The organism is Phyllobacterium sp. YR620 (assembly GCF_900104165.1).
GTDB lineage: Bacteria > Pseudomonadota > Alphaproteobacteria > Rhizobiales > Rhizobiaceae > Phyllobacterium > Phyllobacterium pellucidum.
The window spans coordinates 1367668-1425338 of record NZ_FNJP01000001.1 but is presented as its reverse complement, the minus strand read 5'-3'; the positions used below and the strand labels follow the sequence as shown (position 1 = coordinate 1425338).

Genomic DNA, 57671 nt, shown 5'->3' with positions numbered 1-57671 from the left:
TCGGCGACCATGGCGGCGTTATCGAATGCGATTCGGTCCCGCGCAAGACGACGTTTCGCATTCTTATGCCTGCATGGGACAGCGGCTCTGCCGACGGAACGCATGCAGATGAAAATCCTTATTCCAATAAAGCAGGATCCTGATCATGAGTTTGGGCAGCATTCTCGTTGCAGATGACGACGCGGCGATCAGGACGGTCCTCAATCAGGCGCTTTCGCGGGCCGGTTACGATGTTCGCATCACCTCCAACGCGGCGACGCTTTGGCGCTGGATATCGGCTGGCGATGGCGACCTGGTCATCACCGATGTGGTGATGCCGGACGAAAACGCTTTCGATCTCCTGCCGCGCATCAAGAAATCGCGCCCCGATCTTCCGGTAATCGTCATGAGTGCGCAAAACACGTTTATGACGGCTATCCGCGCCTCGGAGGCGGGTGCTTACGAATATCTGCCGAAGCCGTTCGATCTCACCGAACTCGTCAGCATTGTCGGCCGCGCGCTGGCTGAACCGAAAAAGAAGCCCGAAAAATGGCATGGTGAAGAGCAGCCCGATACGATGCCGCTCGTCGGCCGCTCGCCCGCAATGCAGGATATCTACCGCGTCCTTGCCCGCATGATGCAGACCGACCTGACGGTCATGATCTCGGGCGAGTCCGGTACGGGCAAGGAGCTCGTCGCGCGCGCGCTGCATGAGTATGGCCGGCGCCGCAAGGGGCCCTTCGTTGCAATCAACATGGCAGCTATTCCGCGCGACCTGATCGAATCCGAACTGTTCGGTCATGAGCGCGGCGCCTTTACCGGCGCACAGAACCGGTCAAGCGGTCGCTTCGAACAGGCCGATGGCGGCACGCTGTTCCTCGACGAGATCGGCGACATGCCAATGGAGGCGCAGACCCGGCTCTTGCGTGTTCTGCAACAGGGTGAATACATGACGGTGGGCGGCCGCACGCCGATCAAGACCGATGTGCGCATCGTTGCTGCAACCAACAAGGATCTCAGGACCCTGATCAATCAGGGGCTATTCCGGGAAGATCTCTACTACCGGCTCAACGTCGTGCCGCTGCGCCTGCCGCCGCTGCGCGAGCGTGGAGAAGACATTCCCGATCTCGTACGTCACTTCTTCAAGCTTGCTGCGAAGGACGGTCTGCCCGAAAAGCGGATCACCGCCGACGGTCTCGACCTGATGCGTCGCTATCCCTGGGCAGGAAACGTACGCGAACTCGAAAACCTCGTACGCCGTCTCGCCGCCCTTTATCCGCAGGACGAAATCAATGCGGATGTGATCGAATCCGAGCTGAAGGCTGATCTTCGGCCGGCAGAATCGGCTCCAACGGCGATTGCGAATGAAGAATTGACCATCAGCCAGGCGGTCGAACTGAACATGCAGCGCTATTTCATGTCCTACGGCGACAAGCTTCCGCCTGCCGGCCTCTACCAGCGCGTGCTGGAGGAAATGGAATATCCGCTGATCCTTTCCTGCTTGACGGCGACGCATGGCAACCAGATAAAGGCGGCCGAGCTGCTGGGTCTCAATCGCAACACGCTGCGCAAGAAAATTCGCGAACTCGGCGTCAATATCTACAAGAGCAGCAAGAGCGACCGCTGAGAACAGAAAAACCCGGAAAGCTAAAATTGTAGAGAGTGGAATAGACCGTTCTTAACAGGACTGTGCGCATAGTAACCATCGAAAATCCCGTAATCATTGCTGCCGCAAGAAGGCAGCGGGCGGAATATGGAGGTCCTATCGTGTTCAGCTTTGCGGAACGTTTGATTCTGTTCAATCAGTACGAGATCCTGAAGAAACTCGACCCTGACAAGTCGAGCCTTTATGGCCGGCACCAGGAAGTGGTCGAACGCGGTTTCGAGGATCTTTACCAGGAACTTGGCATAACCGAGGAAACTGTCAGTGCCGCTGCGGCGCAGGAGATGAACGACATACTCGGGCTTTTCCGGGCGATCCGCGGGTCGAGCGTCGCGGCCGGCAACACCAATCCTGACAAGAGCAAGTTTGTCGGATTTGGAGCCGCTCAGCCGCATGAACAGTTTGCCTATGCGGACTTCCTTGCCAAGATTCTCAATTTCCCGCAGGAAATATCGCGAAGCGCCGACAATCAGCCTGAGGCGCAACTCGACCAGTACCGGAAGATGTTAAGGCGCTGGGACGAAATCGGCAGAAAGCGCGAGCTAACCGCCGACCAGATCGAGCATCTCGTCGCCTGATGTTCGGGTTCAGCTCAACGCGCCGATATAGTTGAGCTTACCCACCTGAAGACCGTTGTGGCGCAGGATGTCATAGGCAGTCGTCACGTGAAAATAGAAGTTCGGGAGCGCGAACTTCTGCACATACTCCTCGCCGCTCAAGGTCACCTTGAGCTGGCCGGCGCTGAGAACCACGTCCTTGGTCTCCGCGCCATCGAGCGCACCGGCATCCACGCTTTCAAGGAAAGCCACGGTCTTGGCAATACGCTCGCGCAGGTCTGCAAGGCTCGCCTCTTCATCGGCGAATTTCGGAATTTCAAGTGTCGTCAACCGGCCGATCGTCGCCTTGGCCGTGTCGCTTGCCCGCTGGATCTGTCCGGCAAGTGACAGCATGTCCGGGGCGAGCCGCGCATTGACGAGCACGGTGGGGTTGATCTTCTTCTCCTCGGCGTATGCTTCGGCTTTTTCGATCAGACTGGCGAGAACCGCGAAACCGCGCAGATAGGCCGGGACTGAGATCGTGTACATATTAAGTGCCATGGGGCGCTCCTTGAGGCATTGGCAGCCGGGGCAACATTGCTTGCTGCCAAACGCAAATACGCCGATGGGATACGATTTCAAGAGCACTCTACTGCAATGCTCTAAAACGTCCGCATATAGTTATCGTGGCGAACCTTGGTGTCGCTGGTCGCGTGGACGATACGGTTCCGGCCCTGGTTCTTGGCTGCATAAAGGCATGTATCGGCCGCGATGAGGGCCGTCTCCAACGATTGACCGGGCTCGTGGATGGCGATGCCAACACTGACCGTTACCTCCAGATCCTTGATCTGCAGTAGATGAGATATGTTACGGACGCCGGTCAGGATTTTCTGTGACAACCAGTCTGCGCGACCAAAATCCGCATCCTTCAGGAATACCGCGAACTCCTCGCCGCCGAAGCGGGCTGCAAAATCACCCTTGCTGATGACCGTCTGCATCAAATGCCCGATTTCGCGCAGGACCCGGTCGCCGACCGCGTGTCCATGGCGATCGTTGATCGTTTTGAAGTAGTCGGCATCGATGTAGAGCAGGGCGCCTGCACTCAGGTTCTGGGCGGAGCCTTCGATCAGACGCTCGACTTGCAGGTAAAATTCGTTGCGGTTTGCAAGGCCGGTAAGGTCATCCATGCGGGCAGCAAGATCGCGTTCGATCGCTATCTGCTTCAACCGAAAATTCAGGCCGATGAGAAACGCTCCAAGCGGAACGCTGACAATCACGACAATGAACGTGGTGACGACAAGCACCGTGGAAAGGCGGTCGAGCCCGATAGCGAGGAAAAAGACTGCGGCAAGAAGGTCGGCCGATATAACGGCCATACCAACCATAATCGCGATCTGCTTGATCGGAGAATAGTCGCCAAATTTGGTCATCCAGAGATCGTAGGTAGTCATAGCAATTCGCCGCACGCTTAGGACCAAAGGACAGTACAGCGCAAAGCTATGAAAAATATTCTTTGCTAATGCTGCAAATTTTAATTGCCCTGGCATTTCCTCGAAACGTGGGGCGAGGGCCCCACGCGCCACATCTCGTTCAAGGCGAAGTTCAAAGCTCCATGAAGGATTTGAAGCCGCCGTAGATCATGCGCTTGCCGTCAAAAGGCATGTTGTCCATGTCGCCCTTGAGGCGCGGGTCCGCCATGACCTTGGCATTGATTTCGTCCCGCTTTTCGCGGGATTCATAGGTAATCCAAGAAAATACGACCGTTTCATCATCTTTGGCCTGAACGGCACGCGGGAAGGAGGTGAGTTCCCCGTAAGGGACATCGTCGGCCAGGCATTCAACATAGGAAAGCGCGCCATATTCCATCCAGACATCGCCCGCTTTACGGGCCAGTTCCTTGTATTCTTCGATTCTGTCCTTGGGCACTGCGACCAGGAAACCGTCAACATAAGGCATGTCTTCCTCCGGTGAGTTTGAACATTGCTAGCGATACGAGACTACACGTTGAGTTGGCGTTTGCGAAACACGCGTGGAAATTTTTCAAATCGGACATGCCGAGGCCTGCCTGCGCAACTCGAGTTTTGGATTGACAAGCCTATATGAAAAAAGGTCCATGGCGGTGGAAAACGAAGCAGTGAGAAGCTTCGATTTCCGAGTAGAACAGAATGCCTCAACGCGAGTGTAAACCATGTCCGCCATCAATCTCGCCATCGTAGGCGTCGGCAAGATCGTCAACGACCAACATCTTCCATCAATCGCCAGGAATCCCGATTTCAAGCTCGTTGCCACGGCAAGCCGCAACGGCACCGTCGAGGGTATCGACGCCTATAAGACGATCGACGCGATGCTTGAGGCGGTGCCGACGATCGACGCCGTATCGCTGTGCATGCCACCGCAATTTCGCTACGAGGCTGCGCACAAGGCACTCGCGGCAGGAAAGCATGTGTTCCTTGAAAAGCCGCCTGGCGCCACACTCTCGGAAGTTGCAGACCTTGAAGCCACGGCTGCGGCGAAGCGCCTGTCTTTATTTGCAAGCTGGCATTCGCGCTATGCTCCGGCCGTAGAAGCGGCCAAGGCATTTCTTGCTGCAACCAGGATCACGAGCGTTCAGATAAACTGGAAAGAGGATGTGCGCCATTGGCACCCCAACCAGGCATGGATCTGGCAGGCGGGAGGACTTGGCGTTTTCGACCCCGGAATCAATGCGCTGTCGATCGTGACCCATATTCTCCCACGCGCGGCGTTTCTGACCAGCGCCACGCTTGAATTTCCTGAGAATTGCGCCGCACCCATCGCTGCCGACCTGCAGTTCAAGGACGCGGACAATCTGCCGATCCACGCGGTTTTTGACTGGCGGCAGACCGGAAAACAGACGTGGGACATCGTCGCCGAGACCGAGGCTGGCACAATGGTGCTCTCGGAAGGCGGCGCGAAGCTTTCCATCAATGGTGAACTCACATTCGCCGAACCTGAACAGGAATATGCGCAGCTCTACCGCCGCTTTGCCGAAATCATCAAGGCTGGCCAATCGGATGTCGATCTATCGCCGCTGCGGCACGTGGCCGACGCCTTCCTGCTCGGCAAAAGGAAGATTGTTGAGGCTTTTTACGACTGAGTGGCTGGCAGTCTACTGCGCCGCTAAAAGCAACCGCCGCAATAGGCCTGCGACATGTAATTCCCGGCGCACATCGATCTGCCGGGAATTCCAAATCAAGCGCTCAAACTGTAGCTGAAACTTTGGCAATCCATTTCCGTACGGTGTAGGGTGTATCGACGGTGAACTGGGCCTTGCTATCCCCCGTTCCCACCTTGACCGAACGTCCGCCGACCTCATTGACATAGCCAAACATCGCCTCATCGGTGATATCATCGCCAATCGCGATGGGCAGTCGCCCCTGAAACGGTGGGTGGGCCATCAGCCGTATGAGTGCTTCGCCCTTGCTCGTGCCGCTCGGGCGAATTTCGACAACCATCTTTCCGTCCTGCCTGACCCAGTTCGGACCAAGCTCGGTCAGAAGATCGGAAACCCGCTGGTCAACCTCACCATGCGCCGCTTCCGCCTGCCTGTAATGGACAGCGAGGCTGATCCCCTTATCTTCGATGATGATACCCGGCCACGTCCGCACGAGGTCATCGAGTTCGCGGCGCGCATCGTCCAGATCGGCATCATTGACGGGGGTGCGCTCGACGGACCCATCGAGCGTGCTTCTGAGTTCTGCGCCGTGCAATCCTGCCGCTGCAAACCTGAAAGGTGTAAACAGCGCGTCGATTGAAGCGATTGAGCGGCCGCTGACCAGTGCCAATGCTCCGCCCAGCCGGGCCGCCAACTGGCTGATTTCATGCGGGAGAGCAGGAGGAACCTCGACACTATCCGGCGTCGCAGCAATGTCGATCAACGTTCCATCGACATCAAGGAAGAGTGCCCACGAGCCGATTTTTGCCGGGAGCACCTCGCTGACATCGTTCATCACTCATTCCTTCGCTGAAGCATCTCATTCGAATTTTTGGCTGTTCTCACCAAACCGATTAGTTCCCGGATCGTTCCATCGCAAAATATTTCGGGAACCAATCGTGGGGCGAGAAGTTAGCCCTACTCTCATGAAACTGGGGTATTGATTATGGAACGCCTTGTTGTTGTCTCAAATCGGACAGCCGATCTGGGAGGCAAAACACTGAGCGGGGGGCTTGCAGTCGGAATTGTCGATGCGCTGAAAAGCAGCGGCGGGATGTGGATGGGCTGGAACGGCGATATCGTCGACAAGTCCCGTTCAATGGATGCGCGCGTCGAGACCTACGATAATGTCACGTCCCTGACCATGCCTCTGACGAAAGAGGAGCATAACAACTACTATCTTGGCTTTGCCAACAAGGTCCTGTGGCCAACATTCCACTATCGGCTCGACCTCATGGATTACCGAACCGAGTTTGCGCGCTCCTATGCCCGGGTGAACGGCAAGTTTGCCGACATTCTCCATCCCCATCTGCGCGACGACGATCTTGTTTGGGTGCACGACTACCATCTTATTCCCCTGGCTTCCGAACTTCGCGCCAAGGGTTGCAATCATAAGATTGGCTTCTTCTTGCACATTCCCTTTCCCCCCTCGGATATTTTTTCAGCGATCCCACGCCACCAATGGCTGCGTGAATGCCTGCTGCAGTTCGACTTGATCGGGTTTCAGACACAGAACGATGCAGACAATTTCTGCCGCTATCTGAAAGGCAATTCGGACGTCAAATTCCTTAGCCCCGACAGGATCCGGTGGCACGACCGGACAATCAAGATCGGTCACTTTCCGATCGGCATAGACGTCGATCAGTTTGCTGCCATGGCACAAGAAACAGACGAGGAGATCCAGCTCGAGCGGAAGCGGCGCAGTCTGCTCAAGCGCTTCCAGGTCATTTCGGCCGATCGCCTCGATTATTCCAAAGGACTGCCACAGCGCATGAAGGCGTTTCGAAAGTTTCTCGATACATCCCCGGAATATCGCGGACATGCCGAATATTTGCAGGTGGCCTCACCCTCTCGCGAGGACGTCACTGCTTATTCCGACATCCGCGGGGAACTCGAACAGCTTTCCGGAGCGGTGAACGGCAAGCATGCCGATATTAATTGGGCGCCGATCCAATATATCAATCAGAGCATATCACGGGAGCGGCTGGCGCTCCTGTTCCGCTGTAGCCTGATCGGGCTTATCACGCCGCTTCGCGACGGCATGAACCTCGTCGCCAAGGAATATATCGCAGCCCAGGACGATGAGGATCCCGGTATCCTCATTCTGTCGCGGTTTGCGGGCGCGGCGGAAGAGCTCGGCGATGCACTCATCGTCAACCCCTATGACGTTAACGAGGTTGCGCAAGCCATCAAGAAGGCGGCGACGATGCCTATGGATGAGCGCAAGGCCCGTCATCGCAACCTCTTCAGTCAGATTTCGACCAACAATGCCGATCTTTGGCAACGCCGCTACGTTGCGGCGCTGCGGTCCGTCGAGCCCAATGTTCAACGCGCGCAACTTTCGTCACACGCGAAGTGGCGCAAAGAGCCCGGCATGGGGACCATGAGCAACAGCCGGCATTGATCTGCGAGAGCTGTCGAGCGAAAGCATGTACACACCCAAATCAGCATATCGGATCCAACTTCGCCACGGGACGACCTTCAGGCACGCTGCGGATGCGGCCGGCTATATGAGCGACCTGGGAGTGGATGCCCTCAGCATGTCCTCGCCATTCCAGAGCGTGCAGGTCGGTGAGCATGGTCTGGCGACCGTCAGCCCTGCGGTTCTGGATGTGGAATTGGGTGCAGAGAATGGGTTTGCCGAACTGAATTCCCGCCTCGCCGGAGCCGGCTTGGCTCTGATCATCGATCTCAACCCCAGCCGGATGCCGGCGTCGTCCGAAAACTCATGGTGGTTCGATGTCCTCGAATGGGGAAGCAGGGCGACCTATGCCGGACACTTTGACATAGACTGGGCTGGACCGGTCCTGTTGCCAGTCCTTGAACGGCCGATGGGTGAGGCGATTGAGGCCTGCCTTCTCACAATTTGCTTCAATCGGCGCCTTGCAAGTATCGGCATTGCCTATGGAGGCGTCTTTTACCCCTTCGAACCGTCTTCTTACGCCGCCGTGCTCGATCGCAATGAAACTGCACTGGCGGCCGAGCTGATTGGGGTGGCGGACCAAGCCACCCCAGAAGCATCCATTGAGTTTCACAGAGAAATCGCCGGTATTCTCAAGGTGGCTGACACAGCCGCGCTTATCGATCTGGCTGCGCATCTTAACAATGTTGCCGGTGACGCGGGGTGGCGCGATGCGATCTTGGATTTGCAAAATTGGCGGTTGGTGGAAAACGAAGCACCAGTCGCGCGAAACGCAGACAATTCGAGCCTGACGGTCGGATTGCGCCACGAGCAACCTGATGTGTTCGAAGATTTTCACCGTGAGCCGCTTTCATTGCTGCAAAGGACGCAGGTGAGGGGTTTCAGGGTGAACGACATCGATATGTTGGCTGACCCGGAGTCCTATACGAGGCTTTTGCGTCAACGGGCTGGTGCAGATGCGTTCCTTATTGCCGACAAGATAGTTCTCAAGGGCGAAAGCGCCATCTCGGAATGGCAGGTAAACGGTACGGCAGGCTATGAATTTATCGCGACGGTCATCGACCTTTTGATCGACCCGCAAGGCCTGTCGACTTTGCAACGCCATTGGTCGAAGCTTGATCCAACGACTGAATTTGCTGGCGACCAAAACCACGTCAAGGCAAACATTCTGCACGCAGCCTTTGCCGATGATCTCGCCCACCTGGTGCAACTTTTGACGGAATTGCAGCCACCAAGCGACGACCAGACGATGCTTGGCCGCGCCGTTGTCGACCTTGCAACGGCGCTCCCCGTCTTTCGCGCGTATTCCAAGGACGGAAGGATATCGCCGTTCTATGCGCGGGCGCTGCGTTCCACGGCTGCCCAGGTCTCGAAAAGAGAGGGCCACACCCCTGAAGAGAACGACGTTTTGAGCTTTGTGCTGGGTGTCATGCAATCGCCGGAAAAAACCGTGAACGCCGCGATCGCCGAGACATTTTCCGGACGCTTTCAGCAGTTGGCGGCAGCGGTGACGGCGAGTTCATTGGAGAAGTCCTACCAATATACGCGGGGGCCCATCGCTCTCGACGAGCTTATCCTGAAATCAAACGTCAAACCCGATCCCGTAGGTTCCTTCCATCACGCGATGCATGACAAAGCAAGGACCGAGCCTTCTGGCATGCTGGCGACCTCTTACAGCTATGCCACCAAGTTCGGTGAGGATGCACGAATGAGGCTTCTCGCGCTCTCCGAAGCACCTGAACGGTGGGCGTCCGCCGTCGAGCGCTGGCGACAGAGCCAGGCCGGCAACCTCGTCACGATTGAGAATGCCGTTGTCCCGGACGCCAAGGCTGAGTGGCTGCTTTATCAAACGCTTGCCGCCATCTGGCCTGCCTCCTTGCTCGTGCACGACAAGGCTGGTATCGCCTTGGTTCGCGATGAGCTCGTGGCATTCATGGCGAGCGCTATTCGCGAATCCGATTGGTTGTCCCTCTGGACGGGCACTGACAAGCCCTATGGCGAGGCTGTAATACACTATATCGACCGTCTTTTCGCCGACGAGGAATTCCTGGGGGATTTTGTCGAAACGGCAAGGCCGTTCTGGCTTGCCGGTGCGCTGAACGGCCTTTCGCAAACCGTCTTGAAACTTACCGTACCGGGTGTTCCGGTCATACGCGCTGGCTCCGAAACCTGGGACATTTCGCCCACCGGTCAATTCGGCTCGCACCCTGTCGACTTCGGTGAACTGAGAAAGGGATTGGCCAACGCCAGCCAGACGCACCTGAATGTCCTGCTCGAAGACTGGCATTCGGGCGCGGTGAAGCTGCGTTTGGTGCAAGCCTATTTGCAGCTGCGCCAGCAACGAGCCGACCTGTTCTTGCGTGGCCAGTATATCCCACTCCATGTAAACGGCGATCTGGCGGACCACGTCGTCGCGTTCTATCGGGAATTTGAAGGGCAATATCTAATCGTTGCGGTTCCGCGACTGTGTTTTGCCATGCTGAAACAGTTCAGCAGTCCATTCCAACCGCTATCGGACTGGGAACAGACGTCGCTGGCGTTTCCAGCGCAATTACGTGGCGTGACCCTCCGGCACTTGATGACCGGAAATCAGACCAAACTGAGCGCCAACTACTCCTTGGCCGAGGGATTTCGCGAGTTCCCAATCCTGACTTTAGTGTCTGACGACAACATATTCGAGCCTGTGGAAACCTGATTTCAATCCGAAACTTTGCACGATGTCGCGGGAGAGCGTTGCATTTCCGCCACAATGTGTTGCATGACTGCCACGTGGTTGGAATCACTAACAATGCTCTTATCGAATTCGGTCAATCTGTTTCAGACGTCGGGCACTGGAGCTGCACGTAGTGGCAGCAACCAGCGGTTTTATTCGCGTGCAGGTATTGCAACCGTCATCCTGGCCATGCTGACCACCGGCGTTACCTTCCTGATCCTGACCGATATGACGCCGATTCATCCGAACAGCGAGGTCACGCTACTTCTCACCAGCATCAATGCCGTTTTGATTCTGGCATTGATGATCCTAATCGGCCGTGAAATCTACCGCATTGCCCAGGCGCGCAGCCGCGGAAAGGCGGCTTCCCGACTGCATGTGCGGCTGGTCGTGCTCTTTTCGCTGGTGGCGGCCGTGCCGGCAATGATCGTTGCCATCGTTGCGTCTGTCACACTCGATCTTGGCCTCGACCGCTGGTTTGAAATGCGAACCACGACGATTGTCAATTCATCCATAAGCCTCGCCAACTCGTATATCCAGGAAAGTGCTCGCAATCTGCAGGGTACGACGCTGGAAATGGTGAACGACCTCGACGGGATGCGTACGCTCTATAACCTCGACCGCACCGGATTTACCCGGCTGATGACGCAGCAGGCGCTCGGACGCGGCTTGATCGGCGCTGCGCTCATTCGGCCGAATGGTGATATCGCGGTCCGTGCCGACATCAAGACCGAGGTGACTATTCCTGCGGTGGCCAGATCAGTGCTCGACACCGCCGCCGACGGCAAACCCGTTCTCATTCCGCCGGAACAGACCAATCTCCTGAGCGCCGTCATCAAGCTGCGGGAAATTCCGGGCCTTTTCCTTTATGCGGTCAGGCCGGTCGATGCCGATATTTTGAGTTCCAGCCGCCTCATGGAGCAGCGGGCCGAGGATGCACAGAAGAACGACGGCAAAGGCATCACCACGCAGATCTTGTTTGCGCTTCTCTATTTCGGGCTGACGCTGACGCTGCTCCTGTCCGCGATCTGGACGGGTATTGCGGTTGCCGATCGCCTTGTACGGCCGATCCGTTTGCTGATTGGCGCGGCGGATAACGTCGCGACAGGCAATCTCGATGTTTCGGTACCGGTGCGCCGCTCCGATGGCGACGTGGGTTCCTTGTCACAAACCTTCAATACAATGGTCGAGCAGTTGAATACTCAGCGCAGCGAACTCGTCACCGCCAAGGATCAGATCGACGAACGCCGGCGCTTTTCCGAGGCTGTGCTTTCAGGCGTGACGGCGGGCGTGATCAGCGTCAACGGCGATGGCGTCATCGGCATTGTCAACAGATCCGCCGAGGCAATGTTCGAACTCGACGCCGTCGATACAGTTGGGAAGAACCTTACTGCGCTCGTCCCCGAAATCGGCCTTGTCTTCGAGGTCGCGCATGCCACCGGCCGATCGGTTTACAGGGAACAGGTCAGCATGTCGCGGCGCGGAAGTGCCCGCACGTTCAACGTGCAGATTACCCTGGAAGACGCGGAAGCGCTCGAGCACTCCTATGTCGTTACCGTTGATGACATCACCGATCTCGTAGAGGCACAGCGTTCTTCGGCCTGGGCCGATGTCGCCCGGCGCATCGCCCATGAAATCAAGAACCCGCTGACGCCCATTCAGCTATCGGCCGAACGCCTGCGCCGCCGGTTCGGCAAGGTCATCACCGAGGACCGCGAAGTCTTCGATCAATGCACGGAAACGATCATCCGCCAGGTTGGCGATATCGGCCGCATGGTCGATGAATTCTCGTCATTCGCCCGCATGCCGAAGCCGGAGATCAAGACGATGGATCTGCGCGAAGCCTTGCGTGAAGCCTCCTTTCTCGTTGAAGTCAGCCGCAGCGATGTTCGCTTCGAACGTCATTTCGGCGATGAGCCGCTGTCTGGTGAGTTCGACGGGAGGCTGCTTGGGCAAGCCTTCGGAAATGTTATCAAGAACGCTGCCGAATCCATTGATTCTGCAATAAAAGATGGCATAACTGATGGTCATATTCTGATCCGTGCCAAGCGCCAGGACCAGCAACTGATCGTCGAGATCCTCGACAATGGCAAAGGCCTCCCGCGCGAGCATCGCCAGCGCCTGCTCGAGCCCTACATGACCACCCGGCAAAAGGGGACCGGGCTTGGTCTTGCTATCGTCAAAAAGATTGTCGAGGACCACGGTGGCCAGATCGAACTGCATGACGCGCCGGACGATTTCTACGCTGGGCGAGGCGCCATGATCCGAATGATTTTTCCTACCGCAAAGGCTTCGACCGAGGCCGCAAATAATAAGCAGGTGAATTGAGATGGCATCTGACATCCTTGTCGTCGATGATGAGATCGACATCCGCGAACTAGTTGCAGGGATACTTGGCGACGAGGGCTACGAAACCCGTGTAGCCTCCGACGCCGATAGTGCCTTGACTGCCATCGACGACCGAATTCCGCGTCTGATCTTCCTGGATATCTGGATGCAGGGAAGCCGTCTCGACGGCCTCGCACTGCTCGACGAGATCAAGCAGCGCCACCCGGAGATCCCGGTGGTGATGATTTCAGGGCACGGCAATATCGAAACCGCCGTATCTGCGATCCGTCGCGGCGCCTATGACTTCATCGAGAAACCTTTCAAGGCGGACCGGCTGATCCTCGTCGCCGAGCGGGCGCTCGAAACCTCAAAGCTGCGGCGAGAAGTTTCGGATCTGCGCAAGCGGTCCAGTGAGAGCTTCGAACTGCTCGGCTCGTCGCTGCCGATGAATCATCTGCGCCAGACCATCGAGCGTGTCGCACCGACGAACAGTCGCATCATGATTACGGGTCCATCAGGCGCGGGCAAGGAATTGACGGCACGCGCGATACACGCGCTGTCCATCCGGTCCAAGGGACCATTCGTCAATCTCAATGCTGCGACGATCACGCCGGAGCGAATGGAAATCGAGCTGTTCGGGACCGAATCCGATGGCGGGGAGCGCAAGGTCGGCGCGTTGGAAGAGGCCCACGGCGGCATCCTCTACCTCAATGAAATTGCCGACATGCCGCGCGAAACGCAGAACAAAATCCTGCGCGTCCTTGTCGATCAGCAGTTCGAACGGGTAGGGGGTACGAAGCGGATAAAGGTCGATGTCCGCATCATCTCATCCACCGCCCAAAACCTTGAGGCGATGATTGCCGAGGGGCGTTTCCGCGAAGATTTGTTCCATCGTCTCGCGGTTGTTCCCGTCATCGTGCCGCCGCTTGCAGACAGGCGCGACGATATCCCGGCACTCGTCGAGTTCTTCATGACCCAGATCGCCGACCAGGCCGGCATCAAGCCCCGCAAGATCGGCCCCGACGCCATGGCGGTGCTGCAGTCGCACTCCTGGCCCGGCAATATTCGCCAGTTGCGCAATAACATCGAGCGCCTGATCATCCTTGCCCGGGGCGACGATCCGGAAGCGGTGATCACTGCGGATCTCTTGCCGGCGGAGATTGGCGATACCTTGCCCAAGGCGCCGACCGAGTCCGATCAGCACATCATGGCGTTGCCGCTGCGCGAAGCGCGGGAACGCTTCGAGAAGGAATACCTCGTCGCCCAGATCAACCGTTTCGGCGGAAACATCTCGCGCACCGCCGAGTTCGTTGGTATGGAACGCTCAGCACTGCACCGGAAGCTGAAATCCCTCGGGGTCTAATCGCAAAATGCGCGTCATCATCTGCGGCGCTGGACAGGTAGGCTACGGCATTGCCGAGAGGCTCGCGGCCGAGGGCAATGACGTATCCGTCATTGATATGTCATCCGATCTCATCGAGATTGTCGGTGACACGCTCGACGTCCGCGGGTTCGTTGGGCATGGCGCACATCCCGACATGCTTGAAAAGGCCGGGGCGGATCAGGCCGACATGATCATCGCGGTAACGCTGTTTGATGAAGTCAACATCGTCGCCTGCGAAGTCGCCCACGCGCTCTTCAACGTCCCCACAAAGATCGCGCGTATCCGCGCTCAATCCTATCTGCAGTCGCACTACCAGGACCTTTTCTCACGCGAACACATGCCGATCGACGTCATCATTTCGCCTGAACTCGAAGTCGGGGAAATGGTCCTGCGCCGTATCGCGCTGCCGGGCGTCACCGACGTCGTCCGCCTCTGCGATGACAAGGTCGCGGTGCTGGCCATCGAATGCCTGGAGGATTGCCCGGTCGTCCATACCCAACTGGCGCAATTGACCAGCATGTTTCCGGATCTCAATGCCACGGTGATGGCAGTGGTCCACGATGGCAAGCTGGCGGTAGCGCATTCAAGCGACCAATTGATGCCGGGCGATGTCGCCTATGTCGCGACACCTTCAGCGCAGATTACGCGCACGCTGGCCCTGTTCGGCCATGAGGAGCCTGAAGCAACGAGGATCGTCATCGCGGGCGGCGGCAATATCGGCCTTTACGTGGCCCAGACCATTGAGGAACGCCAACCACGGACGAAGGTCAAGGTTATCGAAGCCAGCCTCCGCCGGGCCAATTCTATTGCCGACGATCTGCATCGCTCCCTCGTCCTTCACGGCAGCGCCCTCGATCAGAAGTTATTGCGGGAGGCCGAAATCGAGGATGCGGATCTGATCGTTGCGCTGACGAATGACGACCAGGTCAACATGCTGGCCAGTGTCATGGCCAAGCGTCTCGGGTGCAAATCCAACCTCGTCCTCATCAACAATCCCGACTATCTCGATATTGCGAAATCGCTTGGCATCGACGCGCAGATCAGCCCGCGCAGCGTCACCATCTCGCGCGTGCTCCAGCATGTGCGGCGCGGCCGCATTCGTGCAGTGCACAGCATCGAAAATGGCAAAGCCGAGATCATCGAAGCTGAAGCGCTTGAAACGTCGCCGCTGGTTGGCGCGACGCTTGGCGAACTTGATCTGCCTGACGGACTACGCATCGGCTCGATCTATCGTAACGGTGAACTCATCAAGCCGCAGAGCAGTACCCGGATCAAGCCGCGTGACCGCGTCGTTCTCTTCGCCACGGCAGAGACGGTCAAACAGGTCGAACAGATGTTCCGCGTCAGCCTCGAATTCTTCTGACCCCCAGAAAGGCAGATATCATGAAACTTCAGCTCTTTCGCAACGCCACGCTCAAGCTCGACTATGCCGGCTCGGTCATCCTGATCGACCCGGACTTTGGGCCAAAGCACAGCAGGCCGTCATTCACCGGGCGCTCTCCAAATCCGATGGTAGAACTGCCGGCATCGACGGACGAAATCTTGGAAGGTGTCGATTTTGTCCTCGTGTCGCATCTTCATGCCGACCATTTCGACAAGGTCGCACAGGACCGCGTACCGAAGCATCTGCCGCTTATTTGCCAGCCGGGCGACGAGGACACGATCAGGTCGTTCGGATTTCTCGACGTAACACCGCTCTACGATGACCTGACCATTAACGGCATCTATGTAAAGCGCCGCGAGGGGAACCACGGATCGGGTCCGGTTCTCGAGAAGATGGGAAAAGTGATGGGCCTTACCATCGAGGGCGAGGGCGAGCCGTCCATCTATTGGGCGGGCGATACGATTCTCTATCCCCCGGTGCGCGAGACTATCGAGACGGCTGAGCCAGATATCATCATCACCCATTCCTGCGGCGCCAAATGGGACGACGTATTCATCGTCATGGACGCTGAACAAACCAGCGACGTGTGCGAAATCGCGGCTCCCCATACCAGGGTCATTGCCGTTCACATGGAAGCGCTCGACCACGCGACAACATCGCGGGAAGAGCTTCGGGCCTATGCGAACAGCCGGTCGGTTGATAAGCATAGACTCATCATCCCCGACGATGGAGAAATCCTCCATCTGACAGCCCCCACTACGTGAGACCATCCATGCCAAACACATTCGCATTCGTCGGAACGCAAAATCGCAACGGCCAGGGCACCGGGATCAGCGTCTATCGCTTTGACAGCGCGACTGGAGAACTGACCCCTGCGAGCGAATATCTCGCCATCGACAATCCGGGCTATCTGGCCATCGACGAGAAGCGCAAGCGTCTCTACGCCGCCGTCGAGATCCCTGCCTGGAACGAGAACATGGCCGTCGCCTTCGATATCGACCCTGAGACGGGAGCACTTTCCTACATCAACATGCAGCCGACGCTCGGCAACACGACGTGCCATCTCGGCTTTGATCAGCAGGGGGAGACCATCTTTGCCTCCAACTACACCGTGGCCGATCTTGGCGAACAACCTGGCAATGCGGTGGCGGCCTTCGCCCTGCGGGAAGACGGTGGGCTGGAGCCGGCCTTTGCCGCCGCGGCGCACGAGGGCAAGCACGCCATCATTGCCACCGACAAGCGCCAGCATGGCCATTGTGCGGTGGCGAGCCCCGACAACCGCTACCTCTTCGTCTGCGATCTCGGCCTCGATCGGATCGTCGCCTATAATCTGCCGAAGAAAGGCGAGGCGATGACACTGGCGTCAGCGCCGTTCGTTCAGTTTCCGGACGGTGCGGGCCCGCGCCATCTGACGTTTCATCCAAACGGCAACGTCGCATACGTGATCAACGAGTTGAACTGCACCGTCAGCGCATTGGACTACGATCCAACCGATGGCGAGCTTTCGATCCTTCAGACGCTGCCTAGCCTCCCGGACGATTTTACCGATACGAACACCTGTGCGGAAATTGCGATCAGCAGCGATGGCAAGTTCCTGTACGGATCCAATCGCGGCCACAACAGCATCGTCAGTTATGCCGTTGCACCTTCCGGCGAGTTGTCGCTGATCGGTTGGACGCCGTCGCAGGGTATCGGCCCGCGCAACTTTACGATCGATCCGAGTGGGGCGTTTATGCTTGTCGCCAACCAGAAGGGCGGCGGCATTGCCATCTTCCAGCGCGATGTTGCGACGGGTGCGCTTTCCGATACCGGCAAGCGGGTCGACCTGCCCAACCCGATGCGCATCGTCTTCGGCACGTTCGGTTGAGGTTGCAAGCAGATGTCACGCATTGCCTATGTCAATGGCCAGTATGTCCAGCATTCGGAAGCGGGAATTCATATCGAGGACCGCGGTTATCAGTTCGCTGACGGCGTCTATGAAGTGTGCGAGATTGCGCGCGGCAATATCATGGACATGACCCGCCATCTCGATCGCCTCAATCGTTCGCTCTCGGAACTGCGCATCGCCTGGCCGATGGACCGCAAGGCGCTCATCGTCGTGATCAAGGAGGTGGTAAGGCGCAACCGCGTTTATAACGGGCTCGTCTACCTCCAGGTCACGCGCGGCGTCGCCAGGCGCGATCATGTGTTTCCCGCTGTGGGCACGCCTTCGTCCATCGTCGTCACCGCAAAGCGCACCGATCCTAAAGCCTCGGCGGCGCGAGCGGCCAAGGGAATCAAGGTGATAACCGTGCCCGAAAATCGCTGGGAGCGCGTGGACATCAAGTCGATCGGTCTATTGCCCAACGTGCTTGCGCGCCAACAGGCGAAGGAGGAGGGTGCTCAGGAAGCCTGGTTCATCGATCCCGACGGCACGGTCAAGGAGGGCGCGGCAACCAATGCCTGGATTGTGACCAAGGACGGTACGCTTGTGACCCGGCCGGCCGAAAATGGCATCTTGCGTGGGATCACCCGCACAACCATCTTTGATGTGGCGAAAAAGCTGGGGCTGAAGATCGAGGAGCGGGGGTTTTCAGTGGACGAAGCCAAGAAAGCCAAGGAGGTTTTCATGACGGCTGCGACCACTGTTATCATGCCAATCGTTGCGATTGACGGCGAATCGGTGGCAAATGGCCATCCTGGAGAGACTACACTTTCCTTACGGGAAGCGTTTTTTGACGTTGCGGAAAGAACGCCAGCCTGTTAACCGGAGAGTGAGGGGACTAACAGACGCACTTTTTCACCTCCCGTAGGAGTCGATTCATTTCCACTCCTGCTGCCGAATGTTGTATGAGACGCTTTGCTGATCGCATAAAAGGACAAGAACAATGGCTGAACGATCGCAGAATCTTCAGGATCTTTTTCTGAATTCAGTCAGAAAACAAAAGATTTCTCTGACAATTTTCCTCATCAATGGTGTGAAACTGACCGGCATTGTCACTTCGTTTGACAACTTCTGCGTGCTTTTACGCCGTGACGGCCATTCGCAGCTCGTCTACAAACATGCGATCTCGACCATAATGCCGAGCCAGCCCGTGCAAATGTTCGAAGTTGAAGAGAGCGACTGAAACCAATTTGACCAAAGAAACCCGGCGTAACGCAAAGAAGTCCAGCCCGATTACCGACAACGGTGAAACGGCCAGGGAACTGACGCGCGCTATCGTGATCGTGCCGATCCTTCCGCAGCGCTTTGCCGATGGCGGCAAGGATGCGGGCAATCACAGCAGTTTCCAGCATGAGTTTCAGCGCAGCGACGACGCCCGTCTCGAAGAGGCGGAGGGACTAGCGCGCGCCATCGATCTCGACATCGTCCATTCCGATATCGTCCAGGTTCCCACCCCCCGACCGGCGACCTTGCTTGGAACGGGCAGGGTGGAATCGATCGGCGAGTTCGTGGAAGCGTCCCATGCGGAACTCGTGATCGTCGATCATCCTTTGACGCCTGTACAACAACGCAATCTCGAAAAGGCATGGAATGCCAAGGTCCTCGACCGGACCGGGCTCATCCTCGAAATCTTCGGGCGCCGGGCGCAGACGAAGGAGGGCGCGCTGCAAGTCGAACTTGCGCATTTGACCTACCAGAAGGGCCGGCTCGTGCGCAGTTGGACCCACTTGGAACGCCAGCGCGGTGGCGGTGACTTTCTCGGTGGTCCCGGTGAAACCCAGATCGAGGCCGACAGGCGTGCCTTGCAGGAAAAGATCCTGCGCATCAAGCGTGAACTCGAAACGGTTGTCCGCACGCGCACGTTGCACCGTGCCAAACGCAAGAAGGTGCCGCATCCGGTCGTGGCGCTCGTCGGCTATACCAATGCCGGCAAATCGACCTTGTTCAACCGGCTCACGGGAGCAGGCGTGGTGGCTGAGGACATGCTGTTCGCCACGCTCGACCCGACGCTGCGCCGTATCCGCCTCGAACATGGCGAGACGATCATCCTTTCCGATACGGTGGGTTTCATCTCGAACCTGCCGACACATCTGGTAGCGGCCTTCCGTGCCACGCTCGAAGAGGTGGTGGAGGCGGACCTTATCCTGCATGTGCGCGACATCTCCGACCCCGACACGGCCGCGCAGGCCGAAGACGTTCATGCGATCATGGAAAGTCTTGGCATTGAACGCGGCGACTCCAAGCGCATCATCGAGGTTTGGAACAAGATCGATCTGCTTGATGAGGCTGGTCGCGAGACAGCATTGCGCCAGAGCGCCGCGGTTTCCGGAAGCGAGCATCCGATCCCGATTTCGGCGATCACAGGCGAGGGCGTGGACACGCTGCTACAGGAGATCGAGGGCCGCATCTCCGGGACACTTTCCCGGGTCAAGGTCACACTCAAGCATGACGAGATGCGCTTGATGGATTGGATTTACCAGCATTCGAGCAATGTCAAGCGCAAGGACCTCGACGACGGATCGATCGCGCTGACCATGGACATGACGGTGGCCTCAAACGAGATGCTAGAGGAAAAGCTTGGCCGCAATGCGCGGTAGGACGCTTACTTTTCGCTCTTCGCCTGCTGCCATAGCGCTTCCATCTCTTCGAGCGTAGCCGCGCCAAGCGATTGATCCTGTTCGGCGAGCTTGCGCTCAATGTAGTGAAAGCGCTTGCGAAACTTCTCGTTCGTCCCGCGCAACGCGCTCTCCGGCTCGAGTTTGAGATGGCGGCCGAGATTGACGATGGCAAAGAGAAGATCGCCGTATTCCTCCTCGGTATCCTTATGCTCGCCGCTGGCGATCGCTTGCTTCAGCTCGCCGATTTCCTCTTCGATCTTGTCAAGGATGGGCGCCGCTTCCGACCAGTCAAAACCGACCTTGGCGGCGCGCTGCTGCAGCTTCAGCGCACGCATCAGCGCGGGGAAGCCGTGCGGAATATCGTCGAGAAAACCTTCCTTTTCGGCAAGACTGAGATTGAGAGCCGCGCGCCGCTCGCGCCGCTCCGCCTTTTCCTCGGCCTTTATCTTGTCCCACATGCCCTTGGCCATGCTGGCGCCACGCGCCGCTTCCTCGCCGAACACATGCGGATGCCGCCGGATCATCTTGTGCGTGATCGCCTTAACCACGTCGCCGAAATCGAATGCCTGCATTTCCTCGGCCATACGGGCATGAAATACAACCTGAAGCAGGAGATCGCCGAGTTCCTCGCGCAGATCGTCGATATCGTCGCGTTCGATGGCATCGATCACCTCGAAGGCTTCTTCGAGCGTATAGGGCGCAATGGATTTGAAATCCTGTTCAAGATCCCATGGGCAGCCGGTGACAGGCGTGCGCAGGGCTTGCATGATATCGAGGAGGCGGGAAATATCGCGTGATGGTTTCATGGATAGAGCATAGGCCACGTCAGTGCTGCCGAACATGACGGATTGGATCGCAAGCGAAATTTGTCCACAACATCTGGATAAGGACACCTTGTGGGCCACGTCGCAATGGGAGCGGGGCCGCAACAGGTGATTTCGTAGGTGACGACCACATTCTAAAGCGCTTTTCGCCAAGCGATCCACGCACCCCAAAACAAGCTTGAAAAGAATCCTTCCGGTCGTTCAAAACCCGCGTTAGCAAGCAGGCTGAACACCTCATCTTCAGATGCAGGTGGGTCGGCGCCTTGCAGGATCTTGCCAAGCTTTACCTTGACGTCCTCGCTGGTCGCACCATGCATCCGCCAGCGTTCTCCCCACGCAGCAAGCAAGTGCGGTTTCTTGGCATAAACATAGCGGTTGCACGCAAGGATGAGAGGCGCACCCGGCGCGATCCGATTTGCGATATCCTTCAGTATCGCGTTCTTTGCGTCATCACCGGGCAGGTGATGCAGCACCCCTAGCATCATGGCGGCATCAAACGTTCCATCTGTCGACAGCGCGTCCAATGTGCCCAGATGCAGTTCGGCTCTGTCGCTTAAGCCTTGCTCCTCAAGGCGCTGTGCAGCGCGCGCAAGCATCGGTTCCGAAGGGTCAATGCCAACGAAGCGCCAAGTGGCTTCGATTCTGGAAACTGCGGTTATTTCTTGAGCAGTGCCACCCACACCAACGATGAGAATGCGACGGTTGCCTCCAGGTCCGAGCGTGGCAGCCAACATGCAAGCGGCAAGCTCATGGCATGCCTCATAACCAGCCAGCGCTATCCGGCTCTGCGTTTCGTATTCATCCGCTCGCGAGCTATCGAACTTTTTGGCAGATTGGAGTTCACGATCGTCGCTTTTCATCTTCAGTACTTTTCTCCGGACTTCATATGCCTTGACTTGCGGGGCATTGCATCCTCGTGAAAACGAGGAGGGTTTTGTACGTGTCGCAATTGAAAATAGAATGTGCCATCCTAAATAAAAAAGTCACATAAGATAGATTATGGAACTAACATACAGATACAATCAGCCGGCAATATCCGTAATTTGGGCCTTTGCAGCCCTTACCAAGGCTTTGGGATCGCTGGGAAACACAAAATTGGTGCCGCCTGCCGCCGCCCAGACAACATCGTACTGCATCAAATGCTCGTCGGCATAAGCCGCTATGTCGATGAGATGGCCGATGGGCGCAACGCCACCAATGGCAAAGCCGGTTTCCTTGCGCACGTGCTTCGGGTCGGCACGGTGCAATGCTTCGCCCGTCAAACGCGCGGCCTTGCCGAGATCGAGTTGCCGCAGACCGGACACCAGAAACAGATATAGCTTCGCGGTCTCAGCGCCTTGAAAGATGAGCGACTTGACGATCTGGCCGACGGTCACGCCGCATTGCACAGCCGCGTCTTCGGCCGTATGGGTCGAATCCGGCATCTCGCGAATCTCGATATCGAAGCCGGCGGCGTGGGCTGCCTGGCGAACACGTTCGACGCTCTTGCTCATAGGTTGACCTCAAATGTCAGTCCATCGAACGCGGGTTCGACATGATCGGGCGTTTCGCGCATGACCGTCTCGTAGTCGAGCGGCACATGCATGTGGGTCAGGATTGCTCGACGCGGCTTGAGCTTATCGATCCATTCAATTGATTCTTCTAAAGAAAAATGGCTTGGATGCGTCCGGTACTGCAGAGCGTCGATCACCAGCGTATCGAGGCCAGCCAAGGCAGAGGCCGTCGCCGCAGGAAAGGCGCTCACGTCGGAGCAATAGGCAACATCGGCAACGCGAAAGCCGAGCGAAACAATGTCTCCATGGATCTGCGGCAATGGCAGGAAGCGTATCGCTCCGCCCGCACCTTCGATCGCGAAACTCTCGTCATGGATAATCTCGTGCGGCCGCAATATCGGCGGATAGCTCGATCCTTCGGGTGTCTTGAAGCAATATCCAAAGGCGTCATAGAGCCTCTTCAGGGTTGGCGCATCCGCATAGATATCGAACAGATCGCGGCGATCGATGACAAAGGTGCGCAGGTCGTCAAGCCCGTGAATATGGTCGGCGTGAGGATGCGTATAGACGACGGCGTCGAGTTTGCCCGAACCGAAATCGATCATCTGCGAGCGGAAATCCGGGCCGGTGTCGATGATAACGGTGGTGACACCGCCATTTTCGGCAATGCGCTGGACCAGCATCGAGGCGCGGCGGCGACGGTTCTTCGGATTGCCCGGATCGCATTTGCCCCAGTCGCCATTAATGCGCGGCACGCCCGGCGAAGAGCCACAGCCGAGAATCGTGAAGCGCAAGCGGTCAGGCATCGGCGGGCCTTGGCATCTTGGTGAAAAGCCGGAACACGTTTTCAGTCGTGAGGCGAGCGATCTCTTCCTCGCTTACGCCGATGGTATCCGCAAGGACAGCAGCCGTATGGCGCACGAAACTCGGCTCGTTGCGCTTGCCGCGATGCGGCACTGGCGCAAGATAGGGCGCGTCGGTCTCAACCAGCAGGCGATCACGCGGGACATTGCGGGCAATGTCACGTATCTCGGGCGAATTCTTGAAGGTAAGGATACCCGAGAAGGAAACATATCCGCCGAGATCGACGCCGACCTTGGCGAGTTCTGCGCCAGAGGAAAAGCAGTGCAGGATGAAAGGGAAGGTCCCCTTCCCCGATTCTTCCTTGAGGATCGAAATCATATGGTCATCGGCGTTGCGCGCGTGGATGACCAGTGGAAGCTGTGTGACGCGCGCCGCTTGAATGTGCGTGCGCAGTCCCTGCGCCTGCGCTTGCGGTGGCGCGTAGTCATAATGGTAGTCGAGCCCCGCTTCGCCGATCGCCACCAACTTCGGATGCTCTGCCAAACGGATCAGCTCGTCGGCTGTTACATCGAGTTCCTCATGCGCGTTGTTCGGATGCGTGCCAACCGAAGCATAGACACTGTCATAGCGTTCGGCGATGGCAAGGATCGTGTCGAAGCGCCGGACACGCGTTCCGATCGTCACCAGACGCTTGATACCGTGATCAAGCGCCCGCTGGACGATGGCATCCCGTTCTTCCTCGAAATCGGCAAAGTCGAGATGGCAGTGACTGTCGACAAGCATCGTCATTCGCTGTCCGCTCAGGCTTCTTTGTCGGCTTCGACGTAACGCGGAAAGATCGGCTGCGGTGCCGGCAAGTCAGCTCCCGGAACGAGCTCGCCGCCAGTCAGATCGGCGAAGTTGCGCTTGTCGAACGGGATCGCCAGGATGTCGAGCAACTTGGCTGCGGACCCTGGAATAAACGGCAGACAGAGAATGCCGACGCGGCGGATGACTTCGGCTGTCACAAAGAGAACTGTTTCCATGCGCGCCGGATCGGTCTTCTTGAGCGCCCACGGCTCCTGCCCGGCGAAGTAGCGGTTTGCCTCAGCCACGACAGCGAAGATTGCGCCAAGCGCGAGATGCAGCGCCTGCGTAGACACTGCCTTTCGCGCCGTGTCGAGGGCTGTCAACGCCTGGTTGAGGATCGCCTGATCCGCATCGTTGAACGCCCCGGGCTGCGGCACCTTGGCGCCGCAATTCTTCGTGATCATCGACAGCGAACGCTGCGCGAGATTGCCGAGATCGTTGGCAAGGTCGGCATTGGTCCGGTTGACGATGGCCTCATGGCTGTAATTGCCGTCCTGTCCGAACGGGATTTCGCGCAGGAGGAAATAGCGCAGCTGGTCGAGCCCATAATGTTCGACGAGCGAGATCGGATCGATGACATTGCCGACCGATTTCGACATCTTCTCGCCGCGGTTGAAGACGAAGCCGTGTCCATAGACCCGTTTCGGCAGCTCGATTCCGGCAGAAAGCAGAAACGCGGGCCAGTAAACGGCGTGGAAACGAATGATGTCCTTGCCGATGACATGAACGTCCGCCGGCCAAAAGCGCCAGCGCTCGGCATTCGTGTCCGGGTAGCCGGCCGCAGTAATGTAGTTGGTGAGTGCATCAACCCACACATACATGACGTGCTTTTCGTCGCCAGGAACGGGGATTCCCCAATCGAAGGTGGTGCGCGAGACCGACAGGTCCTTCAATCCCGACTTGACGAAGGAAATCACCTCGTTGCGGCGTTCCTCCGGTCCGATAAAACCAGGATTGTCGGCATAAAGCTGAAGCAGGCGATCCTGATAGGCGGACAGGCGGAAGAAATAACTCTCTTCCTCCAGCCACTCGACAGGCGTTCCCTGCGGGCCATAGCGCACATCGTCCGCACGCACTTCCGTCTCTTCTTCCTGATAATAGGCTTCGTCGCGCACGGAATACCAGCCGGCATAGGAATCCTTGTAGATGTCCCCCGCCTTAACCATCTTCTTCCAGATCGCCTGCGATGAAGCGTAATGCCGCTCTTCGGTGGTGCGAATAAAATCATCATAGGAAGCATTAAGAAGCGTACCCATGTCACGGAAAAGCTTTGCATTTCTATCGGCGAGTTCGCGCGGGGAAATCCCCTCCTTGCGTGCCGTCTGCAGCATCTTGATGCCATGTTCGTCGGTGCCGCTGAGGAAGAGAACATCCTTGCCATCGTGGCGATTGAAACGGGCAATCGCGTCCGTCGCAATCAGCTCATAGGCATGGCCGATATGCGGGCTCCCGTTCGGGTAGGAAATGGCAGTAGTTATATAGAATTTTTCGCGGCTCATGCTGACCTGATTTCGTCTTTGTCTCGGAAGCTTGGGAGGCTTTGACATAACTCATGTCCGGCGCGATTGCCAGACCACCAAAGCCCTATCTGGCGTCTGCAAGAGCGCGATGAATTCGCTCGAGGAAGATCAGTACAGTCTGCTTGCGGTCGAGATTGTAGGCGGCGGCATCCCTCGCCTCGTTCTGCATCTCGTTCCAGAGGTTGGACCACCTGCTTGCCCTTGCGGTATCGCCCTGCTCTGCCGCCAGACGTGCCTTGAGCGCGATCCGGTCGAAGAGACCTTCCAGAAAGAGATCGTACTGGATTTCAGCTTCGCGGGCCGATAGCGCCGAGGCCAGCGCATGCGCCTTTGGCACATCGAATACTGCCTTGGCGAGAACGCCTTCCACGGCCTCGGCAATTTCAAGGCCGCCGAACGCCAGAAGCAACGCCGCCTTGCGCACGCTGCCATCGGCTTGCGCGACGAGCGCCTCGATATCGCCGGCTTGCGCGGAATCGAGCTTGATTGCGCTTAGCGCCGATATCAGATCGTTCCGCTCCAGCGGCTCAAATCGCAGCGACTGGCAGCGCGATCGGATCGTCGGCAGGAGACGGCCGGATGAATGCGATATCAGAACGAAGAGCGTTCGCTGTGGCGGCTCTTCAAGCGTCTTCAATAAAGCGTTGGCGGCATTGCGGTTCATGTCGTCTGCGGGATCGACAATGACAATGCGCCAGGAACCGTCATGCGATGTCCGGTTGAGGAAATGCGTGACCCTTCTGATCTCGTCGATGGTGATGCCGGTCTTGAACTTACCCGTCTTTGCATCGACCGGCCGCGTGATATGCAAGAGCGCAAGGTGCGTGCCGCTCGCAATCTGCCGGTAAGGCGCAACCGTGAAATCCGGCTCGGCAAGTGCCGGCGGCGCAGCGTGAGCTTGCGGATTGCTGAGCATGTGCCCGGCAAGATGGAATGCAAGAGTCGCTTTGCCGACGCCCTGCGGCCCCTCCAGGAGAAGAGCATGGTGCATATGGCCGGATTGATAGGCCTGTGCCAGAAACGATCTGATCACCTCGTGTCCGAACAGGGCAGGATTGGCTGAGGGCGACGGGACACCGTCGATTGTGTCATGGGTAGCCGGAACGTCGAGGATCGCGTCGGTCATCGCGCCACCTCGGCAGTCCGGACAGCTTTCATGCCACGGCTTGCCTTGAGGTCGTCGACAAGCTCGGCGATCTGGCGCGCAATCTCGCCTGCCGGCCGGTCGCCGGCGATCACCTTGCAACGCTCGGGTTCGGCATCGGCAATTGCGAGATAGGCATCGCGCCGCTTGGTATGCATTTCGACCGTTTCCTTCTCGAAGCGGTCGGCGGTGCCCTCGCCGCGTCGCGCATTGGCGCGCTGGAGACCGACCTCCGCCGGCAGGTCGAGAATGATCGTAAGATCCGGCACCAGCCCGTTGATTGCCACCTTCTCGATGGCCTGCATGAGATCAGGGTCGAGGTCGCCCGTCACTCCCTGATAGACCCGGCTCGAGTCGATATAGCGGTCGCAGAGCACCATCCGGCCCGACCGGAGCGCCGGGCGCATGACCTGCTCCACATGATCATTGCGGGCCGCAGCGAAAAGCAGCGCTTCCATCGCGGGCCCGAATGGCTCCGCCGCACCGCTCAAGATGACGTGACGCAGTGCCTCGGCGCCGGGTGAGCCGCCGGGCTCGCGCGTCGCCAGCACGTCATCGCCGCCTGCGCGCAGATGTTCGGCCAGCCGCGCAATCTGCGTTGATTTGCCAGCGCCCTCGCCGCCTTCGAATGTAATGAATAGTCCTTGCACGCCGCCGCCGTCTTTCGATGCAGAGTCATTTTAAAGATGGTTCTAGCGCCCGCAAATTAAAAGGTCGAGGCGTGTTCAGAACTTGAGTTGCCTCGTCCAGCCCGTGGTCAGCTCCAGCATCGCATCAATGCTGCGCTTCTTCAGATCGCCGGTCTCCACGGCCTCGGCCGTGAACACGGGCGTTTCCTGGACAAGCTCGTCGCCAATCCAGATCCGCAACACGCCCGCCTCTTCCCCCGCCTTTATGGGCGCGACGAGTGGTCCCTTGTAGACAACATGCGCTTTCAGCCGGTCGCGATTGGCCACGGGGACCAGCAGGCTGATTTTTTCGGTTGCTTTCAGCGGTACGCTGGACTTCGTGCCGCCAAAGACACTCGCTTCCCCGATCGTTTCGCCCGCAGCAAAGATATCGATTTCCTCGAACGCCTGATAGGCCCACTCGAAGATGCGCTTTGCCTCTTCGGCCCGCTCCTTGTCGCTGGCAAGCCCGCTCAAGGCCACGATATAACGCCGGCCGCCGTGCTCCGTGGCGCCAACAATGCCGTATCCCGACTGTTCGGTGTAGCCGGTGCCCATGCCGTCCGCACCAATATCAAGGCGGAGCAGCGGGTTGCGATTGCGCTGGAAGATATTGTTCCAGGTAAAATTGTCCTGCGCATAGGTGTGATAGAATTCGGGATAGCTGCGCTTTATATGGCGGGCAAGCGCGACGAGGTCAGTCAGCGAAACGCGCTGCTTCGGATCCGGCAATCCCGTGGAGTTGACGAAGGTGGAGCTGTTGAGCCCCAGTTCCTTCGCCCGCGCATTCATCATTTCGGCGAATTTTTCCTCCGAGCCGGCAATGCCTTCGGCAAGGATAATGCAGCCATCATTGGCCGACTGAACGATAACGCCCTGTATGAGATCGCCGACGCTGACCGCCGATTTGAGCTTGGCGAACATGGTTGACCCACCCGATGGTGCACCACCCGTGCGCCAGGCGTGTTCGCTGACCGTATACTGCGTCGAAAGGTTGATCCTCCCGGCCTGCAACTCATGGAATACGACTTCCATCGTCATCAGTTTGGCGAGCGCTGCAGGCTCGATGAGAGTCTCCGGCATTTTGGTATAGAGCACCGTGCCGGTCTGGTCTTCGACCATCAACGCCTGCTTGGCCTTGGTGTCAAAAAGCTGCTCCTGCGCATCGGCCGCGAAGCCTGAGAGCATTACCACTGCAATGCCAAGGACAATAGAACGGATGGGCGCTTTCAACGCGACAACCAGGCGTCGGCAATCAATTCCCGTCATCGCGAACGACAAATGCATCACCTGCCCCCGCGGCCCAGGCGGCCTTGAGCAACCGGTCGGTATTCTTCCCGGAATCGGCACGGGCAATAAGCTCTATCCTGCGCCCTTCAGGGCTGGCGACTTCGGCCATCTCGACTTTGCCGAACGCCGAAAGGGCCGCGACCATCCGTCCGGCCTCGCTCTTGCTGGCAAACAGGCCGATCTCGACATATTCGCCGGTTGATCCGCTTTCGACCTTCCCGTTCATGCTCTTCCATGAAGTGGAAATCGCCGACGAGGAGAGAATGCCTGTAGTCGCCTCGATCGGCGCATTGGCGCTTTCAATACGCTCACTGGCATAGGAACTGACGAATGGCGATGCCGCCTTGCCGCCCTTCAGCGAGCCGATAAGGATCGTCGGCTTGTCGTCGATATAGGGCCCAACCAAGGGCAAGACCGGGTCGATATCGATACTGAAGTTCATGGCTGCCGCCATCGGCACAGGCTGCGGCTGGCCCCCGTCGATCCGCGCCGCCTGTTGCTCAAGCGAAAATGCCTGATTGCCAAGGCTCGCCACCTGGATGCCGGCGGGCTGTTGCGGCTGCATGCCGGGTATCGGCATCGGCGCGCGCCGCGTCGGCGTGCCGCCGTTCATGGCAATCATCACCCCGGATGCCGGCTGGCCGTAAGGATCGACACCAGGCGCGTGATATGAAGCCATGAGGAAGTTGTCATCATTGCCTTCGAGCGGTGCACGGCCAACATATTCGACCTTGACGCTAGCGGTACCTGTGTCGTGGTAGTCCAGCACCATCGCGGCCTTCTGCGAAAGATCGATGAGGCGGTCGGAATGATAGGGTCCGCGATCATTGACGCGGACGATGACAGAACTGCCATTGGAAAGGTTGGTGACGCGCGCATAGCTGGGCAGCGGCATCGTCGGGTGCGCCGCCGTCAGCCGGGTCGTGTCGTAAATTTCGCCATTGGCGGTCAGGCGGCCATGAAACGCAGAGCCATACCAGGACGCCTTGCCCTGGCGCCGATAACCCGGCTCTTCCTTGGGATAGTACCACTTGCCGGCAACCTTGTAGGGCTGGCCGACAAGATTACGGCCGCCGCCGCGCGGAATGTGGCGCAGATCCGTGACGACCCGCGGGCTCGCCTTCACGCCATAGGCGGATTCGGCAAAATATTCCTTGGGGTGCTGCTTGCGTGCGACTGTCACTTTAGGGGAAGCACAGGCGGTCATCAGAGCGCCCACGGCAACAACCCCCACAACTTGAAAAGCTTTGGCTTTTGACAATGTTGACCACCGGCCGCGCGGGCCGTCCCCAGGAATGGTAATGTATCGATAGCAGATCAGAACGTTGACGCAAACCCCGACGCCCATCCGGGATGCACCAATATGAAATTGCCACTGATAGGTTGATAGGCCATTAACAGGCCCTATAGTGCGGCAAGCCTATCAAAAATATGGATATTTCCATGAGCCGCATATCTGCAATCGACTATGCCGCCGCTTCCCCCGAAACACGCGCCGAACACGACCGTGAGCTGCAATTGCGCGGGCGGATGACCAACATGAAGCGCATCATGCTACATTCTCCGGTCGCCCACCGCATTTATGCCGAGTGGTTCACGTTGCGCGATTTGCTGCGGCCGGCCTTGAGCGACCGGGAAATCTGGCTCCTGTCGCTGGCGATTTCCGAAGCGAGCAAGGCGCGCGTTCCCGCCACCTTTTTTCGCCGGGCCTTGATCGAGTCCGGATTGGAGTTGGAAGCCGTGGTGCCGACGGCCCGAGAAGCAGCGCTGATCGATTTCGGAAGGGCCATTGTCGTAAACTCCAATGCCGTAGCGGACGAATTGTGGAACAAGCTCGCTGCCAGCTACGATGAAGCCACGCTCGTCAACCTCGTCGCCTTTGCGGGGATCATGATTGCGACGACCATTTTCACCAATGTCGTCAATGTGGATCTCGATCCCGAGCTTGCGCGCTACGCCGCAGCCGGCGATAGCGCGGCCTCCTGAAGATCAGTCGCGAAGGGTCGTTACGAATTGCGCGTCGCCACGCAGCGTGTTGGAAACAGTGCAGATTTCCTCGGCTTTTTCGACGATCTGCCGCCGCGTGCCGGGGTCGAGATCGCCATCAATCTCTATGTCGATGTTAAACGACGCAACACGGGATGGCTCGTCATGCGCCTTTTCGCCCGTTACATGGACGCGCACTCCCGCAAGCTTTTCCGCGACACCGAGCTTGTTTGCCGCAATCCGAGCGCTGAGCGCAATGCAAGCCGAGAGTGACGCATAAAGGAGATCGAGGGGATTGAACCCCGGCTGCGAGACGGAGGTGACGATGTTGATTTCGCCGCCTGTCTCGGACGTTATAACCGGCAGTTCCTTGCCCTTGAGCACTGCCGTGGCTCCAACGGCCCTGGTGCGGATCTTGAGTTCTGACATTTGCGGCTTCCCACTATGCTACCGTTGCGCTTCCTCTACTTTGAAGGCACGCTGTGGGACAAGTCTAGGGCCGGTTTTACCAGCGGACTACTCGCTGAAGATTTTCGGAGGTTTAACCCATGAGCGTTACGCAGCTTGGATTTCAATATTCAAGGCCTGAGACGGAGCACAGAACGAGGTGCCGGTCCAAATCTTCGGTTCACAAGGCCATAATGCGAGCCTTGAAGCTGTGCTCAAGAGCCTGAACTTCGGGGACCTAAATGCTCGCCACGATAAACAATCGAAGTCTCGAGCAATTTCGCCGTTCCGGTATACCCTGAATAATTTAAATGAGCGGACTGTGAGTAATGCACCGTGCAATGCGACCGGATCGGAAAACCACATCAATGGCGCCTTGCATCTTAGACGTTTTCAGGCGCTTCTATGATGATTGTGAGGAATTTTCCTAGGCTGGTGAGCAACAGGTAAAATAGAATAATCGGACCTATGATGGGAAGAACTTGCAGAATAAACGCCAGAAGGATGCAAAGCCCCCAATTGACGGGGTGTTTCCTGGTCAGAACCATGATGTTCCCGTGTGCAACAACCGTTTGATAACCCTGGGGCCCATATCTTAGGGCCGTGTCGGACATTTCGGCTTTGCTGGCAGCCTTGATATGCTTTTGCTTCGCGTCTTTGCCTTTGACAGCCGATATGATGAGCAACAGGAGGGCGACCGCAATAAGGATTATGAAAAGCAACATGTGAATGGCAATAACCCAATGATATAGTGTGATAGCCCCCATCGAAAAATCTCCTAATGAAAAAATGTAGCGCTTAAAATTGATGATGAGCATAGTAGGGCATGGGAAGACTGTCCATAGAAGGCTAGGCGCGCAATGCGTCCATACCGAACGCATTGGGGCCCGCATTACGGGAACTGAATGCGTTCGGTAGAAACGGTTGAAAGAGCTTGGGCTCTCGAAGCTGTGCCAGTTTGTCGAAATCCAACTGACGGCAATAATTGCGAGCAAACGCCTCGGAGTTCTGAGTATCGGGATTGCACTCGAGCTTTATTCACACGTAATGCCAGGAATACACGCCGACGCAGCCGAGCAGGTTGACGCCGCAATTCGAAAGGCTATAAAGGCCTCCGAATAGCATTCGGTAGCAAACGGCACTAGCAATCAACGGCTAAAAATGCGACCACCGAATGTTTCCAATGGTTTGGAAGAGTGGCCGAGTGGTTTAAGGCAACGGTCTTGAAAACCGTCGTGCGGGGAACCGTACCGTGAGTTCGAATCTCACCTCTTCCGCCATAGCATCCGATCTAAGCCATTTATTTAACAATATAATCCACCGATACGCGTGTCGGCTCGCAGGGAGCAATGCTGGAGCCGATCGCCTATCCCACTCCGTCGCTCTTAAGCTTTAAGGGTAGCGGCCCCAACCAGATCACCCTCCGCTCAAGCAAAGGTGAAGGCGATCACATACCATTCCTGATTTTTGAGCTTATTCTCGTATCATCCAAAACTTCAGGAGGCGGCGATGCGACTTTATATTGTTGCGTTCCTCGCATTGGCGTTGAGCGGGTGTGTCACGAGCAATCCACAGGACGGCGGCGGAATACCCCGGCATGCGTCATGGGCAGGACAAAACTGATCGCTACAAGCGAAGCTTAAACATCAATACATGGCGATAATACCTTGCTTGAAAATGCGAAACCCTCACTGCTCTTTGAACGCGCGGCTGAACTGATCGGCGAGCGGCTTGGCAAGAAATGACAGCGCCGTGCGCTCTTCTGTCGAAACGAAGACCTCGACCGGCATGCCGGGCAGCAGCTTCCCGTCACCGAGCTTTTCCAGTTCATCCGCAGGAACGATGACGTCGGCAAGATAATAGACCTGGCCGGTTGCCGGATCGGTGCTCGTCGCCGCCGAGACATAGGCAATGCTGCCGAAGAGTTCGGGCGTCGTGCGCTGATTGAAGGCGGAAAAGCGCAGTTTCGCCGGTTGGCCGACAAATACCTGATCGATATCGGTCGGCGCCAGCTTTGCCTCGATCTTCAATGCGGCGTCGGCGGGCACCAGCGTCACCAGCTTTTCCGCCGGGGTGATGACACCTCCAATCGTGTGGACGGCAAGCTCATTGACGGTGCCCGATAGCGGCGCGCGAATGTCCGTGCGCGCCAGACGGTCCTCGATGGCAATGCGGCGCTCGCGCAGTTCGGAAAGCTTTGGCTCGATCGAGGAAAGTTCGCGCTGCGCTTCGGTACGCGCGGTCTCGTCGATGGCGATGATCTGGATCTGGATTTCGCTCATCTTGGCCTTGGCGCGGGCAATGCTGGCTTCGACCTCACCCTTTTCGCCGACGAGCTTAGCCATCTCGCGGTCGATGACATATTTGCGCGAGGTTTCGATCAGCCGCTTGTCCGTGAGGCCCTTGATCTTGTCGTGCTCGATCTTGACCAGGGCAATTTCATCGGTCTTGGAATCCCGCTGCGCCTCAAGGCCGGTCACCTCCTGGCCCAGCTGATCGATCCCGAGTTCCAGCTGTTCCTTCTGGCTCTTGCGATTTTGGCGATTGCCTTCGAACAGGCGGTTCTCACCGAAGAAGATATGGTGGTGTTCTTCGAGCCGGCTCGAGAGTTCAGGGGAAAGGATGATGGCATCGAGATTGTCGCGTTCGGCCATGAGCCTGACCTGACGAGCCGTGAGCTCGATGAGCTGTGTGCGCACGATCGACAATTCCGCCCGCGTCTCGGCATCGTCGAGGCGCAGCATCACCTGGCCCTTGGTGACGAAATCGCCCTCCTTGACGGCGATCTCGCTGATGATGCCGCCATCGCGGTGCTGCACCGATTTCATGTTGCGATCGACCTTGACCTGCCCCGGTGCAATGATGGCGCCGGTCAACTGCGCCGTTGCCGCCCAGCCGCCAGCTCCCGCAAACAGCAGCAGGCCAAACAGTGTGCCAGCAAAGACCCGCGATCCTATCGGGAACGTCTGGTCTGGCGCTACGGCCGATAGTGCACCGTTTCGATTGGTCTTTTTGTTCTTTCTTCCCAGCATCTGCCTGCCCCCGGTTCTCTTGTGTTGCCGTGCTTTTTTATGGATTTTCGACGATCATCAGCACGTGATGGCCGCTCAAGTTGATTGTCATCTCGAAGTGCTCGTCGCGGTTCATGTCGACCTCGATCAATGTCTGCGCGAGTTCGCCCGTGCCCTCGTGCCTGATCTTGATCGGCAAGGGCTCGTCCCCGGCCGTCTCGCCATAGATATCTTCAAAGCGATCCTCGAGCCCGTCGATCACGTCTTCGAAGATCTCGTAGTTCGACGTCTCGATGCGGTCGCCGACCATGAAATCGATAATGTTATGAATTACCTCGGCGCTCGAGCTACCTTCGGGTATGTGGAACTGGAAGGTGTCGTTGCCATCGCCGCCGCGCAGGATCATAGCCTCGGGCCCGATGATCATTCGGTCATCGCCACTCCCGCCGTGCACCGTCTCGAAGCCGCTGATCGCGTCATGACCGATGTCAAACCCGGTCGCCTCGCCGGTTTCGAGGTTGACGAGCACAGCCTGTGCCGATGCCGAGTAGTCCAGCGTATCGGTACCCTCGCCTCCGGCATAGGTATCGTCGGCTGCATCGGCCGCTGCGACGACGTGATCATCCCCATGTCCGCCGTCAACCCGGTCTGTGCCCCCGCCATCGGCAAGCGTGTCGTTGCCGGCATTGCCCAGAAGCGTCTCCTCGCCATCGCTGCCGGCAAAGGTATCGTCGCCCGCCCCGGCACTGATTGTTTCGAAGTTACTGATCGTATCGGTGCCGATCTCGGCGCCGGTGGCGTTTCCTGCTGCAAGATCGATGGCGACCGCCATGATTGCCGCAGAATAGTCGAGCGTATCGATACCGCTGCCACCATCATAACGATCGTCCGCTGCATCGGTATCGCCGATGATGACATCATTGCCGGCATCGCCGCTGACCTCGTCTGCGCCGGCAGACCCGGCAAGCCGGTCATGTCCGCCGCCGCCGGAAAGCGTGTCGTCATTGGCACTGCCGCCTATCGTATCGTCGCCGCCACCGCCCTTGACAGCCTCGATATTGCTGATTGCGTCATTGCCGATCTCGCCGCCCGAGGCTGCGCCTTCTGCAAGATCCACCTCGATAGAGCCCGTTACTGCCGAATAGTCGAGCGTGTCCTCGCCTTCACCGCCGTCATAGCTGTCGTCGGCTCCGTCCGCATCGCCTATGATCGTGTCGCTGCCCGCCTCGCCGCGGACGCTGTCGGCATCGGCGCCGCCGCCGAGGAGATCGTTGCCCTCACCGCCGCGGATGGTGTCGAGCCCCGCATTGCCCAAGACAATGTCGTTGCCGAGGCCGCCGTCAAGAATGTCATTGCCATCATCACCATTGATGCGGTCATTTCCCAAATCCCCCGTAATGTTGTCGTTGCCCAAGCCGCCGAACATGAGGTCGTCGCCATCGCCGCCACTGATCGTGTCGTCGCCCTCTTCGCCAAAAATTGTATCGCGACCATCCTCACCATAGAGTCGGTCATTCCCGGCCCCACCCCAGATCGTGTCATCGCCAAGGCCGCCAAGCACGATATCGGCGCCCGCACCCGCCATAACGATGTCATTGCCGCTTCCGGCAACGATGTGGTCGTCGCCATCGCCGCCATTGACGGTGTCGTTACCACCCCGTGCATCGATGAGGTCGTTGCCCGCGCGCGCGTCAATGTCGTCGGCACAGTCACCGCCGACAAGAATATCGTCGCCGGGGGTGCCGAAGATCGGCAGATTGCGCAGCACCGAGAATTGCGCAGTTTGCCACACCGAAAGATTGCCGTCGGTGATCTCGTAAGTGAGCGTGACCGGACCAAGTCCGCTCGCGGCAAAGTTCCAGCCATTGCCGGCTTGCGTCAGCGTCCCTGATGAGATCGTCAAATTGCGGATCGAGAGCGGATCCCCATCGGGATCGGCGGCCCCGCGCAGGAGATCGGCAAGGCCGATCAGCGCCCCCGCACAGCCATAGACGTCGTAGAGCGTGACGGGACCGCTGGTGCGCGGCGCCCGGTTTACCGGCTTGGCGTTCCCGTCGTCGCCGTATTCGGAATCGGTTTGTGGGTCGTGTTCTGGTTCGTCATCCTCGCCGCCTGAAGCTTGTGGAGGCAGGTCCTCATACCACCGTCCGCCGCTTCCACCGACGCTGCCGGAGGCGATCCCGCGAGCCGGCTGTGCCATCCAGGCGTTGTCGTTGGCAGCCTGGAATGATACCGAAATGCCGCCGAACTGGCGCAGCAGCGCCGAACTCGGCAGGTTCAAGTCCTGGAGGCTGATGGGCGGTGTATCGGCGAGCTCAAAAGCGCTCCCCCGCCGCGCCGATACCAGTGCCTCGCCCGAGCCGCTGTGCTTCATCTCCTCCGGATATTCGTTATCGACCACAAGTTCGGGCCCGCGCGCCATAACCTGCTCCGGAGCAGACGTTCCGGCCGCGCCAGCCGACGCCGGCGGTCTTTCCTCGCTATTGTCGGCATAGTCGCCGAGCCGCGGAAAAGCGCTCTTCAGATAAACCGCAAGCCCGGTCAGGAATACGGTAAAGAACAGGGGCGCATGGGAGCGCCTGTCCGCGTTCTTCAGCACATAGCGCTCATGCGGGTTTTCATTCTCGGATGGGTTGGTCTTGGTGCCTTTTGCCTCGATGATCATGCCAGTACCCTCGATGTGACGCGCGGCGCATTCTGCGCTGCCGGTGCCTGACGGTTGCCCGGGTCCGCCGGGGCAGCTGATTTGAGAATCTCTTCCTTCGGGCCGAAAGCCACCATCTTGCCGTTCTGAATGACGGCAACCAGATCGACGGCGGCGAGCGCGCTCGGCCGGTGGGCGATGACGACGGCAATGCCGCCGCGCGCCCTGATCGCCTTGATCGTTTCGGTCAGGGCCATTTCGCCCTCACCGTCGAGGTTGGAATTGGGCTCGTCCATAACGACCAGGAATGGGTTCTTGTAGAGCGCCCGAGCGAGGCCAATGCGCTGGCGCTGTCCGCCGGAAAGCGAGGCGCCTTGCGGCCCGAGCGCCGTGCGATAGCCGTCGGGCATGCGCACGATCATTTCATGGATCCCGGTGATCTGCGCCGCCTCGACGATGGCGCGGGCATCGGCATCCTCTTCGAGCCGGGCAATGTTTTCCTCGACCGTTGCATCGAGCAGCGCCACGTCCTGCGGTAGGTAGCCGATATACTGGCCGAGATTGTCGTCCGACCACTGTGTAAGGTCGGCATCATCGAGCCGCACGCTGCCGCGCAGCGCCGGCCAGATGCCGGTCAGCGCACGCGCCAGCGTCGTCTTGCCGCCGCCGCTTGGGCCGATTATTCCGAGCGCCTGCCCCGCCTTGATCTCGAAGCTGACCTCGCTCAGAAGCACGCGGCCGGAACCGGGCGCAGCTATGGTGATCTTCTCGACCTTCAGCGATGCCGTCGGCGCCGGCAATTGCATCGGCGCCTCGTTGCCCGCGAGCGCAACGACGGTTTCCTTCAGGCGGTTGAACGCATTGCGGGCCGCAACAAGACCCTTCCAGTTGCCGATGGCAAGATCGACCGGGGCAAGCGCCCGGGCCGAAGCCACAGAGGCGGCGATGATTGCGCCGGCCGAAAGTTCGCCCTGAATGGTCAGCCAGGCGCCAAGGCCGAGGACGGCCGACTGCAGGACCATGCGGAGAACGCGCGAGACCGCGCCAAAGGTGCCGCTGATGTCGTTCGTGCGCGTCTGCAATTGCAGATGCTCCTGGTTTGCCGCGTTAAAGCGGCTGACCGCCCGCCCGGCAAAGCCCATTGCTTTCAGGATCTCGGCATTGCGCGCGTTGGAATCGGCAATGGCATTCCGGGCAATCGCCGATTGGTGCGTCGAACTTGCCAGCCGTCGCGTCATCAGTTCGGTGATCACCGTCAGCACCGAAAGGACGAAGGCGCCACCGAAGGTCAGCGCCCCGAGATAGGGATGCAGCATATAGACGAAGATAAGATAAAGCGGCATCCACGGCAGGTCGAACAGTGCCACCGGGCCCTGGCTGCCAAGGAAACTGCGAACCGTGTCGACGTCGCGGCCGCGTTCGAGCGCCTCCGCGGTCGAAAAGCCGAAACGCGGCATGTCGATGGCCACCTGATGCGCGAGCGGCGCGATCTTCGCATCGAGACGCGCTCCGACCCGCACCAGCACCTGCGAGCGGATAATGTCGAACAGACCCTGGAACAGGTAAAGGCCGATCGCCAAGGCCGACAGTGCGAGCAGCGTCGGGACGCTGCCGCTGGTCAATGCCCGGTCGTAGATCTGCAACATGTAGAACGAGCCGGTCAGGGCAAGGATATTGATGATCCCCGAGGTTGTGAACAGAAACGCGAAGATGCCGCGAAAACCCTCTGTTAGTTTCTCGGCATTCTTACGCTTCATCCCCGTTAAAGCTGGCTTGGAACGCATTGTTTTTCCCCACTTTTCTTATTTGAATGAGGCGACGGGCCCGCTATGCCTCCGGCCCGTCGCCCGCCCGGACTACAGATTGAAATCCGAGCTGGTGAGGTTGTGATTGCCCTTGATGCTGAGCCGCAGTTCCGCGCTGGCGTCACCGTCGACGCTGCCTTGGACCACGGTATAGTCACCATCCGCACGTGTTTCATGCGTGACAATCAGTTGCGCCGGGCCGCTGAGTGTCGCCGCGGAAACAAGCGTGAATGCCTGGTTTCCACTCGTTCCACTGTTGGCGTCGATACCGCTGACATCGATCTTGTCGCCGGTCTGGAACCCGACGATCGTGTCGCCATCCGCATCCGCCTCGGAGAGGAAGCGGAATGTATCGTTCCCTGCACCGCCGTCGATGATGTTGACGGCACTGCTCGCGGTGATCTTGTCCGCACCCGAGCCGGTCACGATGTTTTCGACGTTCCACAGCGTATCCGAACCGGATTGGCTGCTTGACGCGCTGCCGCGGCCCATGAAGCCCGAGCCCAGCTCCACAGTCAGGTTCGCGGTGATCGCCGCCATGTCGAGCGTATCGACACCGGCATCGCCGTAGTAGGTGTCGTCGCCGTCACCCGCTGCTGCCACGAACATGTCGTTGCCTTCACCGCCATATGCCGTGTCGTTGCCGGCGCCGGCGTCGATCAGGTCATTGCCGGCATCGCCGAATAGACGATCGTTTCCGGCATCGCCGTAGAGCATGTCGTTGCCTTCACCGCCAAGGGCATCGTCGTTGCCGGAGCCGGCAAAGATCATATCGTTGCCCCCCTCGCCCATGACGAAGTCATCGCCTTCATCGCCGCGGATGATATCGGCACCGGCCCCGCCCATGGCCACGTCGTTGCCAGCCCGTGCAAGGATCGTTTCGCCGTTTGCCGTTCCGTTCAGGACGTCGCCGTCGGCAGTGCCGATGATCGGTGCGCCGGTTGCCGGAGCTGCAGGTGGTGTCGGTACTTCTTCTTCATCGTCGATCGGGGCGCCGATCTGCGGCATGCCATCGGGGGCGGTAAACGTAATCGTCTGTTCACTGCTCGTCAGGGTAGTGACGCCATTTTCGATCGTCGTCGCATAGTCGGCGACTGTCTTTCCGTCCGGAAGCTCGATCACGTCCTGCGGGCGCAGATTGCCGATGATCGTATCGTTGCCGCCGTTGGAGCGGAAAACGATGCGATGTGCCGACGAGAGGGCTGAGATGTCGACCGTATCGTCACCGGCATTGCCATCAATGGTGATCGTGCTGAAATTCAGGCTGGTGAACGGCGAGTTGAAATTGCCAATGACCTGGATCGTGTCGCCTGCGCTCACCCCTCCATCCGGCGCGTTCGGATTGTTGCCGTTGTTTAATGTCGTATTGAGCGTGTTGACAGTGATCTCTTCGATATTGTCGAGCTCGGCAATGATCGTCGTCACACCCGCGGCCGTGCGGGTAATGATGATCTCACTATCGCCACCGGTCACCTGGATACCGGCCGCTATGGCCGCTGCCCGGGCGTAGATGATGAAGGTTTCGGCAGCGGTAGCCCGCCCGTTGATCACGAAGGTATCGGTTGCACCCTCTTCGCCGTTGACCATGTCGAAGCCATCGGTATCGCCCGCCGCATTGGCGTTCCAGATAATCGTATCGTTGCCGGTGCCAGCGAGAATGATGTCGCTTCCGGTACCGCCGCTCACCGTGTCGCCGCCGTCCCCGGCATTGATGTGGTCAGAGCCAGCACCGCCGGTGATCGTGTTGGCAGTATTGTTGCCGACGATGATGTCATTTCCTGCAGTGCCGGTGATGCCGGCCGTGGTAACGCGGGTGATCGTCACCGTGGCCCCGTCGGTCAGTGCACCGTCGCTGCCGGTATAGGTGAAGGTGCCGCCGGCGGTGGCATTGTCCGAGAGGCTGATGATGCCCGCTCCCAATGTGGGGCCAGTTGCCAGGCCGGTGGCGCCGCCCGCTGCCGTGATGGTGACAGGGGAACCTTCCGGATCGCTATCGTTGGCGAGCAGAGCGGCCTGGGAGACGGAGAACACGGTGTTCGCCGCCACATTGGTGATGACCGTGTCGTTATTGGCGACTGGGGCATCGTTGGTGGCCGTAACATTTACCGTCGTCGTGGCCACCGCGCTGTTGAGCAGGCCGTCATTGACAGTGACCTGCAGGGTGCGTGCGCCAACTGCCGGGTTTTCCGAATTGTTGGAGTACCGCACCTGCTGGATGGCTGCCTGATAGGCGGCGAGCGAGGCGTTTCCGGTCAAGTTCAAAGTGATCTGCCCGGAGATGCTGTTATCAAGCGACGAGGTGATGCCAGCCGGTAATCCGCCCAGCACCGACAGGACGTCGCCTGCGCTGGCATTGGTCAGAACAACACGGGCCGAAGCCATGGTCGCGCCGTCATCGGTGATCCGAGCGCCAACTGCGATCGCAACAGCGGGCCCATTCTCCGCATAGCTGGTGACGTAGTTGTTGCCGGGGCTACCTGGAGTGACCGTAGTGGTGGTCGTCGATGTTGCGATGTTGAAGTTGTTGATCAGAACATACTCGCCAGCGCTGATAGCAGTGGTAACAAATCGGATCGCCGAGTTCGGGCCAGCCCCCGTGAGATTTAAGTTGGTGCTGAACGTGTCAGCCCCGTCAGCTCCTCCAGAGTTTTGGTCAATCGTCGTCAGGACAGTGAAGCTTCCTGGGGCAAAGGACCCGCTAGCCGAGTATTGGACCTGTACGGATTCGCCTGCATCAATGGTGCTGGTGCCATTATTCCGATCGTAGCTGAAAGACAGTGTCGCCGTCGTCACGCCGCCGAGGTTGACGGTACGGGTAATCTGCGCACCGTCGCCGGCAGTGAAGCGCAACTCGTTGGTGCCGTTGTCGAGCTGGATCTGGCCACCGGTGACCACATTCCCGGTAGTCGTATCGTTGGCTTCCACCCATGGGGTCGCCCCCCAGGCCACGCTGCCGTTGCTGTTGTTATGAGCAGGAGTTTCGAACTCATCACGATAGGCCTGCGCAGCGATTGCGGTCGTCGTGGTAGTGACGTCGCCATTGAGATCGAGCGTCGGCGCCAGCAACGAGATATCCTGATCGATGAAGTCCAGGACCTCCACATTGCGGATCGTGTCCGTGCCGTCGGTCGCCAGACCGCCGGTATGGGCCACCGTGACGGTGCCATTGGGATTGAAGGTAATGTCGTACTCGGCCCGTGCACCGGAGAACACCGCGCGGTCGATATCGGCAACGCCGTCGCTATCGGTTGTCTCGCCGAGCGCTTCCTGTGTCGTGCTGTTCCTGATCGTCCGCACGATGCCAAGCTGGCCCGGGTTGATCGTCCCGTTGAACATGCTCGCAGCGAGCGTCGTCATGCTGTTGTGCAGCGCGATGGGCGTGCCGGTGTGCTCCGTATCGCCGGGCGCGAAGACACCGATCTGCACGTCGAGCCAACTGTCGCCGTCGATGATGTCATCGCCGGCCTGGCCGGTTAGGCGGTCGCTGCCATCGCCGCCGAGTATAATGTCGCCGGCGCTGTATTCGGTAACGCCAGCACCCAGCAGTTCTTGCAAACCCCTGATCAGCGCGATGCCTTCGGCGTCGAGCGCGCTGCCCTGATAGCCTTCGGTACCCCCCTGGAGAGCGGGAAGCCGTTCCGCGGCGAGTATGTTCGTGCCGGTCAGGACGTCGTTGAACCGTGTACCGGAGAGGCCTTCGACCGACTCGTATTCATCGAGCGCGGCATTCTGAGGCAGCGTAGGCGCTTCGTCGAATACGATCGGGATCGACAGATCCGCGTTCACGAAATTCGGATTGTCCTTGTACGTGGCCCAATCGAAGCCGGACATGCCGACCATCTTGCCGCGACCGGCGCTTCCGACGAAGATTTCATTGCCGCCTTCGCCGATGAACTCGTCAAAGCCACCATCGCCGAGGAACACGTCGTGTCCGTTGATCTCATCGTGCGAGAAGATTTCGTCGAAGTTGTCGCCTGGGGCGCCGTCGAAAGTCCCTGTCTCTATCCAGTCATTGCCCTCATTGCCAAGAATGCGTTCGGCGTTCTTATTGCCGTAGATGAAGTCGTCCCCGGTGCCGGCAAAGACCTCCGAGCCCATGTCGGTACCGAGGAAGATGAAGTCCTGCCCGTCATTGCCCATGACAAGGTCGAGGCCCGGCCCGGCGTGCACGACGTCGTTACCCTTGCCCGCCTTGATATTGTCGTCGCCGCCGCTGTCGAGGATGATGTCGTCGCCATCGCCGCCATTGATGATATCGTTGCCGAAACCACCTTCGAGCCGGTCGTTGCCGCCGTCACCGAAGAGCGTATCGTCACCGATACCCGCAATTATCGTGTCGGCGCCGTCAGTACCACCCATGACGACGTGGTCGCCGCCGGTATAGCGCAGGTAGTTCGTCTCCACGGCCGCTGTTCCCGGATCATCCCGGATAACGAGCTGTGTGAGGATCCCATCACCCAGCGGGTCGTCGGATACGAGCGTGCCATCACCATTCAGGTCGTTGAACTGCCGTGTTTGGTCGACTTCAAGGATAAGGCCGGGCGTCGAGAACACGTCCGATGGAAGATGCGTTGCATCGGTATTGCGCATGATCATTGCGGCGAACGAATTGTTCTCCATCTCGCCGAACAAATGCAGGCCGTCGAGGCGTTGCAGATAGTAGAACCGGTCGCCGTTCTGCAGTTTTTCCATCTGCATCTCGAAGACGAAGTTGAACGTGGAACCAAGCATGCCGCCGAAAGGCATGATCGCTTCGGCAAGACCGCCGATCCACAGATCGACGTTGTTGAGACCGCCGAGCGTGCTTCCCGGCTGATTTGCTGCGTAAGCTCCGGTGGCATTCAGGAATGCGAGGCGGTCTGCGGGTACGACCAATCCGTCGACGGAAACGCCCGAGATGATCGTCAGCGCGGCGTCGCGTTTACCTTCCAGCGTTGCCTGCGAGGTGATCAGCGAATGGGTGCCGTAGGCAGCGATGAAGTTGATGATGGACGCTTCATGCTTCAGGTGCCCGGCGAAATCCACCCAGCTCGCATAAGGCTTGAGCAACACATCCTGGTTGGTTGCCGCATAAAACTGCGCGCGGGCGGCGTTAAGCGAAGGAACACCTGTATCACGGCCACGTGCCAGGTTGATGGTTGCCAGATCGAGCGGGAGGCCGAGGAGGTTGTTGCGCAATGCACTCGTGACGAACTCGTCGATCTCGTTGCCCGCCTGACGCGTCATTCCGCGAACGATTGCGCCTGCCGAGACATTGGCATCGACCGTGGTGTCGCCGCCGTTGTTTTCGAACTGCAGCGGGTTGAGGAAGCCCTCGATAAGGCCGATATGATCCGGATTGAAGTTGGGATCGAAGCGATCGATGGATTCCGTCAGCATCGAGTGGCCGAACCGATAGACCACATGCGCAAACTCGGCGACGATGGACGGATCGATCGTGACGTCATAGCCATCCGGCACCAGGAACACGTTGATGTTTGGCTGGATCTTGCGGGCAAATTCTTCAAAGACGAGGTGCTGATATTGCATCTCGGTGCCGAATTTGGCGGCTTGGAACAGCCGTTCGCCATCCCAGATCAAGCCCGTCGCTGTTGCGGGAACCGACGTGACATCGTTGACAAGCCATTCATTGAGGAATGCAACGGCCTCGGCCTGCGACGCGCCATCGTCCAGCATCGCATTGGCATCAGCAAGAACGACTTCCTTGGTGTGTTCGACGAGGCGGTTGTGCTCGGAATGGAAAACGTGGTGAACGGCGGTCAAACCGATATTTTCATTGGCGCGGCCGTCGCCGGCGACGTAGTGCGCGTCCAAAAGTTCGTTGTCGTAGTCACCCGGATCGAATCCGGGATTGTTCAATCCGATCTCGATGTCGCCGTCAGCGAGCCCGTCAGGCACCGCATTGTGGGCAATGTCGGCAAGGAAAGCATGACCGGTCCGGATCGCTGTATAGGGGGGTACATGGTTTGGATCGTCGACAAGGACGCCGAGCCCGCCGTTGGCGGCAGGATTGCCCTCGATCAGACCAGCCGATGTCACTATCTGCGGAAAGCCATTGGGGCCCCGAATGAACTCGCCATAGGGATCTGTGGCCAGCAAGGGAACGTTGCCGACATTGACATCAAGAAGTTGAATGCCAAGCATCGAAGCCGCCTGAGCCTTCAGATCGGCCCAGGTGGCCATGCCGCCATTGCCGCCTTCGATGAGTTTGCCCGTCGAGACCGGGTCGCCGGCCGCGTTGAACTCATAAGCTCTGAGGAAGACCTGATGCGACGGATGGGAAGTGTAGGTCTGGTTCTGGTCGACGAAAGAGGTGGTGGTGTTCACCGGGCGATCGGTATCGTCGGCAGTACCCATGACGCCGTCATTGCCAGGACCGGCGAGCGTTGCGCGGGTCAGCACCATGAAGTTCGGCGGGTTCGGATTCTCGGGCGTCGGCTGGACGAAAAGCGGATCGTCTTCCATCAGGGGAATGAACACGGTGCCGTTGCCGCCCTTGGCGACAAGGTCGAGGCCATGATCGAAGAACTGGCCGAAGAGCGTGAACCAGGAATTGAACGGCGCCGACAGTCCCTCATCGGGCGCAGCGTTGGTGATGACGATGTTGACGCCGTCGAGTTCGACGCCATTGGCGTCGAGGAGCGTCATGAGCGCATCGTCCGCTACCTCAAGTGCAGCTTGCGCGGCTGCAAGGTCGGCGGCGGTTTCTGCGGCAGCGTCCTGCAGGGCCTGGTTGCCTGGGCTCGCAGATGCGGCAGCCTGCGCCTCAGCGTTCAGACGTTCGGCCGTGCCGACAGCATTGAACAGGGGCTTGAGCGGCTCATAAGCCGCGGTGATCTGGGCCGTAACGGTCATTTGCTGGGCTGCCGGAACAATACCGGCGCGCTGCAATGCCGTCAGGATCGCCGACGGATTGCCGAGCGTCTGGTCGACGATCAAATTTGAAATCGTGCGCACATAGGGATCAAAGACATCGCCGGCGACAGCGGTCCCGGGTCCGTCATTATCCACCGTGGGATTGTATGAGACCGGAACCAGCGCTCCGCCTGGACCTGCGGGCACCATGATCGTCTTGAACTGCGTGCCGAGCGGCTCAGGGAACTCATTGTCGGCAGCGCCCCATTCCGGGTGCAGCGGGTTGTTGTAGGTTCCGTCGACGGTGCGAAGGCCCCAAGCGAGGTTGTAGGTCGGTATGGACCCTCCCTCCCCGAAGAGCGGCTTGGCAACATTGTTCGGATCGCCCGTGGTTATGCCTTGCCGGAATGCGGCGTCCGCCTCAGCAATCTTGATCTGCTTGAGGATGAAATCGAGATCCGAACGAATGTAGGTTACCATAATTGCCCTCCTGGACCGCTTTCTTGCGCGGTGTTTTGTTGCCGCGACTGCACTTTGGCAGGCGCCATCCCCCTCCCGCGGCGTGTTTTTCTTGACCAGACCCGGATCTCCGGGACAAACTCACCAAAAACGTCGACACGAGTTTCGATAGTCGGATGATGTGGTGGGGGGAGCGAACTTGGTAGTTCGGAAGGTCCGGTCAATTGCAAAGACCTTGGTCAAGAGAGTTTCGGGACTTTTGGCCTTATCGTCAACATGACCTATGACCTCAACCACGAGGGTGGGCGGTTCGGTATCGGCAAGCTCGTACGGTACTGGCAACGCCTTGATCTAAAATCGCAATTCCTCGTCGTAGCCGCGCTCATCCTCTTGGGATCCATGGCGATCCTTGGAGAATGGCTGAGTTCCCAGATTGCGGCCAACCAGTTGCGGAGCCGGGCAGAATCGGGGGCCCTTTACATGGAGGGATTCCTTGCCCGCCATGTCGACGAGGAAAATGGCAGGCCGCTTGTCGTTCCGGAAAGGCAGAAGGAACTTGATGACCTTCTAATCGGCACGGATCTTGCGAAGCGAGTGGAAGGCTTCAGAATCTGGGACAAGGACGGAACTGTTGTCTACAGCACAGACAAGTCACTTATGGGAAAACGGCTGCCATCCGAGGATATTGAACGGGCGTTCGCCGGAACCGTCGTCGCTCAACTCGAAGAGCACCATGACGATCAGGGTATCGCCAACGAGCAAACGGCGCGTCCGCTGATCGAAATCTACGCACCTATCTACCGACCCGGCAACCATGATGTGATCGCGGTTGGAGAGCTATACGAGGAAGCGGAGGATTTCATTGCCCAGCGATCGCGCGTCCAGCGAAGCACATGGGCACTGGTCGGGGCGACGACCTTGACGATCATGGCTCTGCTTTACCTGATCGTGCGGCGCGCCAGCGGCATTATCAATACGCAGCGTGAAACCTTGAAATCGCAATTGGAGAACGCGCAAGCGCTTGCCGATCAGAACCGTTCACTGCGCAGAACCGCCGACAAGGCGCGCATGGACGCGTCAAAGTCCAACGAAACATTGCTCAACCGTATCGGCTCGGATCTGCACGATGGTCCCGTCCAGGTCTTGAGCCTGCTGATACTGCGCTTAGGGCAAACGTCGGGCGCAGGCAACCAGCGAGATGAACTCGATCCATCGCGGCTCGCGAGCCAAGTACTCAGTGAACTGCGCGAACTTTCGACGGGTCTCGTGCTGCCGGAACTTGAAAACCTGTCGATCGAAGCAGCGCTCAAGCTCGCAGCGCAACGCCACGAATACGCGACAGGGTCTATTGTCGCGGCACATTACGAGAATCTGCCGGAAAAGGTCGCGCATCCGCTGAAAATATGTCTCTACCGGGTCGTGCAGGAAGGTCTCAACAACGCCTATCGCCATGCTGGAGCCCGCGGACAGCGGGTGGAGGTGAGCGCCGATGGCAGCGTCATCACCGTCACTGTCAGCGACAAGGGCCCGAGCCCCGACCAGCCGATTGCTTCAGCCGGGCGACGGCACCCACTCGGACTTCAAGGAATTCGCAACCGGGTGGAGGCATTTGGCGGCACGGTGCGGATCGTACATGAACCGGGTGCAGGCACCAGCCTTATTGTCGCGGTTCCGCTCGAAAGCAACAGCGCCTAGGCCTTGAACACATCGCAGCTAATGACGCGAAACGGACTCGCGTTCGTCGCGGCTGGCGACCTCTAGTTTCTGCGCGGCGATCAGCACTTCAAGACGGTTTCGCGCATGCAGCTTCTGCATGAGGATCGTCATATAGTTCTTGACCGTCTTTTCGCCTATGCCGAGCCCGATCGCGATCTCACGATTGGTACGGCCCCGGAGTAGAAGGCTTACGATCTGTTCTTCACGGATGCTGAGCTTGATCGGTCCCGCAGCTCGTTTGCGCAAGGAGGCGATGCGCAATGCTTCGATGACTTTGATTGCGAAAGCCGGCGTAATGTAGGTTTCGCCCGAGTGGGCAGCACGCACGCCCTGAATGAGTTCATCGGCGCTGCTGCCCTTGAGAACGTAGCCCTTGGCCCCGGCATGGAGCGCGCGCACGGCATAGTCGCTGCCGGTCATCGCAGTGAACGCCACAACCTTGGTGCCTCCCGGATTTGCGCCTATCTCGCTGATAACTTCAAAGACATTGCCCGGCATGTAAAGGTCGAGAACCATGACATCGGGACGCAATTGCCGGCTGATCTGGAGTGCGTCATCGGCCGATGCGCCCTTGGCCACAACCGAAAATTCTGAGTTGGTTTCGAAGAGATTGACGACGCCTGCAAGCATGAGCGGATGGTCATCGACCAGCGCAACAGAAATTGGCACCATAGTGACTTCGCCCCCCTTTTGCCTTTGCGGCTTTAGGCGATATTAGGCGCCTGTTCTTCGATTCTGTCCCGTACCCAATTAGGATTACGCATCGGATTGCTTATTTTATACAACCATTGAACGGTTCGCGGAGTTCATCCGGATGGATAACTTTCATTTGTTACCGAGGAATAAGATCATCGCCTCTAACAAATAGTGCTCGCAATGTGGGCGCTGTCCGATCGGGGCAAAGATATGCGCATTCTCAATATCATTCAGTGCACTGAACTCGGTGGCATGGAGCAGGCCTCGCTGCGGCTGATGCAATGCCTTCAGGATCGCGGCCACGAGATTAAAGTCATATCGCTCAATCCGCTCGGTGCCCTCAAGGAGCATTTGGACAAGTCAGGCATCGAGGCGGTCGGGATGGAGTATCGGGGCGCCCTGGGTTGGCGCAGCCTGCCCACGCTTTACCGGATCCTGCGGGGCGAGCGGGCAGATGCCCTGATGATGACGGGGAGCAATCTCCTGGCAATGCTGACGCTGGGCGGCATTGCGCGCGGTCGCCGCCTCCTCGCCATGCATTTCCACCATTCGGTGCGTCCCGATTGGCAGTGGAAACTTTTCTATGGTTTGGCAAAGCGCCGCTTCGATGCAATCAGTTACCCGTCGGATTTTGTACGGCTCGAGGCTGAAACCATCGTCCCTTCTGTCAAATCCATAACCCGCACGATCCGCAATCCGCTGGCGGTGCCGGAAAAGGCTTCTGCGGAGGATAAGGCGGCCGCACGGCGACGGTACGGGTTGCCGCCACAAGCCAAAATCGTCGGCAATGCCGGCTGGCTTATCGATCGCAAACGGTTTGACGTGTTCTTGCGAACCGCCGCGGTCGTTGCCGTAAAGCGGCCCGACGTGCGTTTCGCCATCGCGGGTTCTGGTCCCGAAAATGAGAAGCTGCAGGCTCTGGCGCAGGAACTCGGTATCGCCGACCGTATCCATTGGCTCGGCTGGATTGCGGATATGCGCGACTTCTATCTCGGCCTGGATGTCCTGCTGTTCAATTCCGATTGGGATGCCTTCGGCAATACGCCGGTCGAGGCGATGACCTACGGCATCCCGGTGGTAGCTTCCGTGATGCACGGCGGTCTCGGCGAAGTGATTACCGACAGGCGCTACGGGTACCTGATCGCCGAGCACGATCCTGAGCGGTTGGGTTCCGCGATCGTCGAGACCATCGATCAGCCGGATGATGCCAACGCCGAGAACGGACGCTTCCGGGCCGTGACCTTGAGCGATCCCGCGCGCATCGCAATCGAGGTCGAAAAAATCCTGCAAGGACAAATAGCGGAGCTTTCGGTACCCGAGCCCACGCGGATCTTGTCGTCCTGAGGTAAGCTGAAAATGTGCCGCATGATGCGCCTTGAGTGTGCGGCTTCCCCGTTTTGACTTGAATCATACTGCGAAAGTATTATTGAAAACATCTGACTTATAGGGCATTGAGGTGCAGATTTTTTGCAATGTAATAATGTAGTAATATATTTGAGAAAGTCACAAGTATAATTATTCGATCAAGTATTGAATACTTTCATTTAGTAAGATCTAATCTTTTTTCGCATAGCCTTTCTTTCATTTTCCGGATAGTCGGCTGATTGCCAGTTTCGTTTTGCACATCCCAGTTGCGGGTAGATAATGTTTGTCGAGAAATTCATCACCAACTGGTTCGCTGCGGCTGCGACCCTCGGCGCCGTTGCGTTTGCGATGAAAGCGGGCTGGCATTGGCACGCTTCAACCGACATTATCACCGCCGATGAACTGGCCAGCCTGTCGGATGGTCGCAACGCGCTTGCCGAGACGATCGACGCTTCCATGCGCCAGAGCGCGCTTCTTGCCAAAGGCGCGAGTGCAGCTTCGATTGCGGCGATACTCGCTGCCTGTGCGCTTCTTGCGCGCCTATCGTGAGGGAATTCGCGATGGCGGGCCAACCGGGCGACGAGGAATTACGCGGAACCACGAGCGGCGCAGATCGGCCGGTTCCTATTCTGATGTATCACCAGATCGATCAGGTGCCGCCGCGCGGCACGCCATTTCGCGAATTGACGGTCGGTCCACCCAACTTTAGGACGCAAATGCATCGGTTGAAGCGCCTGGGCTTCATCGGCCTGTCGATGCACGATCTCAAACCATATCTATCGGGTCAGAAATCCGGACGCGTCGTTGGAATCACCTTCGACGATGGCTTTCAAAACGTGCACACACATGCGTTGCCTGTCCTGTCGTCGCTCGGGTTCACCGCTACCAATTACTTCGTGAGCCGGCAGATTGGTGGTTCGAACGTCTGGGACGCAGAAGTTGGCGTGCCCGCTTCGCCCTGCATGTCGAAATTGGAATTGCTCGAATGGACTGCCGCAGGCAATGAGGTCGGCGCACACACTCTCGATCATGTCCACCTCCCCGCCATCCCCGCTCGCGAAGCGAAGCGCCAAATCGAAGACTCTCGCAAGGAACTCGAGGATATCGTCGGCAACACGGTTGACGCCTTCTGTTATCCTTATGGCGATGTCTCCGAGAATGTCAGGCGTATGGTCGAGGATGCCGGCTATGCGCACGCGACAACCACAATTCGGGGGCGCGCCCGCCCCTCACACGACGCTTTTATGCTGCCCCGCCGCATCGCACGTTGCTCCGACGGCTGGATGAACGTGCTGCGCAAATGCCTGACGGGTTGACCATGGACCATTCCAGCGCGGCAAAACCGGCGTTGGCAGGACGGCGCCGGATATGTATCGGCACCGTAACCCGCAATCGACCACAAATGCTTGCCCAACTGCTTGAGTCCTATGGACGACTAGAACGACCGAGCGATACCGATCTTGTTTTCATCATCATTGAGAACAGCGGCCACGCCACGCTTGACCGCATAATCGAAATGTTTCGATTGCAAGTACCGGAGACGAGTGTGCGGTATGAAATCGAGCCCAACCTTGGGATTGCATCCGCGCGTAACCGGGCGATCGAATGTGCGATCGACGCTTGCGGGGAACTTTTGACCTTTGCCGATGACGACGAAACAGTCGAGCCGGACTGGCTGATGCACCTGCTTTGCGAGCGCGACAAGCTCGATCTCGACATTGTGGGTTCGCCCGTCCGTCCCGCCCCCATCGATGCTGACGCACCATTTCGGGAAAGACTGGTGTGGAACGGCCTGGTTTGGCACAGTCGGGCCTGCGAAGCGAAGTGCCGTCGCATGCGCGATACAGGTTCACACCATAGGATAAAACTTGCCACCGGCAGTTGGATGGGGCGGGTAGAGTTCTTTCGTTTGACAGGGCTACGCTTCGATACCCAATTGGGGCTTGCCGGCGGCGAGGACTGGCGTCTCTGGTCGGAAGCAAGGAAAATGGGCGCCCTCACCGGATGGACGCCGCTTGCTGTCGCTCACGAAACAATTCCATCTGCACGACTCACGTTCCTCTATCAATTCAAACGCAACAAGGACCATTGCACGACGGAATTCCGTTCCAAACTGGAAAAGCGTCCCTTGAAAACGCTGTTTAGATTGCCGGGTTCGCTAGCGGCGCGCATCCTGTCGTTTGCCTTATACTGTCTGGCCGCACCATTCACGGGGGGACAGTCACTGGTCAGGGCGACATCCTGCCTCGGATCTATTACCGGCCTCATTGCTGCCTGCCTTGGTTGCAAATCAGCCCACTACAGGCGAACCGACGGGGCGTGAAGCCCGACGCGGTGTATCGCGCGGCACTTCATCCTTTTAGGGCGATTGTCAGCATCGCCGATCTGTTGGATGATTGGCGATCGAATAATAATGACGGGGGAAAAACCTCATGCGCCTGACAGCTTTCAATTGTTTCACCGTATTCACAATCGGCCTCAGCCTTGGCGTAACGCTGGGCTTGCTCCACATCTAGCGGACTTCGGCCCTGCAGGCGCAAATATTGGGGTCAAACGCGTCGCCTTCTAGGCATTTCAGGCGAATCGGCTCAAAATCCGATCACTGACATTGGCGTCTTGAAGGATGACCGGAATGAAACTGAGCTTCGAAGAGTTCGTAGAATCGCGTGACTACTGCGACGATCTTTTCGCTGTAGGCATGTGCGACGGTGAAGGCTATGTCTATGCCGACGGTCTTTGCTGCATTGAGAAAAGCGGCGCGGTCTTCCTGCTCCACCATGGCGGGCGCACGCAACACGCTGCCGATATTGCAACGCTTGAGCGCGAGCTTTACCGTCTGGTGCAGATGGCTGAAGCGGCCTGAGCGGCTGAGGTATCTGCACTCCCGTCCAGAAGACCCATTCATTCGAGCTAGAGATTTTGGCTGGATGGTTGTCCACCCGCAATAAGCGTAAGCTCCCCTACTGATCACATTCTTTGGGGAGGGAATCGTGAAAAGCTATCTCATCTTTATCGTCCCGGTTTGCGCCTTCATCGTCAGCGCACCGATGCCGGGTGAATCGGCCAACAAGCCGCGATCAATTGCCGCCTGCAGCGCAGCGCTCCAGAAAAAGGGGCTCACACCGCCCGCTGCTTCCGCGGTCACCACCAATTTCGGCAAGGGCATGTGGATGACGATCCAGGGCAAGGCCAACGGCAACACGCCCTTCGTCTGCAAGACCCATCACAACAGCGTCATTTCTCTCACCATCGATGGATGATCATGACGGAAGATCACGCCTTTCGCGGCGTTGTCTTTACCTGATGCCCGCTGATATCGGCGCCCGCGGAATTTGAGAACCGCATGTTCCAGACCGTTGCGGTGATGGAGATCGCCGTGACGATGATGAAAGCGACCGAGAAGTCGCCGAGTTCCGGCACATCGTGGTCGCGCGCAAGCATTGATCCGTGCAGCGCAAGCGCGCCGACACAAATCCCCAGCGACAGCATCAACTGCTGGAACGTCGTATAGAAACTGGTCGCCGAACTCATCTGATCGCGTCCGATCTCGTCATAGGCGACCGTATTATAGGCGGTGAACTGAAACGACATGAAGAAGCCGCAGAAATAGAGAATGACGAAGATCAGCGGCAGCGGCCAATCCGGCCGGAACGCCGCGCACAGCGCATAGCCGAATGTCGAGATTATGCCGTTGACGATGAGGCTGTTGCGGAAGCCGAACTGCCTCAGGATCTTTGGTGCAACCGCCTTCATCGTCATCGACCCGAGTGCCGTCGCGATGACGATCGCGCCGGCCGATGCGGCGGAGAGGTTGAAGCCAAGCTGCAACATGAGCGGCAGCAGGAACGGCTGTGCGCCCTGCGTAATACGGGTCAACGATCCCGCGACCACCGAGGCGCTGAAGCTCGGAATGCGCATCAGCGAAAAATCGAGAATGGGCGACGGGTGGCGCCGTGCATGACGCAGATAAGCAATGCCGGCCATTGCGCCGACTGCGACCAGCGAAGCCGCAAGGCCGGCCTCGCCGCTGCGGCTTGCCATTTCGAAGCCGAAAAGCAGGGAGCCGAGCGATATGCCGGAAAGGAACAGGCCGGTCCAGTCAAAGGGTCCCCGCGCTTCGCCCTTGAAATCCTCTATGAACAGGCTGACGAGGATGAAGCCCAGTATGCCAATCGGGACATTGATGTAGAAAATCCAGCGCCAGTCGAGGTAGGTCACGATCAGGCCGCCAACAGGCGGACCGAGGATCGGGCCGATCAGGGCCGGTACCAGCAACCACGACATGGCCGAAACGAGATTCTTGCGCTCGACGCTGCGCATCAGCACCAGACGGCCCACCGGCATCATCATGGCGCCGCCGAGGCCCTGCACCAGTCTCGCAAAGACGAGGAAAGTGAGGTTCGGCGCGAAGGCGCAAAGCACGGAACCCAGGATGAATACGCCGATGGCCGTGCGGAAAACGGTGCGGGATCCGAACCGGTCGGCAACCCGGCCACTCGCCGGTATGAAAATGGCAAGGCTCAAAAGATAAGATGTGAGCGCGATGCTCATCGCCGGCGCGCTGACGCCGAAATCACGCGCCATTGTCGGCAGCGCCGTTGCAAGCACCGTAGCATCGAGTTGCTCCATGAACATGGCGCTGGCAATGATCATCGCAATGATACGGAAGTTCGGCGCCGGTCTCTGAAGCGCGCCTTGAGAGGTCGCAGCAACATGACAAGTCTGATCCGACATTTTTAAGACAGCTCTTTCGATTGGGACCGATTGCGCCGCGACGGCACAACGGCTGGGAAGACGCGCTGGGGCTCGCAGGAACGGAATTGATATATTAGCGCGCGGCTGCGAAGGCCATAGTGTTTTTTGAAATCCGCTCCAGGCTTCGGTAACAAAATCGTGCGCAGAGCACCGCCGCTCAAACCCGATCGTCAGCGGACTCGTCTGTCCGCGCCGCATCGAGGGCGCGCATGGCCGCAAAGAGCGCTTCCCTGTCCTGCTGATGCGCGTCGAACAAGGCGACAAAGACGGGATTGGTGATCTCGTGCGGCCGGGGGGCCGCCTTGGCCCGCGCCAGGCTCGCGTCGGCAGCGCGTCTTGCCGCTTCGACATGTTTGCTCGCACGCTCGACGGCAGATACGACTTTTCGCGGTGCGCGTTCTTGCTCACGCGCTTTGTTTGAACGCATGTCGAGCCCTGCGAGCAATGATTGCACGAGCGGGGCGCTGGCAATATCGGAGGTCATGGGTTCAGCCGTTCTGCAGTTCATGTGTTTTCGTGAGGTTGAGGAGCTTGTGGTCCTCCTTAATCTACAAGGTAGGGACCACGCCCGGAACGTATATCCGATCAAAATTCGCCGCGAATGGAGCAAGCGATTCCCGCGAGCGGAGCGGTTCTGAAATTGAATTGCAAAGCGGCGTTTCGCCGAATACTGCGTGGGCGCTTCGAATAAACCCCCTCTCCAAGTGTTCTTTAGGTCGCACGTTCCCTACCAGCGGAGACTGATCTCATGAGCAACATCTTAAACACACTCTACCGGCAGGTGCCTGCCGCCCTGCTTGGCGCCGGACTTGCGATCGCGATGCTTCCTGGCGCAAGCGTCGCCGCGGGAGGCGGAGGCAGCGACGATGCAGCAACGACGCCGACCTGTCCCAAGGGCAAGGTTTACGAAAAGAAGTCGAAGAAATGCGTCGATAAGACCACCAGCAACGTTCCGGACGAAGACCGCACCGAATATGCCTATACGCTGGCCAAGGCCGGCCGCTACCAGGAAGCGCTCGACATGCTCGATACATTGAAGGATCCGAACACCAAGGAGGCGCTCAACTATCGAGGCTATGCGACACGCAAGCTCGGCCGCACCGATGAGGGCATCTCCTGGTACAAAAAGTCGGTCGCGCTCGATCCGAAATACGCGAAAGTTCGCGAGTATCTCGGTGAAGCCTATGTCATCAAGGGCCAGATCGACCTCGCCAAGGAACAGTTGACGACGATCAAATCGATCTGCGGGACAAGTTGCGAAGAATATCGCGACCTTCACGAGGCAATCGAAAAGCCCTCTAAAATCTGACCCCGATCACGCGCGGCTTTAGGAAAACAGCATGAGCGGCATGCCGGGTTCACCAAAGGAGCACAAAGTGCCTGTCGCTCATCTTCAACTTTATGCTTATAGTCGCCCGGACACGGGCGCATCATCGCTGCCCGACGTTCGCAAAGAACGAGTTGGCGCGGAGGCAATCATCGCGAGCGAACACGAAATCAGGGCGAGTTTGAGCCAGCACCTCGCTCGGCTCTGGCGCTATGGGATCGTGCTGTCACGTCAGCGCGACGTGGCCGACGATCTCGTCCAGGCAACATGCGTGCGTGCCCTTGAGCGGGCGAACCAGTTTACCAGCGGCACGCGCCTCGACCGCTGGTTGTTTTCTATCCTGCATTCAATCTGGCTGAACGAAGTGCGCTCGCGCCGCATTCGTATGGGCAACGGCTTCGTTGATGCAGACCTGACGCTGACATTCGACGGTGAACAGGATACCGAAACCCATGTCATGGCCAATCAGGTTTTGCGCAAGGTCAACGCCCTGCCCGAAGCGCAAAGAACGGCCGTGTTTCTTGCCTATGTCGAGGGCCTCTCCTACCGCGAAGTCGCAGATGTGCTGGATGTTCCGATTGGCACGGTCATGAGCCGGCTTGCTGCGGCTCGCGCGAAACTTGCCGAGAACATGGATGAGGACGCGGTTGCCAGACGGACGAAAGGGGGCAGTTGATGAGCGAACACAAGCATCCTGAAATGCCCTCCGACGAACTATTGGTTGCTTTCCTCGATGGCGAACTCGCCGGCGAGGAACGGCGGCGTATCGGAGCCCTGGTCGAGAGCGATCCTGAGGTGGCTGCGCGCTATGAGTTCCTTTCGCGCAGCGAGATGCCATTCTACGACGCGTTCGTTCCGCTGTTGGAGAATGCACCTGCTTCTGATTTGGAAGCGATACTTGCGCGCCTTCCCTCACCCAACGCCGCCGAGCCAAGGGGCCATAACTGGACACGTCGCGGTTTGCTCGCTGCAGCAGTTGCATCTGTTTTTGTCGGCGTCGCGATCGATCGCGCCTATTTGCGGATCAAGGATGATCACGAGGAAGCAGACGGTTCGGAATGGCGTTCGGTCGTCGCCGAATACCTCAGTCTCTATACCGCCGATACGCTGGCGGATCTCGCAAACGATCCGGGCGTACAGACAGCGCAATTGCAGTTGATAAGCGACAGGCTCGGCCTTCAATTGCCTGCCTCCGCTTTGACGCTTCCCGATATACCGCTCAAGCGCGCGCAGCTTCTGCAATATGACGGCAGGCCGCTTGGTCAGCTTGCTTTTCTCGATCCGGAGCACGGACCGCTTGCACTGTGCATCGTCAAGTCTGCACGCGGCGCCTTCGCGCCGCAGGTCGAAAAGCGCTACGGCATGAATGTGGTTTACTGGGCCGATGCCGCCCATGGCTACATGCTCGTCGGTCGCAACCCTGTCGATCAGTTGAGCGGGCTTGCCGAAAAGCTACGCACCGCCATCAGCGCCTGAGCGAAAATCAGCGTGGGTATTTTCTCGGCTTTCGGCTAGTCTATCGGGTATGTGCCGTTGACCCTGGGAGGAAACGTCATGAGCCCGGCTGCAGCCTCTACGGGCGACGATTCACGTTTAAGCCACGTGCGCGGCCCAAACGAGCCGCCGCTTCTCGACAAGACCATATCGCAGGCGCTCGATGATGCTACAGAGCGCTGGGGGGATGTCGATGCTCTCGTCGCCGTACATCAGGGCGTTCGCCTGACATATTCTGAGCTCAAGGCAAGAGCTGACGCATTTGCGGCCGAGCTAATCGCGCTTGGCATGGAGCCTGGCGAAAGGATCGGCATCTGGTCACCCAACCGCGCCGAATGGACCGTGACGCAGTTTGCCGCCGCCCGAGCCGGCTTGATCCTCGTCAACATCAATCCC

Annotated in this window: 49 protein-coding genes and 1 tRNA gene (2 of these 50 only partly in view); 27 read left to right on the top strand and 23 right to left on the bottom strand. The window is 58.5% G+C overall.

Annotation, left to right across the window (positions count from 1 at the left end):
* From BLR72_RS06735 to BLR72_RS06725, 3 genes are all read left to right on the top strand, one after another.
* Positions 1–143, top strand: the end of a protein-coding gene (locus BLR72_RS06735) for a two-component system sensor histidine kinase NtrB (RefSeq protein WP_091946295.1). The gene continues 1012 nt to the left of window position 1, outside the view; only the last 143 of its 1155 coding nucleotides appear in the window; the start codon falls outside the window, past its left edge; it ends in the stop codon at positions 141–143.
* A gap of 2 nt (positions 144–145) precedes the next feature.
* Positions 146–1606, top strand: a complete 1461-nt coding sequence (gene ntrC, locus BLR72_RS06730; RefSeq protein ID WP_027233303.1) for a nitrogen regulation protein NR(I) — start codon at positions 146–148, stop codon at positions 1604–1606.
* 140 nt (positions 1607–1746) lie between these two features.
* Positions 1747–2220 carry a YfbU family protein gene (locus BLR72_RS06725; protein WP_027233302.1) on the top strand — a complete coding sequence of 158 codons (474 nt, stop codon included), beginning with the start codon at positions 1747–1749 and terminating at the stop codon, positions 2218–2220.
* Positions 2221–2229: 9 nt separating this feature from the next.
* On the opposite strand, the gene BLR72_RS06720 is transcribed toward BLR72_RS06725, so the two are convergent.
* The 3 genes from BLR72_RS06720 to BLR72_RS06710 form a co-directional block, all read right to left on the bottom strand.
* Complete coding sequence (locus tag BLR72_RS06720) at positions 2230–2739, bottom strand: DUF1993 domain-containing protein (RefSeq protein ID WP_091922747.1); 510 nt, start codon at positions 2737–2739, stop codon at positions 2230–2232.
* Positions 2740–2840: 101 nt separating this feature from the next.
* Positions 2841–3629, bottom strand: a complete 789-nt coding sequence (locus BLR72_RS06715; RefSeq protein WP_091946290.1) for a GGDEF domain-containing protein — start codon at positions 3627–3629, stop codon at positions 2841–2843.
* 151 nt (positions 3630–3780) lie between these two features.
* Positions 3781–4134 carry a DUF1428 domain-containing protein gene (locus BLR72_RS06710; protein ID WP_091946287.1) on the bottom strand — a complete coding sequence of 118 codons (354 nt, stop codon included), beginning with the start codon at positions 4132–4134 and terminating at the stop codon, positions 3781–3783.
* 232 nt (positions 4135–4366) lie between these two features.
* On the opposite strand from BLR72_RS06710, the gene BLR72_RS06705 reads away from it, so the two are divergent.
* Positions 4367–5293, top strand: coding sequence for a Gfo/Idh/MocA family protein (locus BLR72_RS06705; RefSeq protein ID WP_091946284.1), 927 nt, complete (start codon positions 4367–4369; stop codon positions 5291–5293).
* Positions 5294–5396: 103 nt separating this feature from the next.
* On the opposite strand, the gene otsB is transcribed toward BLR72_RS06705, so the two are convergent.
* Positions 5397–6146 (bottom strand): trehalose-phosphatase, encoded by a 750-nt coding sequence (gene otsB, locus BLR72_RS06700; RefSeq protein ID WP_091946281.1) that lies wholly within the window; start codon positions 6144–6146, stop codon positions 5397–5399.
* A gap of 150 nt (positions 6147–6296) precedes the next feature.
* Here otsB and BLR72_RS06695 point away from each other — a divergent pair, with 150 nt between their 5' ends.
* The 10 genes from BLR72_RS06695 (at position 6297) to hflX (ending at position 20102) form a co-directional block, all read left to right on the top strand.
* A complete protein-coding gene (locus BLR72_RS06695; RefSeq protein WP_091946279.1) occupies positions 6297–7754 on the top strand; it encodes an alpha,alpha-trehalose-phosphate synthase (UDP-forming) in 1458 nt (485 codons plus the stop codon).
* 25 nt (positions 7755–7779) lie between these two features.
* Entirely contained in the window at positions 7780–10467 is a 2688-nt protein-coding gene (treY, locus tag BLR72_RS06690) for a malto-oligosyltrehalose synthase (RefSeq protein WP_091946276.1), read from the top strand.
* Positions 10468–10521: 54 nt separating this feature from the next.
* The gene (locus BLR72_RS06685; protein ID WP_175492284.1) at positions 10522–12813 is read left to right on the top strand and encodes a sensor histidine kinase NtrY-like; all 2292 of its coding nucleotides are present in this window, start codon (positions 10522–10524) and stop codon (positions 12811–12813) included.
* Position 12814: 1 nt separating this feature from the next.
* On the top strand, positions 12815–14176 hold the full coding sequence (locus BLR72_RS06680; protein WP_027233296.1) for a nitrogen assimilation response regulator NtrX: 1362 nt from the start codon (positions 12815–12817) through the stop codon (positions 14174–14176).
* A 7-nt stretch (positions 14177–14183) separates the two neighbouring features.
* On the top strand, positions 14184–15560 hold the full coding sequence (gene trkA, locus BLR72_RS06675) for a Trk system potassium transporter TrkA (RefSeq protein WP_091946271.1): 1377 nt from the start codon (positions 14184–14186) through the stop codon (positions 15558–15560).
* A gap of 20 nt (positions 15561–15580) precedes the next feature.
* Positions 15581–16345 (top strand): MBL fold metallo-hydrolase, encoded by a 765-nt coding sequence (locus BLR72_RS06670; RefSeq protein ID WP_091946268.1) that lies wholly within the window; start codon positions 15581–15583, stop codon positions 16343–16345.
* A gap of 8 nt (positions 16346–16353) precedes the next feature.
* Positions 16354–17448: a lactonase family protein gene (locus BLR72_RS06665; RefSeq protein ID WP_091946265.1), complete on the top strand. Its 1095-nt coding sequence runs from the start codon at positions 16354–16356 to the stop codon at positions 17446–17448.
* A 12-nt stretch (positions 17449–17460) separates the two neighbouring features.
* Complete coding sequence (locus BLR72_RS06660; RefSeq protein WP_027233293.1) at positions 17461–18327, top strand: D-amino-acid transaminase; 867 nt, start codon at positions 17461–17463, stop codon at positions 18325–18327.
* A 121-nt stretch (positions 18328–18448) separates the two neighbouring features.
* The gene (hfq, locus tag BLR72_RS06655) at positions 18449–18688 is read left to right on the top strand and encodes an RNA chaperone Hfq (RefSeq protein ID WP_008129219.1); all 240 of its coding nucleotides are present in this window, start codon (positions 18449–18451) and stop codon (positions 18686–18688) included.
* 49 nt (positions 18689–18737) lie between these two features.
* A complete protein-coding gene (hflX, locus tag BLR72_RS06650; RefSeq protein ID WP_244506651.1) occupies positions 18738–20102 on the top strand; it encodes a GTPase HflX in 1365 nt (454 codons plus the stop codon).
* Positions 20103–20107: 5 nt separating this feature from the next.
* On the opposite strand, the gene mazG is transcribed toward hflX, so the two are convergent.
* The 10 genes from mazG to BLR72_RS22790 all read right to left on the bottom strand — a co-directional run bounded on the left by mazG (position 20108) and on the right by BLR72_RS22790 (position 29922).
* A complete protein-coding gene (gene mazG / locus BLR72_RS06645) occupies positions 20108–20929 on the bottom strand; it encodes a nucleoside triphosphate pyrophosphohydrolase (protein WP_091946719.1) in 822 nt (273 codons plus the stop codon).
* Positions 20930–21081: 152 nt separating this feature from the next.
* On the bottom strand, positions 21082–21807 hold the full coding sequence (locus BLR72_RS06640; protein WP_091946258.1) for an SAM-dependent methyltransferase: 726 nt from the start codon (positions 21805–21807) through the stop codon (positions 21082–21084).
* A gap of 162 nt (positions 21808–21969) precedes the next feature.
* Positions 21970–22440, bottom strand: a complete 471-nt coding sequence (locus tag BLR72_RS06635) for a YbaK/EbsC family protein (RefSeq protein ID WP_091946255.1) — start codon at positions 22438–22440, stop codon at positions 21970–21972.
* Positions 22437–23246 (bottom strand): MBL fold metallo-hydrolase, encoded by an 810-nt coding sequence (locus tag BLR72_RS06630; RefSeq protein ID WP_091946253.1) that lies wholly within the window; start codon positions 23244–23246, stop codon positions 22437–22439. The genes BLR72_RS06635 and BLR72_RS06630 overlap by 4 nt, the downstream gene beginning before the upstream one ends.
* Positions 23239–24027 (bottom strand): TatD family hydrolase, encoded by a 789-nt coding sequence (locus BLR72_RS06625; RefSeq protein ID WP_091946716.1) that lies wholly within the window; start codon positions 24025–24027, stop codon positions 23239–23241. Before BLR72_RS06625 ends, BLR72_RS06630 begins: the two co-directional genes overlap by 8 nt.
* 17 nt (positions 24028–24044) lie before the next feature.
* On the bottom strand, positions 24045–25592 hold the full coding sequence (gene metG / locus BLR72_RS06620; RefSeq protein WP_091946250.1) for a methionine--tRNA ligase: 1548 nt from the start codon (positions 25590–25592) through the stop codon (positions 24045–24047).
* Positions 25593–25677: 85 nt separating this feature from the next.
* The gene (locus BLR72_RS06615; RefSeq protein WP_091946247.1) at positions 25678–26739 is read right to left on the bottom strand and encodes a DNA polymerase III subunit delta'; all 1062 of its coding nucleotides are present in this window, start codon (positions 26737–26739) and stop codon (positions 25678–25680) included.
* On the bottom strand, positions 26736–27407 hold the full coding sequence (gene tmk, locus BLR72_RS06610) for a dTMP kinase (protein WP_091946244.1): 672 nt from the start codon (positions 27405–27407) through the stop codon (positions 26736–26738). The genes BLR72_RS06615 and tmk overlap by 4 nt, the downstream gene beginning before the upstream one ends.
* 75 nt (positions 27408–27482) lie before the next feature.
* The gene (locus tag BLR72_RS06605) at positions 27483–28613 is read right to left on the bottom strand and encodes a D-alanyl-D-alanine carboxypeptidase family protein (RefSeq protein ID WP_244506628.1); all 1131 of its coding nucleotides are present in this window, start codon (positions 28611–28613) and stop codon (positions 27483–27485) included.
* Positions 28614–28680: 67 nt separating this feature from the next.
* On the bottom strand, positions 28681–29922 hold the full coding sequence (locus BLR72_RS22790; protein ID WP_091946711.1) for a septal ring lytic transglycosylase RlpA family protein: 1242 nt from the start codon (positions 29920–29922) through the stop codon (positions 28681–28683).
* 236 nt (positions 29923–30158) lie between these two features.
* Between BLR72_RS22790 and BLR72_RS06595 the strand changes: the two genes are divergently transcribed.
* A complete protein-coding gene (locus BLR72_RS06595; RefSeq protein WP_091946708.1) occupies positions 30159–30701 on the top strand; it encodes a carboxymuconolactone decarboxylase family protein in 543 nt (180 codons plus the stop codon).
* 3 nt (positions 30702–30704) lie between these two features.
* Here the strand turns inward: BLR72_RS06595 and BLR72_RS06590 are convergent, their stop codons facing one another.
* Positions 30705–31130 (bottom strand): OsmC family protein, encoded by a 426-nt coding sequence (locus BLR72_RS06590; protein WP_091946241.1) that lies wholly within the window; start codon positions 31128–31130, stop codon positions 30705–30707.
* Positions 31131–31531: 401 nt separating this feature from the next.
* Positions 31532–31915, bottom strand: a complete 384-nt coding sequence (locus tag BLR72_RS06585) for a hypothetical protein (protein WP_091946238.1) — start codon at positions 31913–31915, stop codon at positions 31532–31534.
* 423 nt (positions 31916–32338) lie between these two features.
* Here BLR72_RS06585 and BLR72_RS06575 point away from each other — a divergent pair.
* Positions 32339–32428: transfer RNA gene (locus BLR72_RS06575), tRNA-Ser, on the top strand.
* A 408-nt stretch (positions 32429–32836) separates the two neighbouring features.
* Here BLR72_RS06575 and BLR72_RS06570 read toward each other — a convergent pair.
* The 4 genes from BLR72_RS06570 to BLR72_RS06555 all read right to left on the bottom strand — a co-directional run bounded on the left by BLR72_RS06570 (position 32837) and on the right by BLR72_RS06555 (position 45943).
* Entirely contained in the window at positions 32837–34180 is a 1344-nt protein-coding gene (locus BLR72_RS06570) for an HlyD family type I secretion periplasmic adaptor subunit (RefSeq protein WP_091946234.1), read from the bottom strand.
* 37 nt (positions 34181–34217) lie between these two features.
* Positions 34218–36824: a cadherin-like domain-containing protein gene (locus BLR72_RS06565; RefSeq protein WP_091946231.1), complete on the bottom strand. Its 2607-nt coding sequence runs from the start codon at positions 36822–36824 to the stop codon at positions 34218–34220.
* On the bottom strand, positions 36821–38587 hold the full coding sequence (locus BLR72_RS06560) for a type I secretion system permease/ATPase (RefSeq protein WP_091946228.1): 1767 nt from the start codon (positions 38585–38587) through the stop codon (positions 36821–36823). The genes BLR72_RS06565 and BLR72_RS06560 overlap by 4 nt, the downstream gene beginning before the upstream one ends.
* 72 nt (positions 38588–38659) lie before the next feature.
* Positions 38660–45943 carry a peroxidase family protein gene (locus tag BLR72_RS06555; RefSeq protein ID WP_091946226.1) on the bottom strand — a complete coding sequence of 2428 codons (7284 nt, stop codon included), beginning with the start codon at positions 45941–45943 and terminating at the stop codon, positions 38660–38662.
* Positions 45944–46198: 255 nt separating this feature from the next.
* On the opposite strand from BLR72_RS06555, the gene BLR72_RS06550 reads away from it, so the two are divergent.
* The gene (locus BLR72_RS06550; RefSeq protein ID WP_091946223.1) at positions 46199–47617 is read left to right on the top strand and encodes a sensor histidine kinase; all 1419 of its coding nucleotides are present in this window, start codon (positions 46199–46201) and stop codon (positions 47615–47617) included.
* A gap of 18 nt (positions 47618–47635) precedes the next feature.
* On the opposite strand, the gene BLR72_RS06545 is transcribed toward BLR72_RS06550, so the two are convergent.
* Positions 47636–48310: a response regulator gene (locus tag BLR72_RS06545; protein ID WP_091946220.1), complete on the bottom strand. Its 675-nt coding sequence runs from the start codon at positions 48308–48310 to the stop codon at positions 47636–47638.
* 234 nt (positions 48311–48544) lie between these two features.
* On the opposite strand from BLR72_RS06545, the gene BLR72_RS06540 reads away from it, so the two are divergent.
* The 6 genes from BLR72_RS06540 (at position 48545) to BLR72_RS06515 (ending at position 52959) form a co-directional block, all read left to right on the top strand.
* Positions 48545–49678 (top strand): glycosyltransferase, encoded by a 1134-nt coding sequence (locus BLR72_RS06540; protein ID WP_175492283.1) that lies wholly within the window; start codon positions 48545–48547, stop codon positions 49676–49678.
* Positions 49679–49978: 300 nt separating this feature from the next.
* Positions 49979–50248, top strand: a complete 270-nt coding sequence (locus tag BLR72_RS06535; protein ID WP_091946215.1) for a hypothetical protein — start codon at positions 49979–49981, stop codon at positions 50246–50248.
* A gap of 11 nt (positions 50249–50259) precedes the next feature.
* Positions 50260–51015, top strand: coding sequence for a polysaccharide deacetylase family protein (locus tag BLR72_RS06530; protein ID WP_091946212.1), 756 nt, complete (start codon positions 50260–50262; stop codon positions 51013–51015).
* Positions 51000–52022 carry a glycosyltransferase family A protein gene (locus tag BLR72_RS06525; RefSeq protein WP_348271820.1) on the top strand — a complete coding sequence of 341 codons (1023 nt, stop codon included), beginning with the start codon at positions 51000–51002 and terminating at the stop codon, positions 52020–52022. The genes BLR72_RS06530 and BLR72_RS06525 overlap by 16 nt, the downstream gene beginning before the upstream one ends.
* A 309-nt stretch (positions 52023–52331) precedes the next feature.
* Entirely contained in the window at positions 52332–52562 is a 231-nt protein-coding gene (locus BLR72_RS06520; protein ID WP_091946209.1) for a hypothetical protein, read from the top strand.
* Between the two features lie 127 nt (positions 52563–52689).
* Complete coding sequence (locus BLR72_RS06515; protein ID WP_091922844.1) at positions 52690–52959, top strand: hypothetical protein; 270 nt, start codon at positions 52690–52692, stop codon at positions 52957–52959.
* A 13-nt stretch (positions 52960–52972) separates the two neighbouring features.
* Here BLR72_RS06515 and BLR72_RS06510 read toward each other — a convergent pair whose 3' ends face one another.
* Both BLR72_RS06510 and BLR72_RS06505 read right to left on the bottom strand, forming a co-directional pair.
* On the bottom strand, positions 52973–54433 hold the full coding sequence (locus BLR72_RS06510; protein ID WP_091946207.1) for a DHA2 family efflux MFS transporter permease subunit: 1461 nt from the start codon (positions 54431–54433) through the stop codon (positions 52973–52975).
* A 178-nt stretch (positions 54434–54611) separates the two neighbouring features.
* On the bottom strand, positions 54612–54962 hold the full coding sequence (locus tag BLR72_RS06505; RefSeq protein WP_139202505.1) for a hypothetical protein: 351 nt from the start codon (positions 54960–54962) through the stop codon (positions 54612–54614).
* 312 nt (positions 54963–55274) lie between these two features.
* Between BLR72_RS06505 and BLR72_RS06500 the strand changes: the two genes are divergently transcribed.
* The 4 genes from BLR72_RS06500 to BLR72_RS06485 all read left to right on the top strand — a co-directional run.
* Positions 55275–55763 (top strand): tetratricopeptide repeat protein, encoded by a 489-nt coding sequence (locus tag BLR72_RS06500; protein WP_244506649.1) that lies wholly within the window; start codon positions 55275–55277, stop codon positions 55761–55763.
* A 40-nt stretch (positions 55764–55803) separates the two neighbouring features.
* Positions 55804–56457: an RNA polymerase sigma factor gene (locus BLR72_RS06495; protein ID WP_051615397.1), complete on the top strand. Its 654-nt coding sequence runs from the start codon at positions 55804–55806 to the stop codon at positions 56455–56457.
* Entirely contained in the window at positions 56457–57257 is an 801-nt protein-coding gene (locus BLR72_RS06490; RefSeq protein WP_244506627.1) for an anti-sigma factor family protein, read from the top strand. Before BLR72_RS06495 ends, BLR72_RS06490 begins: the two co-directional genes overlap by 1 nt.
* Positions 57258–57335: 78 nt before the next feature.
* Positions 57336–57671 carry the 5' portion of an AMP-binding protein gene (locus BLR72_RS06485; protein ID WP_091946199.1) on the top strand. It continues 1377 nt past the right edge of the window, so 336 of the gene's 1713 nt are visible here — the first part of the coding sequence; its start codon is at positions 57336–57338; its stop codon lies beyond the right edge, outside the window.

Excerpts from the sequence above, each read along its gene's own strand:
- ntrC (WP_027233303.1), top strand. The coding sequence starts at position 146 with ATGAGTTTGGGCAGCATTCTCGTTGCAGATGACGACGCGGCGATCAGG.
- BLR72_RS06720 (WP_091922747.1), bottom strand. The coding sequence starts at position 2,739 with ATGGCACTTAATATGTACACGATCTCAGTCCCGGCCTATCTGCGCGGT.
- BLR72_RS06715 (WP_091946290.1), bottom strand. The coding sequence starts at position 3,629 with ATGACTACCTACGATCTCTGGATGACCAAATTTGGCGACTATTCTCCG.
- BLR72_RS06710 (WP_091946287.1), bottom strand. The coding sequence starts at position 4,134 with ATGCCTTATGTTGACGGTTTCCTGGTCGCAGTGCCCAAGGACAGAATC.
- BLR72_RS06705 (WP_091946284.1), top strand. The coding sequence starts at position 4,367 with ATGTCCGCCATCAATCTCGCCATCGTAGGCGTCGGCAAGATCGTCAAC.
- otsB (WP_091946281.1), bottom strand. The coding sequence starts at position 6,146 with ATGAACGATGTCAGCGAGGTGCTCCCGGCAAAAATCGGCTCGTGGGCA.
- BLR72_RS06695 (WP_091946279.1), top strand. The coding sequence starts at position 6,297 with ATGGAACGCCTTGTTGTTGTCTCAAATCGGACAGCCGATCTGGGAGGC.
- treY (WP_091946276.1), top strand. The coding sequence starts at position 7,780 with ATGTACACACCCAAATCAGCATATCGGATCCAACTTCGCCACGGGACG.
- BLR72_RS06685 (WP_175492284.1), top strand. The coding sequence starts at position 10,522 with ATGTGTTGCATGACTGCCACGTGGTTGGAATCACTAACAATGCTCTTA.
- BLR72_RS06680 (WP_027233296.1), top strand. The coding sequence starts at position 12,815 with ATGGCATCTGACATCCTTGTCGTCGATGATGAGATCGACATCCGCGAA.
- trkA (WP_091946271.1), top strand. The coding sequence starts at position 14,184 with ATGCGCGTCATCATCTGCGGCGCTGGACAGGTAGGCTACGGCATTGCC.
- BLR72_RS06670 (WP_091946268.1), top strand. The coding sequence starts at position 15,581 with ATGAAACTTCAGCTCTTTCGCAACGCCACGCTCAAGCTCGACTATGCC.
- BLR72_RS06665 (WP_091946265.1), top strand. The coding sequence starts at position 16,354 with ATGCCAAACACATTCGCATTCGTCGGAACGCAAAATCGCAACGGCCAG.
- BLR72_RS06660 (WP_027233293.1), top strand. The coding sequence starts at position 17,461 with ATGTCACGCATTGCCTATGTCAATGGCCAGTATGTCCAGCATTCGGAA.
- hfq (WP_008129219.1), top strand. The coding sequence starts at position 18,449 with ATGGCTGAACGATCGCAGAATCTTCAGGATCTTTTTCTGAATTCAGTC.
- mazG (WP_091946719.1), bottom strand. The coding sequence starts at position 20,929 with ATGAAACCATCACGCGATATTTCCCGCCTCCTCGATATCATGCAAGCC.
- BLR72_RS06640 (WP_091946258.1), bottom strand. The coding sequence starts at position 21,807 with ATGAAAAGCGACGATCGTGAACTCCAATCTGCCAAAAAGTTCGATAGC.
- BLR72_RS06635 (WP_091946255.1), bottom strand. The coding sequence starts at position 22,440 with ATGAGCAAGAGCGTCGAACGTGTTCGCCAGGCAGCCCACGCCGCCGGC.
- BLR72_RS06630 (WP_091946253.1), bottom strand. The coding sequence starts at position 23,246 with ATGCCTGACCGCTTGCGCTTCACGATTCTCGGCTGTGGCTCTTCGCCG.
- BLR72_RS06625 (WP_091946716.1), bottom strand. The coding sequence starts at position 24,027 with ATGCTTGTCGACAGTCACTGCCATCTCGACTTTGCCGATTTCGAGGAA.
- metG (WP_091946250.1), bottom strand. The coding sequence starts at position 25,592 with ATGAGCCGCGAAAAATTCTATATAACTACTGCCATTTCCTACCCGAAC.
- BLR72_RS06615 (WP_091946247.1), bottom strand. The coding sequence starts at position 26,739 with ATGACCGACGCGATCCTCGACGTTCCGGCTACCCATGACACAATCGAC.
- BLR72_RS06605 (WP_244506628.1), bottom strand. The coding sequence starts at position 28,613 with ATGCTCTCAGGCTTCGCGGCCGATGCGCAGGAGCAGCTTTTTGACACC.
- BLR72_RS22790 (WP_091946711.1), bottom strand. The coding sequence starts at position 29,922 with ATGACCGCCTGTGCTTCCCCTAAAGTGACAGTCGCACGCAAGCAGCAC.
- BLR72_RS06595 (WP_091946708.1), top strand. The coding sequence starts at position 30,159 with ATGAGCCGCATATCTGCAATCGACTATGCCGCCGCTTCCCCCGAAACA.
- BLR72_RS06590 (WP_091946241.1), bottom strand. The coding sequence starts at position 31,130 with ATGTCAGAACTCAAGATCCGCACCAGGGCCGTTGGAGCCACGGCAGTG.
- BLR72_RS06585 (WP_091946238.1), bottom strand. The coding sequence starts at position 31,915 with ATGGGGGCTATCACACTATATCATTGGGTTATTGCCATTCACATGTTG.
- BLR72_RS06570 (WP_091946234.1), bottom strand. The coding sequence starts at position 34,180 with ATGCTGGGAAGAAAGAACAAAAAGACCAATCGAAACGGTGCACTATCG.
- BLR72_RS06565 (WP_091946231.1), bottom strand. The coding sequence starts at position 36,824 with ATGATCATCGAGGCAAAAGGCACCAAGACCAACCCATCCGAGAATGAA.
- BLR72_RS06560 (WP_091946228.1), bottom strand. The coding sequence starts at position 38,587 with ATGCGTTCCAAGCCAGCTTTAACGGGGATGAAGCGTAAGAATGCCGAG.
- BLR72_RS06555 (WP_091946226.1), bottom strand. The coding sequence starts at position 45,943 with ATGGTAACCTACATTCGTTCGGATCTCGATTTCATCCTCAAGCAGATC.
- BLR72_RS06550 (WP_091946223.1), top strand. The coding sequence starts at position 46,199 with ATGACCTATGACCTCAACCACGAGGGTGGGCGGTTCGGTATCGGCAAG.
- BLR72_RS06545 (WP_091946220.1), bottom strand. The coding sequence starts at position 48,310 with ATGGTGCCAATTTCTGTTGCGCTGGTCGATGACCATCCGCTCATGCTT.
- BLR72_RS06540 (WP_175492283.1), top strand. The coding sequence starts at position 48,545 with ATGCGCATTCTCAATATCATTCAGTGCACTGAACTCGGTGGCATGGAG.
- BLR72_RS06535 (WP_091946215.1), top strand. The coding sequence starts at position 49,979 with ATGTTTGTCGAGAAATTCATCACCAACTGGTTCGCTGCGGCTGCGACC.
- BLR72_RS06530 (WP_091946212.1), top strand. The coding sequence starts at position 50,260 with ATGGCGGGCCAACCGGGCGACGAGGAATTACGCGGAACCACGAGCGGC.
- BLR72_RS06525 (WP_348271820.1), top strand. The coding sequence starts at position 51,000 with ATGCCTGACGGGTTGACCATGGACCATTCCAGCGCGGCAAAACCGGCG.
- BLR72_RS06520 (WP_091946209.1), top strand. The coding sequence starts at position 52,332 with ATGAAACTGAGCTTCGAAGAGTTCGTAGAATCGCGTGACTACTGCGAC.
- BLR72_RS06510 (WP_091946207.1), bottom strand. The coding sequence starts at position 54,433 with ATGTCGGATCAGACTTGTCATGTTGCTGCGACCTCTCAAGGCGCGCTT.
- BLR72_RS06505 (WP_139202505.1), bottom strand. The coding sequence starts at position 54,962 with ATGAACTGCAGAACGGCTGAACCCATGACCTCCGATATTGCCAGCGCC.
- BLR72_RS06500 (WP_244506649.1), top strand. The coding sequence starts at position 55,275 with ATGCTTCCTGGCGCAAGCGTCGCCGCGGGAGGCGGAGGCAGCGACGAT.
- BLR72_RS06495 (WP_051615397.1), top strand. The coding sequence starts at position 55,804 with ATGCCGGGTTCACCAAAGGAGCACAAAGTGCCTGTCGCTCATCTTCAA.
- BLR72_RS06490 (WP_244506627.1), top strand. The coding sequence starts at position 56,457 with ATGAGCGAACACAAGCATCCTGAAATGCCCTCCGACGAACTATTGGTT.